Here is a 57,296-nt window from a genome sequence, read left to right as displayed (position 1 = left end):
GCCGCGAGCGCCGCTTCGGCGGCCTCCAGGCCATCATGCCGGAGGAGGTGCCGTCACTTTCTCGCGCGTGACGCTGCAAGGCGGGGGCCAGCAAGGGGCTCCGCAGCAAGTCACGCACGACATCTTCGAGTTCAGTCGGGGGATTGGGCTTCTTCATAAAAGCGGGACGGACGATCACGCCAACCAAAGCGGGAGCGAAAGTCCATGCGTGTTCTTCTCGTCAACGTGCCTCATCCCTCGATCGGCAGCCGGATTCCGGACGATCATCTGCCGCCGCTAGGTCTGCTCGCGATTGGCGGACCGCTGATCGACGACGGTCACACCGTGCGGCTGCTCGATGCCGAGTTCGGCCCGATGCCGGTCGCGGCGATCATCAGCGAAGCGAGCCGCTTTAGGCCAGACGCAGTGCTGTTCGGCCATTCCGGCTCCACCTCAGGGCATCCGGTGATCGCGGAGATTGCCCAGGCCTTGATCAGGACCATGCCTGATGTCCTGATCGTCTATGGCGGCGTCTTCCCGACCTATCATTGGCGCGAGATCCTGCGCGAGGAGCCCTATGTCAGCGCCATCGTGCGCGGCGAAGGCGAGGAGACCGCGCGGCGCCTGATGCGCGCGCTGGAATATGGCCACGATCTCGGCGGTATTGCCGGCATCGCGTTCCGCGACGCCACCGGCCCGCGCGCGACACAGCCAGCGCCCGTGATCGCCGACCTCGATGCCTATCGCATCGGCTGGGAATTGATCGATCATGCGCGCTACTCTTATTGGGGTGGCTTGCGTGCCGTGGTCGTGCAGTTCTCGCGCGGCTGCCCGCATCTGTGCAATTATTGCGGTCAGCGCGGTTTCTGGACGCGCTGGCGTCACCGCGATCCCGTTCGCTTCGCCAGGGAGCTGGCGCGGCTGCACCGCGAGCACGGCGTCAAGGTGATCAACTTCGCCGACGAAAATCCGACCGTGTCCAAGAAGGTGTGGCGCGCCTTCCTGGAAGCGCTGATCGCCGAGAATGTCGATCTCATCCTGGTCGGGTCGACCCGCGCCGACGACATCGTGCGCGATGCCGACATCCTGCATCTCTACAAGAAGGCGGGCTGGCAGCGCTTCCTGCTCGGGCTGGAGAACACCGACGAGAAGACGCTGGAGCTGATCCGCAAGGGCGCGACGACCGCAACTGACCGCGAGGTCATTCGCCTGATGCGGCAGCACGGCATCCTGTCGATGGCGACCTGGGTGGTCGGGTTCGAGGAAGAAACCGATCGCGATCACTGGCGCGGGTTGAAGCAGCTGCTCGCCTATGATCCCGACCAGGTGCAGCTGCTCTACGTCACGCCGCACCGCTGGACACCGTATTTCCGGCTTGCCGCCGACCGCCGCGTGATCCAGCCCGACCGCCGCCGCTGGGACTACAAGCATCAGGTGCTCGCGACGCGCTACATGGCGCCATGGCGCGTGTTGGTCTGGTTCAAGTTCACGGAAATGGTGCTGCAATGCCGGCCCAAGGCGATCTGGCGCGTGCTGTTCCAGCCCGATGCGGGCCTGCGCCACGCCATGCGCTGGTACACGCAGATGGGCCGCAGGGTCTGGCCGCACGAGATCCTGGAATTTTTCCGCGCGCGCCGCTTGAAATGGGGGCCATCGGTGCGGGAGTTCTGGGGCGCGCCGCAGGACGGCGAGGAGCAATCGATGATTGCGACCCGGCCCGAACGGCGCGTCGGGAGGCGTGAAGCCGCCTGACGACGATCATGCCCATGCGCCGTGTGTGACGCACGGCACAGGACACATGTGCGGTTCGTTTTCGGCCGCAAGTTTGGCAGCCATGTCCAAGCGGCGCGTGCATGGTCTCGGCTAGGTCTGCAGGTCCCAGCAACCTGCCGAAAGCATCACGCATGTCACAGCTGTTTCCGGGAGCCGTCATCGAGCCGGTCGAATTGGCCGAAGCCAGGGGCATGGTCTGCATCAGGACCGCGAGCGCATCCGATGTGGAGAGCCTGTCGGTCTATTTCACCGGTCTTTCCACCACATCGCGCAACAAGCGGTTCATGGGCGGGCGGGCCGACCTCACCGTGGTCGCGGCCGAATGCGTGCCCAAGGCCGATCGTCCTGATCATTTCACCTTGCTCGCCGAGCTCAGGCGGGACGGGCAGGGCACGATCATCGGCGAAGCGCGCTACGCCTATGATCCGGCTGCACGGCACGGCGAGTTCGCCATCTCGGTCGCCGACGCCTTTCAGCGGAGAGGCCTCGGCCTTCAGATGATGACGGCGATGGAAACGCGCGCGAGCGATCTCGGTCACGAGATGATTGCAGCCGAGACCGCGCGAGCCAACGCCGAAATGCGCGGCCTCGCGAAGAAAGCGGGCTTCGCGGACACCGGTCTCGGGGATTGGCAGTCGATCCACTTCGCCAAGCGCCTGTCGCGCTAGCGCATGATCCGGAGCGCGGCGTTTCGGAAAAGACCATCCGCAAACAATAACCTCGAGCCATGCCGGAAATTTGAGCAAGCCTGCGGCGCGGATCGTGCTCTACTGCCTCCCCTGACGGGAGTTTTGCAGGATGCGCGCAGTTCTGGATTATTGCACCGGCGGGACCGAGCGGCAGGTCGCGGCCGGCACGCACCTTGTGACCGAGGGCGGCGCCTCCGGCCACCTCTATGTGCTGATGCAGGGCAAGCTCGAGGTGCTCAAGGGCGAGATGGTGGTTGCCACCGTCACCGAGCCCGGCGCAGTGCTCGGCGAGATGTCCGTGCTGCTGGGCCTGCCGCACACCGCGACGGTACGGGCGTGCTCCGACGCGGTCGTCTACGAGTTCGAGGATGCCGCCTCGTTCCTGAAGCAGACGCCCGAGGTGGCGCTGCTGATCGCAAAAATGCTGGCGCAGCGGCTCAACGTCGCCAACACCTATCTCGCCGATCTCAAGCGGCAATATGCCGGCCACGGCACCCATCTCGCCATGGTCGGCGAGGTGCTCCAGAGCATGATCAACCTGCCGCCGCTTGAGGTCTCGCCAGGCTCGGATCGGCAATCCGATCCAAGAATGTGAGCCAGTCCGGCGGCTCCTCGATGGAGTTGGCTGGCCGCTTCAGCGGCGCGTTCAGGTCGATCCACTGCGCTTCGCCCGCCGCCAGCCAGAACGCCTTGTCCGCATCGAGATCGAGCACGATATGCGTTGGCGGCCGGCCCGGTTGCAGGCCGGCATTGAACACCCAGGTCTGGCCCAGCCGGTCGAACCACGAGCCGTCCGTGACGAACGGCGACTGGTGCACATGGCCCGAGATCACCATCGACGGCTGATACTGCATGATCCATTGCACCAGCTCGACATCGCCGAAGAAGCGCTTGCCGCCCCAGCTCGTCGGTGAATTCGCCGGCGGCGCATGATGCGCCCAGATCCAGCGCCGCGGCCGATCGACTGCCGCGTCGTGGAGCTGCTCGACGATGCCTTGCCTGACCAGCGGCCCGTCCCACCACGGGCACACCGTGAACAGCGTGTCGCCGATGGCGAGGCTGTCGCCGTCGCAGGCAATCCCGAGCTCGCGCATTTCGGATATCCAGCGCGAGATCTTCTCGCCTTCCGCATTGCGCTCGTCGAGATCGTGATTGCCGGAGCAGAGGATGACGCGGGTCTGTCCGGCCATCAGCGCGAGGTATTTCTTCACCACCACGATCTGCGCGCGAAAATCCACCATCGATCCGATGTCGAGCGCATCGCCGGCGAAGATCACGAGGTCGAACTCTTGGGCCGCGCTGACCAACCAGTCGAGCTGCGGCAGCGAATAGTGCAGGTCGGCCACGACTAGGCAGCGCATTGAAAATCCGTTCGCGATTGAAAATGGCTGGGAATTCCAAGTCGCTTGCGAAGCAAGAAGCGGACCAGCGCCGCCTTTCAATCGCAGGACTGGACCGGATCGTCGAATTCTGATGTCGTGGCGCACCCTCAACGCGGGCGTCCGCATGACCTCCTTCAAGAACATTCGTGCCCGCGCCGAGAAGCGCAAGGGCGGGGCCAAGGCGCTGGACAAGCTGATGCCTGACAAGCCCGACCTGAAGGGCCTGGCCAACCTCGGCGACGACCGTATCCTCGCAGAAATGACGAAGCGGGTGTTTTGCGCCGGCTTTGCCTGGAGCGTGATCGATTCGAAATGGGACGGCTTCGAGGAAGCCTTCCTGCATTTTCAGCCGGCCAAGCTCAGCTTCCAGCCTGAAGACTATTGGGAAGGCCTCTTGCGCGATGCGCGCATCGTGCGCAATGGCGCAAAAATCATGTCGGTGCGCGAGAACGCTGCTTTCGTGCAGGAGATCGCGAAGGAGCACGGCAGCTTCGGCAAGTTTCTGGCGAAGTGGCCGCCATCGAACGAGATCGGCCTGCTCGATCTCCTCACCAAGCGCGGCAGCCGGCTTGGCGGCAACACCGGCCAGCTGCTGCTGCGCTTCGTCGGCTGGGACGGCTTTGTGACATCCAAGGACGTCGTTGCGGCCTTGCGCGATGCCGGGCTCGACATCGCCGAAGAGGTGAAGTCGAAAGGCGATCTCGCCAAGGTGCAGGCACAATTCAACGCTTGGGCCGAGGAGACCGGCCTGCCCTACACATATCTGTCACGTATCTGCGCGCTGTCGGTCGGCGAGAACCGCAGCGAGTAGGGCTCTCGCACGCGCCAGCCAAATCATGTGCATCGTGTGGCGATCACGTGCCGCGAGCGCGGCGGATGGAACGCGCAATCACGAAATTCACTTCGCAGGAACATTTGCGCGCAGCACCCGTTCGGAAACTTGAGCCAGGCGACACCGGCGCAGGGAACGCTCGCTTCGGCTCAGTTCAGCGAAACCCGACGTGACAGAAACGGAGCAGCTCATGAAGCTCACATCCGAACAGGTTAAGCAGACCGTCAACCAACTCGGCGCTCAGGTGCTGCCCGACGAGCATCCCGCCATGCCCCAGCTCAACAGCATGTTCGGCGAGCACACCTTCTTCGTCGACGAGATGGGCCTCAAGGTCCTCGAGCCCACGCCGTCGCTGGGCGCGGAACGCGAGAGCGGCGAAGTCGTCAGCCTCGCCGATTGGGGCGATGCCGACCTGACGCGCCTGATGGCCCACGAGCCCGAGCCGACCGGGGTGATCGTGGTGTTCGAGCAGATGAAGCATTGAGCGACAATAGATCGCACGCGGGTGGTTGATTGGAAAGATCGCGCCATGAGTTCGCTGTGCAAGTGCAATCACAGCGACAACTACAATGAGCCTGATGTGAGCGGGGTCTTTGTCGAGATAGTCGAGATCCCGTCCATGAAGCATTAGCGCTGCGTTGCCGCGTGCGTCCTGCTTCGGTCTGATGGGACCGGGAGCCGACGTCACACACCTAATTGCCTTTTCTCGATCTTTGCGACGTCCGGCAACATCGTTGCACCGGGCAAGCACATCTGAGAGCGCGACGCGTCAACATCTTTCGGCTGGCGCCTTACGCACGATTGCGTGCACAAGGCGCTTGATCTCTGTCAATTCGGCCCCAGCGGACGGGCCTCTTATGCAAAGGGGGCGACAGCATAGGAGCAAAACGATGAAGCAGACAGCGTTCAGAAATTTTGCGATTGCAACTTCGACTATCGCCTTTGCGGCGCTGTTCACCGTTGACTGGTCTGAGCAACGCGGGATCTCGCTCTCAGTTGAGCGTGCCCAAGCGAGACGACTCTATGTCAGCCCGTATCCCTATAATCACTACATACCCAATCAGACCGGTCTCCCCTGGTACGCGGTGCGGGCCTACTACGCTGGCGGCCCCTGGTGTGGGGTCGGTGGCACGACCGGATACGGATACGGATACGGCACGTCCGGCGGAGTCTTTGGAGCTGCTTCCTATACCTGCTACGACGGCTGGGATAGCTATGCGAAGCTCAACGGCATTGGCTGCACGCCTGGCACGTTGATCAAGGGTGCTGACGGAATCATGTATGTCTGCCAGTAAGCACGCGGACCAGAAAGAGGCGGCGCAATCGCCGCCTCTTTCAATTTGAAAGCGTCGTTCGTTCTCGCCGCCATCGGCTCAGTTGGTTGACGCGCGCCATCGAGAATACGCGTTGATAACGTCAAAGCCTCTGCCTCATCCGAGCTCGCAAGCCTCCTTCTCTATCTTGATCTAGCGCAATGCGGACCAGCGGGGAGGCCGCATCCTTTCAGCATGGGGCAAGCCAGTAATGGAGCAAGTTCATGAGACACATTCATCTAGCAAAACTTGCAATTGCGGGCTCAACTGTCGCATGCGCGGCACTGTTCTCGTTCAGTTGGACTGAACAAGGCGGCATCTCCTTGTCAGTGGAGAGTGCCCAAGCGAGGGTCGGACGACCGCTGACCCCGGTGAGCGTTGCAGGTGTTGCTCGCCGGCAAGGCCGGCGGGCTGCGTACGGATATGGAGCCGGGGTGGTCGGCGCTGGCGTTGCCGGCGCGGCCGCCGTGGGCACGGCTGCTGCTGTGGCGGCCACATCTCCCAACTGGGGATGGGGAAGCGGCCCTTACACAGGCGCCGGCAATTATGGAGTTACGGGCGTGAGTCCCTACAGAGGTGGGCCTTCCTACTCTGGTGGAGGCTTGGGAGCTAATGCCTACTATGGCGGGGCCTTGGGAGCTAATGCCTACTATCCTGCGTCCACGGCCAGCGACAGCAGTGGCTGGTACATAACTCCCGCCGGCATGGCCTGCACATCGGGGGCTTTTGTCACCGGCGCCAACGGCCTGCCGTTCCGCTGTCCGTAAGACACAGACGAAAGCCAGTGAAGCGAGCATCGACTTCGGCGCGTCGGTATATCAGCGACGTCATGGCACCCTGATCTGATGCGCAGAGCAGCGAAATTGGTTGCAAATCGGCACGCCGGTCACGCGCAGCGATGAGGAGGCGGTCGGAACGACCGCCTCCAGATCAAACCCTTCTGATTCAGCGGGCGGAGGATTCATGCGGGCGAGATCATCAGGCAAATTGGCACGCAGGCATCACCTGTTACCGCAGCTTCCCTTTCGGACAATGGCGCGAGCAGCAATTTCAAGCTCCAAATTGATCATCGACCTCTCGAGGAGGTGTCCATCCGCAGGTCGGCTCGGCGCGCTCCAAAGCAGTACAGGCCAATGATGCTTATCCGGGGATGGCGAGAATTATGGTCCCTGCGGGGCGAGCGCTCGCGCATCAATGTGCGCGCGTGGCTCACAGCGAGCCACAAGCATCGTGCGTCAAACGAGCGTTTGCTTGATCCGCTGACGTCCCCAATCATCATGGGTTGGATGAAGGGCAGTTTGCGCCCGCCCAAGGACGATCGGCGTGGCGTCAAGGTTGTTTCACTCGTCAAAACATCGAGCGGACGTGACGGGTGATGGCAATTTGGTGCGTGACCTCCGAAGTTCGCAGACATGGCGTGCGCGTGAAACCGGGAAGTCCGCACGAAACGTGAACGTTTGCGACAGAAGCGGACGCCAAGGCGTTCGCTCGCACAAGGCTTGAGGATGGTGTGGTGCTGCTGGCTGGCACGCTCAATCCGCATTTTCCCAAGCAACTGATCCCGTCGTGCCGCATTCAGTCCTGGCTGGCTGACGAGGACGCAGGAGGCGATGTGTCGTGCTGCCTGCGCCGAATGCCAAGCGAGCATCACGCCATGAGATGCTTACTCAGGAAGTTCATGAGCAACATGGCGATTATCAGCACACCCATCACCACGACCGCGACGTTGGCGACGCGCCGCAACGGCTTGCCGAGTGGGTTCAACTCGATCAGGAAGCGCAACAGCCAAATCACGAGGCCGATGACGACGACGTTGATGACCAGATCAATCAGACCTTCGAGCATGGCAGGCCTTCCTCAATATGTCGGACGGCGCACGCAGTTGCTTCGCCTTCTGCCGAGAATGCACCTGCCGCGCAGGAGCTTCGCTGCGTCGGCAGCGCTTCGTAGTGCAACCGGCTGCAAGTGCATCAAGGGTCGATACCGTTTCATGCGCCATGGCAGCTTGCCAAACTTCCGAATGGGCAACCTCGTCCAGGATGGCTTCTCCCCGTTGATGTAGATCAAGCGGCGCATTCGCCATCGGGAAAGTATCGGCAGGCAAGGAATACCGACGACGAGGAGGCTCATGATGAAAAGGGCTCGCGGAATGCAGATCGCGTTCGTGGCAATCGGGCTGGCATGCGGATTTGGCGCGATCAATTGGACGGAAAGCGACGGCCTGTCGCTCGTGCAAAGCGCGGAAGCCAGGGTCGGTCGACCGGCAACACCGATGAGCGTCGCAGGCGTGGCGCGCAGACAGACGCGACGGGCGGTCGTAGGAGGAGCTGCGGTCGGCGCAGCGGCTGCCGGTACGGCATGTGTGCGCGTACTCGTGAATGGTTCCTACGTGTGTCGCTGAGAAACGTCTGGGCTTCGGCTTCGATGCCGCGGTCCCAGCCGTTTCGTTCAGGCCTCGCAGCTCGTTCCTGCCGTAGAGCCAATTGGCGCATCCACGGCGCGGAGCACGGGGCCATGGCATCATTGCGCCGCCGGATCGAAAGGACGGTATCGGCCTGATGGCGCGTTCGGCCGAGGATCATTCGATCATGCTCGGAGGCGCAATGGGCATTATCTTCGAGATCAAGCACACCACCACCTACAACTATGCGAGGCCGGTGACGTTTGGCACGCATCGCGCAATGTTCCTGCCGAGGCGCGGAGCGGGCGGGCGCTTGCTAAGCTGGTCCGCAGGCACCAATCTTCGCTCGCGGATCCGGTGGATTAGCGACAGCCTTTCAAACAACATAGCCGAGATCGAGATCGAGGAGCCCGGCAGCGAGTTGATCTTCACGTTTCAGTTTCGGGGCATTCATTTCGGGGCCAAGGACGTGAAGCAGTTCGTGCTGGAGCGGCGGGCCGAGAGAATGCCCGTGCAGTACACGCCGGACGAATGGAACGACCTCGCCGGCTTCATGCGTCCGCATACCGAGGACCCCGACCTCGCCCTCGCAGAGTGGGCCAGGAGCTTTGTGGTCGACGGCAAGACGATCCGTGCTCTCGAGCAGATGCTCGACGCCTTCCGCGACGGATTCAACTACCAGGCTCGGGAGGCGGAGGGGACCCTTGCACCCGCGCAAACGTTGCACGCAAGGTCGGGAACGTGCCGGGACTATGCGTGGCTCATGATCGAGGCCTTGCGCCGGCTTGGCTTCGCAGCTCGCTTTGTCAGCGGTTACATCTATGATGCGGCGCTCGATGGGGGCGAGATCGGGATGGCGGGTTCGGGCGCCACCCATGCGTGGGTGCAGGTGTTCCTGCCCGGTGCCGGTTGGATGAACTACGATCCGACCAATCACATCAACGCCGGATTCGATCTTATTCCCGTCGCGCTCGCGCGGCACCCCGCTCAGGCCGTGCCGCTGGCGGGATCATGGTTGGGAAGCTCCGAGGACAATCTCGGTATGTCAGTGCGCGTCGAGGTCCACAAACTGGGTGACGTTGCTGATCAGTCCGAGGGATAGCTCGGCCGAACGCGACGCCTCGATAGTCGTGGCATAATGCCTGGGGATGTCGGCCCTTCCAAAGGGGACATCGCCCAGGCTTAGAGTTGGTTAGCCGGGAAGGTTCAGGCCGTCACGGCGGGTATCAGTCAACATCCTGCTCAATCTTCATCCTCGGCCTGCGCACGACGTCGCTCCACGACATCGCTCATGTCGTGAAGCACAAGGACCGCGAGGGCCCCCATGCGCTGCCTCTGTTCGGGATTTAGGGTCTTGTAGAGTGGCTGCCACGCCTCGGCGAGTTTATCCAAATCGGCTGATCGTTGAGCCAAGGCCTCCGAGCGTCGTTGCAAGAAGGCGATAGGATCGCGATTGCGCATGGTTTCGACGGCGTTTTGGTCGGCCCGTCTACCCACTGTTTCCGAGATTTTTGCAACACGGGCCTTCCTATCTTCCGCCCTGGCACGAATGGCGCTCTCGACAGGCGGCCAGAGTTTTTCCTGGTCAGGTGTCAGTTGCAATGCGGCCTTGGTCAAATCGATCCGCATGTCCATCAATGTACTCCGGTCCACTGCGTTGAGCTTCTCTGGCGTCGCAGGTGAGGGAGTTTGCGCTCGGGCAATCGACGGTACGGTAAGAAGGAGCGCGGCTGTTCCGATCACTACTACTTTCATCATCGGCGACCTCCTGGGTAAGCGGCCTCCAGCACCACGCCAACAATGGTCGGCAGTGCGATGTCGCATTGATTCAAATCAAGGGACTTGAGGAAAGAATCGTGGCGCGCAGGCAAGTGCGACGACATGTCCGTTCTCGCGCCGGCATTCGGACGAACGAACGTCTACATCAAAGCGTGCGTAAGCAACTGGGCCGCGAAGAGGTAATTGGCGCTGGCGCTTGCTGCCGCGGAATTTGCTCGTCATCGTGCAGGCGCATGGCGTGACGGCGTTCGCGGAGCGGACCTTGATTTGGCTCAAAACCTGTCCTGCATTTGGCTCTTGAATTCCAGGTTGGTACTGAACCACAGCGAGAGGCACAATGATCCGACTATTTGCCATTGTGGGCTTCGCCGTAGCATCTGGTTGGTCGCTGATGTTCATCGCTTGAAAGGATGGAGCATGAAAGCAGCTTCGCTGGGCGTACTCTGGATTGGAATGCTTGCTTCTGCCGAGGTGCTCGCTGCGCCGTGCTCGTCCTATTACATTTCGGAAATCACTCTCGTATCGGCGGTCGACACCGAGGCCGGGCGCGTACAGACGTTTGTCGGATTCGGATCGTCGAAGGAGGAGGCCGAGAACAACGCCCTGGGATCCTGCTCGCACATCCAGCTCGACCTTCAAACATGCCAGGACTCGGATCGCCGCCTAAGTCGCAATGCGCCTTCGGACCAGCCTGACGGCTCGCTTCATCTGAAGTACACGAAGGCGGTGAAGCGCATCACCGGCTGCGACTAGGTGCGTGTCGTGGCGATGGCAGATGACAACGAGCATTTTCCCGAAGTCCGCGGCTTCGGCTCGTTCGATGCAGCTCAAACGCCATGAGCGGGGCGCGTGCTTACCCGGCACTGCCCCAAAAATGGGAAATTGTCGGAAGTACTTGATTTTACTGGCGCACCCGACACGATTCGAACGTGTGACCTTTGCCTTCGGAGGGCAACGCTCTATCCAGCTGAGCTACGGGTGCTAGTGGGGCCTCATTTAGCTGATTGGCGGGGGGCGGGCAACCGCTTCTCGCCGACATCATGTCAGGCCGATTTGCGCCGGATCGGGGCCGGAACTGGCACGCCCGCGCGGCGGAGCCCGGCGAATTCGGCGAGCAGGCGGTCGGCGCCGATGACGCGGTTGCGGCCGAGCCGTTTGGCCGCATAGAGCGCCTCGTCGGCGGCACCCAGCAGCCGGTCCGGGCCGCCGTCGGCTTCGCCCGGAATGTGGCTGGCGACGCCGACGCTCAGGGTGACGTGGTCGCCGGCCCCATTGGCGCCATGGGCGATCGCCAAGGCCATCACCGCGGTGCGGATGTCCTCCGCAACAGTGCAGGCGGCCTCGCCATCCATGTCCGGCAGGATCAGCGCGAATTCTTCCCCGCCATAGCGGCTGGCGAGATCGAGCGGGCGCACGGCATGCCGGCTGACGACCGCAGCGACCGCGCGCAGGCATTCGTCGCCGGTCTGGTGGCCGTGGCGATCGTTGAACAGCTTGAAATGATCGACGTCGGCGAACAGCAGCGCCACCGGCTTCTGCGTCCGCTGGGCGCGGGCCCATTCGCTCATCAGCATCTGGTCGAAGGCGCGGCGGTTCGACAGGCCGGTCAGCCCGTCCTTGGTGGCGAGCTCCTTCAGCGCCGTCTCGGCGCGCTTCTGGTCGGTGAGGTCGCGCAGCGTCTCCACCACCGCGATCAGATGGCCGGCCTCGTCATGGATCGGGCCGGCGTCGATGGCGAGATAGAGCTGGCTGCCGAGCTTGGGCATCACGCACCAGTTCTCCGCGGAAAAGCCAAGCCCGTTATGACCGCGCGCGGCATATTCCGAATAATATTCCGGCAGCTGCTCGGGACGGTCGAGCGCGACGAGGTCGGCAAGGCAGGGCCGCCTGGTCTCGTAGAACGCCTGCCAGTGTCTTGTCGTGCCGATCACCTCGGAGGCGGCAACGCCGGTCAGGCGCTCGCACGCGCGATTCCAGATCACGACGCGGCGTTTGGGGTCGATCACGAAGGTCGGCACCACCAGGTGCTGCATCAGCCGCACGGCATAGGAGTCGGCGACATCGACGATCTTGCGCGATCTTGCCATCAGGCCACCGCCGCCACGCGCACGGCATCGCCCGGGCCGAACAGCTTTCGCACGTCAGCGGCCGGCTTCGGCGCGCTGAACAGATAGCCCTGCATCTCCGTGCAGCCGAGGTTACGCAGCATCTCGCGCTGCGCCTCGGTCTCGACGCCTTCGGCGACCGTGGTCATGTTGCTGGCGGCGGCGATGTTCACCACCGCCTGCACGATCACGGGCGCGCCGCTGGTCTCCGCGATGTCAGCGACGAAGCAGCGGTCGATCTTGATCTTGTCGAACGGGAAGCGCTTGAGATAGCTCAGCGAGGAATAGCCCGTGCCGAAATCGTCGAGCGCGATGCGCACGCCGATCGCGCGCAGCTGGTGCAGGATCGAGAGCGCGGCCTCGTCGTCGCGGATCAGCACGGCCTCGGTGATCTCGAGTTCGAGCCGGCGCGGATCCAGCCCCGACGCGGCGAGCGCGCCGGCGATCCGCAGCGCCAGCGTGTCGCATTTGAGCTGCACCGGCGAGACGTTGACCGCGACGCGCACATGCGCAGGCCAGGTCGCGGCCTCGTTGCAGGCGGTGCGCAGCACCCAGTCGCCGAGCTCGTTGATGAGGCCGGTGTCCTCGGCCACCGGAATGAACTCCGCCGGCGAGACCATGCCGCGCTCGGGATGCCGCCAGCGCAGCAGCGCCTCGCAGCCCGAGACCTCGCCCGAGCGCAGATCGACCAGCGGCTGGTAGTGGATCTCGAAGCCGCCATTCACCAGCGCCCAGCGCAGATCCTGCTCCATGGCGAGGCGCGCCTTGGCGCTCGCGTCCATCTCCGGCTCGAAGAAGCGGTGGGTGCGGCGTCCCTCGGCCTTGGCGCCGTACATCGCAAGGTCGGCGTTCTTGATGAGCTGGTCGAGATCGGCCCCGTCCTGCGGCGCCAGCGCGATCCCGATGCTGGCATCGGTGGAGAGCTGGTGGCCGAGGCAGTGATACGGCTGCCGGATCGCCTCGTAGATCCGCGTCACGAAGGACAGCACGTCCGCAGAGGACTGGATCCCGGTCTGGATCACGGCGAATTCGTCGCCGCCGAGCCGCGCGATCAGATCGTCCTTCTTGAGGCAGCCGCGCAGGCGGGTCGCGATCGCCTTGAGCAGCTCGTCGCCGACATGATGACCGAGCGAATCGTTGATGCCCTTGAATTCGTCGACGTCGATATAGAGCAGCGCGAACTGGCAGCCATCCGCGACCTTGGCCAGCTCGCGTTCGATCTGCTCGCGGAACAGCGTGCGGTTCGGCAGGTCGGTCAGCGCATCGTAATGCGCCATATGCGCGATCTTGTCGTGGGCGCGCCGCCGCTCGGTGACGTCCTCGATGACGCTGATGAGATAGCGCGGCTCGCCGGACTCGTCGCGGATGCCGATCCGCGTCGAGGTGATATAGCGCATCCCCTTGGTCTGGCTCGGCCAGGGATGCTCGTCCTTGAACAATCCGGTGTCGGCGCCTTGCAGCGCCTCGCTGTCGTCCTCGGTGACGCGCCTCGCCGTCTCCTCCGGGTAGACGTCGAGGGGAGTCTTGCCGACGATGGCTTCGCGCGATCGGCCGAACTGCTCCTCGGCGGTCCGGTTGACCAGCAGATATTGCCGCGTCCGGGCGTCCTTCACCGTGATCTGCGAGGGGATATGGTCGATGATCTCGCGCAGGAACGTGTAGTTGCGGTCGCGCTCCTGCTCCAGATTGCGCCGCTCGGTGATCTCCTCGATGGTGGCGACCCATCCGCCTTGCGCGAGCGGGGTGTTGATGACCTGGAAGGCGCGGCCGTTCGGCAAATGATGGGTTCGCGTGGAGACCGTGCCATCGGCCACCACCCGCATCACGTCGGCGCAGAACACCTCGACGTCGCCATCGAACGCGCCGCGCTCCTTGCGGTGACGCATGGCCTCGAGGATGTGGCAGCCGGGCTTGATGACGTCGTGGGACAGGCCGAACATGTCGGCATAGCGGCGGTTGCAGATGACGATGTAGCCGTTCGCGTCGTACAGGATCAGCCCTTGCGACATGTTGTTGAGGGCGGTGTCGAGCCGCTGCCGCTCCGCTTCGATCCGCGCCTGGGCGTCGCGATTCTGCCGGTTGATCTGGCGGATGATCAGATAGAGGATCATCGCGATCACGGCGGCCGAGAGCGTCGCGGTCGTGACCATGAAGCCGGTCTGCTGCCGCCAGTCGGCCAGCGCAGCGCTCATGGTGTTGGTGGCGACGATGACCAGCGGAAAATGGTTCAACGAGGCGGCCGAGCCCAGCCGCTCCTCGCCGTCAACAGGACTCCTGACGCGAAGCGTGTGCTGGCCGCCTTTGGTCAGCACCTTCTGCATCAGCGGTGCCGTCTTGAAGCTCCTGCCGATCAGCTCCTCGACATGCGGATAGCGCGCCAGCATCTTGCCTTCGCGGTCGAACAGCGCAATCGCCGTGCCTTCGGCCAGCGCCACGGATGCGAAATAGTTCTGGTAGGTGTCCGGATCGATGCGGCGGACCATCGCGCCGAAGAAAGTGCCGTCGGTCCCGTGCAGCCGCCGCGCCACGATCGTGGTCCACTTGCCGATGATGAAGCTGCGGACCGACTCCAGGATGACCGGCTCGGACATCGGATCCGACTTGAAGGTCTGGAAATAGGCGCGCGAGGAGACGTTGATCTTGGGCAGCGGCTGGCTTCGCGACCAGTTGATCAACTCGCCGTCGGCATCGTAGATCGCGATGTCGCCGAGATAGGAGACCGAGCTGATCTTGCTGCGCAGCATCTGGTTCGCGGCCGGTCCTGTCATGCGCTCGCGGAACATGGCGGCCGAATTGATCTCCGGCAGGTTCATTTGTCCGATCAGATCGGCGGCGACGACGTCGGAATCTTCGAACTGCTGATCGAAGTGGCGCGCGATCAGCTGCACGGTGTTTTCCAGCTCGCGCTCGCGATTGACGAGGGTCCGCTCGCGGAATTCGCCGATGGCCATGGCGGTCACGGCGAAGATCCCCGCGACCAGCAACACGCCGCACAGGGTCAGCCACAGCACCGGCCCGCGCCGAAGCGCTGCCTCCCAGCCGCCCCGAGCGGCTAGGGACATTCCGGTTGCCATCCCTGTAAAGACCTGGCGCATTCCCCCTCCCTGGAGGGACAGAATTACACCGCACAAATGGGGTAAACCTTAGGAAAGCCAGTTACCTAAGCATTAATCCGGTTGCGCGGACGCGCTCCCATGCAGCGGTACGGGAATCACGCCGCGGTTGTGCAACGCGCGCAGCAACCGCTGCGCTGCATCATTAATCGTAGCTTAATGCGAGGCGCCCGTGCTCTTGTCGCTGCCGCCATTGCGGAGACGTCCGACCACGCCGGTCGGGAAGAAATAGACGCTGGCGATGAACAGCAGCCCGAGCCACAACAGCCAGCGGTCCGGATGCAACAGCCCCGGCAGCAGCGGCAGGCCGGCTTCGCTCGCCGCCTTGGAGGCAACGCCCATCAGCGATTGCAGGTAGTTCTGCGCAAGGATGAAGATGGTGGCGCCGATGATCGCGCCGTAGATCGTGCCCATGCCGCCGATCACGACCATCAGCAGGATATCCAGCATGATGGAGAAGCTGAGCGAGGTGTCGGGGCCGGCATAGCGCAGCCACAGCGCGTTCAAGATGCCGGCGCCGGCAGCAACCAGCGCCGCGAGGCAATTGGCGTAGGTGAGGTGGAAGACGGTGCGGAAGCCGAGCGCCTCGGCGCGGAAACGATTCTCGCGGATCGCCTGCAGCACGCGCCCGAACGGCGAGTTCACCACCCGCAGCAGCGCAAGGATCATCAGCGCCGAGATCGCGAACACCAGGTAGAAGGTCAGGGTGCGGCCGTTGATCTCGAAGCCGAACAGGTTTTTCGAGATCAGCACCGTGCCAGGACGCAGCAGCTCGGGCAATTGAAAGCTGCGCCCGTCCTCGCCGCCGGTCAGCCAGGACAGTTGCGAGGCCAGCACCTGGAAGGCGGAGGCGACCGCGAGCGTGATCATGGCAAAGAAGATCGCGGCCACCCGCAGCGAGAACAGGCCGATCGCGAGCGCCAGCAGCGCGGCGAGCGGCAGGCCGACGACGATGCCGGTTGCGACCGCCGCCCAGTTCGGGCCCATGCCGTACAGCGCGATCGCGATGGCGTAGCTGCCGATGCCGTAGAACATGGTGTGGGCGAACGACACCGAGCCGGTATAGCCGAGCAGCAGATCGTAGGAGGCGACCAGCGCGGCGAAGACGCAGATTTTTGCTGCGACATTCAGCGCCTTGGCCCCCGGGAACAGGAATGGCGTCGCCGCCAGCGCCAGGATGATGACGACGAGGAGGAGGGTGAGCACGCGGCTCCGCGGCGGATCGCCGGAAAGGATCATCATCGGCTGGTCACCGCATAGAGGCCGCGCGGCCGCCACATCAGAATGGCGACCATCAGTAGGATGTTGGAGACGAGGGCGAGTTTCGGCACCAGGAAGCCGCCGTAATTGGCGACCATCGCAACCAAAATCGCGCCGATGAAGCAGCCGCCGATCGACCCTAAACCCCCGATGATGACCACGATGAAGATCAGGACGGTGAGGTCGTCGCTCATGGAGGCGTGGACCTGCTCGCGGTAGAGCGCCCACATCACGCCGCCGAGGCCGGCCAGCGCCGAGCCCGTCATGAACACGCCGAGGAACAGGCGGCGGATGCGATAGCCGAGCGCCTCGACCATCTCGCGGTTCTCGACGCCGGCGCGGATCAGGAGGCCGAGCTTGGTGCGGTTGAGCACGAGCTGGATCGCGATGAAGACGGCAAGGCCAATCAGCATTGCCAGCACGCGGTATTTGGCAATCGCGACGTCACCGAGGATGAAGGAGCCGCGCAGCGAGGCCGGCAGCGGCATCGGGATGATCTGCGGGCCCCAAAGGGCATAAAGCGTCTGCTCGGCGACGATCAGGCCGCCGGTCGTCATCAGAATCTGCTTCAGATGCTGGCCGTAGACTGGCAGGATCAGCACGCGTTCGACGATCAGGCCGAGCGCGCCGGAGACCGCCATGGACAGCAGCGCGGCTGGGGCCAGCACTGCAAGGTTCATCCAGAGCGAATCCGCCTGGATGGAGGCCGCGAACGGTGCCAGCACCAGCGTTGCGACATAGGCGCCGACGGCGATGAAGGCGCCATGGCCGAAATTGAGCACGTCCATCAGGCCGAAAACGAGAGTAAGCCCGGAGGCCATGATGAAGATCATCATGCCCATGGCGAGGCTCGCCGCGGTCAAGGTCAGCCAGGACGAGGTCGATCCGATCAGCGGGATCATCAGGAGCGCGAGCGCGATCGGCAGCAGGATCGGCGCTAGGTCGCGCTTCGGCTTCGGCAGCGGATCGGTTGCGGCAAGGTCAGTCACTGATGCGCCTCCAGGCTCAGGCCGAGCAGCCGCTCTTGCAGCGGCACGTCGGCGGCGAGCGCCGCCATCTCGCCGCGGTGGACGATGGTGCCGTTGTCCATCACCAGCACATTGTCGCCCAGCTCGCGGGCGGCGAAGAAATTCTGTTCGACGAGAAGAATCGTCGCGCCCTTGCGCTTGATCTCTTTCAGGCACTCGATCAGCGCCATCACGATGGCGGGCGCGAGGCCCTTGGTCGGCTCGTCGATCAAGAGCAGCTTGCGCGGCTCGATGATCGCGCGTGCGATGGACAACATTTGTTTTTGTCCGCCCGAGAGACTTCCCGCCCGCGACAGCCAGAAGCGGCGCAGCGCCGGAAAGAAGCCAAAGATCCATTCCAGTTGCCTGTCATCCAGCGGCGCGTCACGCGCTGCGAGGACGAGATTTTCCTTCACCGTGAGGTCGGAGAACACCGCCATGCTCTCGGGCACGTAGCCGACGCCGAGCCGGGCGATGTCGGGCGTCGCGCGGCTTTCGATGCGCTCGCCGGCGAGGGTAATCTCGCCGGAGGAGGCCTGCCACAGGCCCATGATGGTGCGCAGCGTCGTGGTCTTACCGGCGCCGTTGCGGCCGAGCAGCATCGTGACCTGTCCTTGCGGGACGGCGAGATCGATGCCCTGGAGGATGTGGTAGCGCCCGATATGGGTATGCACGCCGGAGAGTTTTAAGAGGTCGGTCATGCAGCACTCTTCGGGGCGACGCCGAGATAGGCTTCCTGCACGATCGGCGAGGCGATCACCTCGGCCGGCGGGCCATCGGCGACGAGCTGGCCGTTATGCAGCACGATGATGCGGTCGGCGAGCGAGCGCACCACGTCCATCTTGTGCTCGACGAGGAGAATGATCTTGCTCTTGTCCTGCTTCAGCTGCGCAATCAAGTTCAGCACGACAGGCACCTCGTCGATGCTCATGCCCGCGGTCGGCTCGTCGAACATGAACACTTTCGGCTCCAGCGCGATCATCAGGGCGACCTCGAGCTTGCGCTGGTCGCCATGCGATAGCGCGGTCGCGGCGACGCCGCGGCGATTGCCGAGCGCGACCTGGTCGAGGATGCCGTCGGCGCGTGCGATCAGGTCACGGCGGACCATCCAGGGCCGCAGCATGTCGTAATGCGTGCCGTTCGCGGCTTGCACGGCGAGGCGGACGTTCTCTTCCACCGTCAGGTTCGGGAACAGGTTGGTCAGCTGGAAGGCACGGCCGAGGCCCGCGCGCGTGCGCAAGGGCGCAGAATGCTGGGTGATGTCGGTGCCGCCAAACAGGATGCTGCCGCTGGAGGCGCGAAGCTGGCCCGAGATCAGATTGAAATAGGTGGTCTTGCCGGCGCCGTTCGGCCCGACGATGGCGGTCAGCTCGCCCGGGCGGAACGTGCAGGTGACGTTGTTGACCGCGACATGGCCGCCGAAGCGAATGGTGAGGTCGCGGGTTTCGAGGGTGAGAGACATCAGGAATTTCGATCGGATTTGGATGAAGGTCTATCCACGATCACAGTGGGCTCCCTCCCCCGCTTGCGGGGGAGGGGCGGGGAGAGGGTGTTTCCGCAGGCGAGAACCCCCAAGAGGAGAAAGCCCTCACCCGGATCGCATCTAAGGATGCGATCCGACCTCTCCCGCAAGCGGGAGAGGTGAGAGAGCTCAGCGCTTGTTCTTCACCGGAACGTCCATGTCCTCGATCTTCAACTCGCGCACCGGCTCGAGCACGGCCCAGGCGACGTTCGGATCGACCTTGACCTTGAAGTGATACATGCTCTGCAGCGCCTGATGGTCCTCTTTCCGGAACACCATCTTGCCCTTCGGCGTGTCGAACTCCATGCCTTCCATCGCGGTGATCAGCTTCTCGGTGTCGGTCGACTTCGCCTTGGTGACGGCGGCGACGACGGACATCGCCGCGGCAAAGCCGCCCGCGGTGAAGAAGTCCGGCGGCGCGTTGAAGCGCTTCTGGTGCTCGGCAACGAACCAGTCGTTCACCGGGTTCTTCGGGATGTCGTAGTAGTAATAGGTGGCGCCTTCCATGCCGGGCAGGCCCTTATAGGCGGCGAGCGCCGGCAGGATGTTGCCGCCGGTGGAGAGCTCGATGCCGTAGCGCTTCGGGTCCATGTCCTGGAGCTTTGCCAGCGGATTGCCGGCGCCGGCCCAGATCACCCAGATCACCTTGCGGCCCGGCTTGTCCTTCAGCGCATCGAACAGGCGCTGGCCGACCGCGGTGAAGTCCGTGGTCGAGGTCGGGGCATATTCTTCGGCGGCGAGCGTCGCGCCGGTCTTGGCCAGCGCTTCCTTGAAGGCGGCGACGCCGTCGCGGCCGAAGGCGTAGTCCTGCGCCAGCGTCGCAACGGTGACGCCCTGCTTGCCGATCGCGACCGCGTTCGAGATCGCGTCCTGCGAGGAGTTGCGGGCGGTGCGGAAGATGTAGCGATTCCACTTCTCGCCGGTAATCTGGTCCGCGACCGCGGGCTCGACGATCAGGATCTTCTTGTTCTCCTCGGCGACGGGGAGAATGGCGAGCGCGGCGGCCGACGAGGTCGTGCCGATCGCGATGTCGGCCTTGTCGTCCTGATAGGCTTCCGCGAGCGCGGCCTTGGACAGGTCCGGCTTGCCCTGGTCGTCCTTGGTGATGACGACGATCTTGCGGCCGTCGATCGTCATGGTGCCCTTGGTGGCGTATTCAAAACCCATCTGCAGGCCGGTCTCGGTCTGCTTGGCATAGGCCTCGAGCGGGCCGGTCTTGCCGTAGATCAGCGCGACCTTGAGATCATCGGCCTGCGCGGAGGCACTCGCGGCGAGGGCGAGAATGGTTGTTGTTATGATGAGCGATCGACGCACGATGGTCCCTCCTGATTCAAAGTTTCTCGGCAACAGCGATTTGCACAAGCTTGCGAACATTGCAATTGCACCTTCCGGCGAAGCGCGTCGACATGCGGGCCTGCATCATTTTTGAGCCTGCCGCAGGGCGTGGGATGCGCCGGCCGCGGCAGCTCCCTCGACTTGACGCCAGTCCGACTGCGCCTCGTCCGCGCTTTCGAAAATATGCGGCGCAACGCCGCGCCGCTCCAGCGCTTCGCCGAGCTTGATGCGCAGGAACCCCGATGTGGTGTAGCGCGACACGCCGGAATAGAAGCGATCGACCAGGCTGCGGACCATGGCCGAATAATCGTCCATCAGCTCCGGCAGGATGGAAAAGTTGTCATAATTGACGATGGCGTAGACCCGGCGGCCGAGCGGGGCGAGCCTCGCCTCGACGATGGCGGCGATGGTGTCGATCTCGGCCCGGCTGCGCAGCGGATAGCGTTCCAGATTAACGAAGAACAGGTTCTGCTGCTCGTCCAGCGAGAAGCGCTGGTCGAGCGGGATGGTGAGCAGTCGCTCGCGCAGCTCCATCAGGCCGTCGCGGAAGATGCGCTCGTCCATCAGCATGGGATCGCGCGGGATCAGCGGCTTGAAATCCATCAGGTGCAGGATGTCGCGCTCGATGTCGATGCCCGGCGCGACCTCGGTGAGCTCGAGCCCGTCGGGGCGCAGCACGAAGACGCAGCGCTCGGTGACATAGAGCACGCGCTGCCCGCGTGCCGCCGAGACGGCGCCGCTGAAGGTCACGTGCTCGACATGGTCGACGAATTTGCGCGAGCTGGCTTCCTCGAGGATCGACAGCCTGCCGTCGTTCACCGCAATGCGCTGCCGGCCCGCACCGAAGGTGCCGACGAAGACGACCTCCTTGGCGTTTTGGCTGATGTTGATGAAGCCGCCGGCACCCGCGAGCTTCGGGCCGAACTTGCTGACATTGAGGTTGCCTGCGCGGTCAACCTGGGCGAGGCCGAGGAAGGCCGCATCGAGACCACCGCCGTCGTAGAAGTCGAACTGGTAAGGCTGGTCGATCACCGCCTGGGTGTTGATCGCCGCGCCGAAATCGATGCCGCTCGCCGGGATGCCGCCGATCACGCCGGGCTCCGCCGTCAGCGTGATCAGATCGATGATCCGCTCTTCATTGGCGACCGAGGCGATTCCCTCCGGCATGCCGATGCCGAGATTGACGACGCTGTTGGCCTTCAGCTCGAGCGCCGCGCGCCGTGCGATGACCTTGCGCTCGCTGACCGGCATCACCGGCAGCGAAGCGGCGCGGACGCGGATCTCGCTCGAATAGGCCGGATTGTAGGGCGTGCCGAACGTCTGCCAATGATTCTCAGGTTTCGCCACGACGACGCAGTCGACGAGGATGCCGGGGATCTTGACCTGGCGCGGATTGAGGCTGCCGCTCTCGGCGACGCGCTCGACCTGGGCGATGACGATGCCGCCGGAATTATGCGCCGCCATGGCGATGGCGAGCGCTTCCAGCGTCAGCGCCTCTTTCTCCATGGTGAGGTTGCCGTCGGCATCGCCGGTGGTGGCGCGAATGATGCCGACGTCGATTGGAAATGTCTTATACAGCAGGCAGTCCTCGTCGCCGATCCGGATCAGCTCGACCAGCTCTTCGGTGGTGCGCGCATTGAGCTTGCCGCCGCCGTGCCGGGGGTCGACGAAGGTGCCCATGCCGACGCGGGTGATGTGGCCGGGCCGGTGGGCGGCGATGTCGCGGAACAGATGCGTGATCACGCCCTGCGGCAGGTTATAGGCCTCGATCTGGTTTGCGATCGCGAGCTGCTGCAATTTCGGCGCAAGCCCCCAATGGCCGCCGATCACGCGCCGGACCAGGCCCTCATGCGCGAAATGATTGAGGCCGCGATGCTGGCCGTCGCCCTGGCCCGCCGCATAGACCAGCGTCAGATTGCGCGGCTTGCCTTGCGTATAGGGCGCATCGCCCTCATTGGAGAGATAGAGCTCCTCCAGCGCGATCGCGATCTCCTCGGCAAAGCCGATGCCGACGAAGCCGCCGGTCGCCACGGTATCGCCGTCGCGGATCAGCATGACCGCTTCCGCTGCACTGACGACCTTGCCCTTCTCGGCGTTGCGCAAATAGGGCAAGGCAGGATGCTGGCTCATGGCATTCCCTCCCATGTCTGTTGCGGACTGCATGCCCGTTCTTCTCGCTTGGCTCTATTGGTATCGCGTGGAGCGGCTGGCGACCAGCCGCTCCGGCGTCGCGGGGCAGCCCATTCAGGACTGAGGCGTCTTGCGCGTTTCGGTGGCGAAATAGACCGACACGACGGTAATGATCGCCAGCGCAATCATGTAGAGCGAGATCGGCCAGGTCGCCGGCGCGTAGGCCGTCATCAATCCCGTCGCGATCAGCGGCGACAATGCGCCGGCGAAGATCGAGGCGAGATTGTAGCCGAGCGAGACGCCGCTATAGCGCACCTTGGTGCCGAACAGCTCCGACAGGAAGCTCGCCTGCGGCCCATACATCGCGGCATGGCCGACGGCGAGGCCGAGCACGATCGCGATCCAGGCATATTGCGGGTTCTTGGTCGCAAGCAGCATGAACAGCGGGAACGACATCAGCGCCGAGAACACCGCGCCGAAGATATAGACCGGCCGCCGCCCGACGCGGTCGGAGAGCGCGCCGAAGGCGGGGATGGTGAAGGTCTCGATCGCGGCGCCGATCAGGACGCCGTTGAGCATGTCCTGCTTGTTCATGCCGAGCGATTGCGTCGCGTAGGCGAGCACGAAGGTGGCGTAGATGTAGAAGAAGCCGTTCTCGGCAAAGCGCGCGCCCATCGCGAGCAGGATGTTCTTCGGGTACATCCGGATCGCCTCCAGGATCGGCATCTTCACCTCCTGCTTGGTGTCCTTGACCTTCTGGAACTCCGGCGATTCCGCGATGGTGAAGCGGATCCACAGGCCGACCAGCACCAGCGCGATCGAGAACAGGAACGGGATGCGCCAGCCCCAGGCATAGAGCTGGGCGTCGGTCAGCAGCGCCGAGACCACCGAGAACACCAGCGTGCCGAGCACGAGGCCGAGCGGCGCCCCGAGCTGTGGCCAGCTGCCGTAAAAACCCTTCTTGTCCGCGGGCGCATGCTCGACCGCCATCAGCACCGCGCCGCCCCATTCGCCCCCTAAGCCAAAGCCCTGGACCAGGCGGCACGTCACCAGCAGGATCGCGGCCCAGATGCCCGCGGTCTCATAGGTCGGCAGGAAGCCGATCGCCGCGGTCGCCGCGCCCATGATCAGCAGCGTCAGATAGAGCATGGTCTTGCGGCCGATCTTGTCGCCGTAATGCCCGAACACGACGCCGCCGAGCGGGCGCGCGATGAAGCCAAGCGCGTAGGTCGCGAACGCCAGCAGCGTTCCCATCATCGGGTCGAAGGTCGGAAAGAACAGCTTGTTGAAGATCAGCGCGGCGGCGGTGCCGTAGAGGAAGAAGTCGTACCACTCGATGGCCGTGCCGATCAGGCTCGCGGTGGCGACCGTGACGTGCGAGGGCTGTTTCGCCTGAAGCTGATGAACTGAGATCGCTTCACTCATCTTGCGTCCTCCCTGGTTTTGCGAATGCGCATGTGCGGCATGCGTCATTGTGCAAAGCAAAGAGCAAGCGCCGCGCCAGATGCCGCGGACCTGGGCAAAATGCCGGAAAATCCAGCAGATTCAGCGTCCGCGCCGGAATGGAGGTGCAAATCGCCGTGTCCGGAATCCGAGACTCCGGACACTCCAAGTCTCGAAACTCAGACGGAGGCGGGACCCGAGGCGAGGCCGAACTTGGCGAGCTTCTTGTAGAAGGTCGCGCGCGAGATCCGCAGCATCCGCGCGGCCTCGGCGATCTGGCCGTTGCTGGCGGCGAGCGCCTGTTCGAGCGTGTGCTTCTCGAACTCGGCCTCGGCTTCGGCATAGGGCACCACTGCTCCGGCCGGGCGCGAAGGCGCCGCGACCCTGACCTCGGCGCCGACGGGAAGGATGCGCGCGACGTCGTCGCCGGTCAGCCGTCCGGAATCGCTCAGGATCAGCGCGCGCTCCAGGATATTGCGGAGCTCGCGGACATTGCCGGGCCAGTCGTAGCGCGCCAGCGCCGCGAGCGCGCTCGGCGTGATCCTGGCGTTGACGTAGTCGCCGGATGCGCTGATGTCCTCGAGCAGCCGGGCGCAGATATCGGGGAGATCGTCCAGGCAGTCCCGCAGCGGCGGCAGGTCGATCGAGAGCACGTTGAGGCGGTAATAGAGATCGGGCCGGAACGCGCCGTCGCTGACGCGCTTGCGCAGATCGACATTGGTGGCGGCGACGACGCGCACATCGACCTTGGAGATCTTGTCCGAGCCGAGCGGCTCGATCTCGCGCTCCTGCAGCACGCGCAAGAGCTTGGCCTGCAATTGCAGCGGCATCTCGCCGATCTCGTCGAGGAACAGCGTGCCGCCGTCGGCAATGCGGAATTTTCCCTCGCGCCCCCTGCGGTCGGCGCCGGTATAGGCGCCCGGCGCGGTGCCGAAGAACTCCGATTCGATCAGCGTGTCGGGCACGGCCGCGACATTGACGCTGACGAACGGCTTCTCGGCGCGCGAGGAGGCATTGTGGATGGCCTGCGCCAGCATCTCCTTGCCGGTTCCGGTCTCGCCGGTGAGCAGCACGGTCACGCTCTGGCGCGCGGCGCGGCTTGCAAGCTGCTTGGCCTGCGCGATGGCCGGCGTGGTGCCGACGAAATCGGCGAAGGTGAAGCGCGCCGCGCGGGCGTTGGACAATTGCCGCCGCGCCAGCCGCAGATCGCTCTCGAGCTGGGCGACGCGGGCGAGCAGGGGCTTGAGGCTTTCGAGATGGTCGTAGAGCACGAACCCGATCGCGCCGATCAGCTTGCCGTTCTCGTCCTCGATCGGCATGCGGGTGACGACCAGCTGCTCGCCGCCGAGCTCCATGATGTCGAGCAGGATCGGCTCGCCGGTCTCGGCCACCTTCCGCATCAGGCTGTTCGGAATGACCTCCTCGATCGGCCGTCCCATCGCCTCGGATGTGTGCTTGAGGCCGAGCGCCGCAAGATATTTCTCGTTGACGTAGACCACCCGCCCGCCGCGATCGATCGCGATCGCGCCCTCGCAGAGCTTCTCCAGCCGCTCGAACAGCGTCTCCATCGCGCGCGCGCGAAGATAGGCGGGATCGCTGACGGAGGATGAGGTGGACATGACATACCCCAGGGGAGGTCCGCCTGTGTATTAGCAAAAGGGCAGCAATTTCAAAGGGGGAAATGGCACGCAAGCCAGCTCAGCAATTGCCGTCGTTTCGGGGCGCGAAGCGAACCCGGGACCCATACCCACAGGAAGAGGTTTGGCGAAGACTCGGAGTGGGAGCCTCGCGCCTAACCGCTCCCTGTGGTTATGGGTCCCGGGCTCGCGCTTCGCGCGCCCCGGGACGACAGCGAGATCGTCGCGCCGTTGCCCTACCGCCGATACCTGCTCGCCCGCGAATAGCCCTGGCGGTTCTGCTGCATCGGGCGGCTCGCCACGCTGGCGCGGGACTCGCTCGAGGCAGGCGTCGCGAGCTTCAGCTCCTCCAGGAAGATGGGCCGCGAGAAGTAATAGCCCTGGGCGTAGCGGATCTTGGTCGCAGCCTGGAGATAGGCGAGCTCCTTGTAGGATTCGAGGCCTTCGGCGATCACGGTCATGCCGAGCGCCTCGCTCAAGGATTCGATCGCGCGCAGGATGCCCTGGCTGCGCGGACGCTTATGGATGTCGGTGATGAAGGAGCGGTCGATCTTGATCTCGTCCGCTGTGATGTCGGCCAGCGCCGAGAGCGAGGAATAGCCGGTGCCGAAATCATCGATCGAGATGCCGACGCCGAGCTTGCGGAACATCGGCAGGATCTCGGCCTGGAAATGATTCTTGGCGACGAAGGCGTCTTCCGTCACCTCGATCATGAACCGCTTGGGAAAGCCGGTGTCGTCGAGCGCCTGCGCGAAGCTGCGCATGAATTCGGGATTGCCGGCCTGCTTGGCCGCGACGTTGATGCTGATGGTCGCTTCCGGGCCGAACGTGTCGTTGATCAGGTCGATCGACTTGACGATCTCGGCCAGCACCAGATGGGTCAGCTCGTCGATCAGCCCGAGCTCGCTCGCGAGATTGATGAACGAGCCCGGCGCCTGGATCACGCCCTCGTCGTCGCGCAGGCGCACCAATGCCTCGATGCCCTTCACGGCCTGCGTGCGGATGTCGACCTTGGACTGGAACGCGCAACAGAATCGCTTTTCGAGGATGGCGAGCCGCAGCGATTGCTCGATCTTCGTCCGCGCCAGCGCCTCCCGCTCCATGCTGGAATCGAAGAAGGCCGCCGATCCCTTGCCGTCGTTCTTGATGCGGTACATCGCGATGTCGGCGTTCTGGCGCAGCGTCTCGAAATTGCGTCCGTGATCGGGATAGAGGCTGATGCCGACCGAGGTGGAGGCGAAGACTTCCGAATTGTCGATGAAGAACGGTGCGGTCAGCCGCTCCAGCGTCGACTGCATGAATTCGGCGACTTCCTCCTGGCTCTGGATCGGGGCGAGCAGCAGCAGGAACTCGTCGCCGGAGATGCGCGACAGCATGTCGGAATCGCGCAAGTCCCGCCCGAGCCGCTTCGACAGCTCGACCAGCAGCGCATCGCCGACGGCGTGGCCGTAATAGTCGTTGATGTGCTTGAAATTGTCGACGTCGAGAAAGGCCAGCGCAAAGCGATCGCCGCCGCGCTCGCGCGCCAGCAGGCTGTTGGCGCGATGCTCGATCACGCGCCGCGAGGGCAGGCCGGTCAGCTCGTCGAAATAGGCCGAGCGGAACAGCTGGTCCTCGAAATTCTTCTGCTCGGTGATGTCGGAGGAGGCCGAGATCAGGAGCTCGCGTCCGGCGAGGCGAACGGGGCGATGGGTCGTGAGCAGCACCTGGCGCGCGGCGCCTTCGTGCAGCGCTTCCTCGGTGACGACGGCTTGGCCGGCGCTCAGCGCCTGGCGGCAGGCTTCGCGGCGCGGCGAAAGATCGGGGGAGGGACGGCTGCCGTCCATGCCGAGCTGGGCGGCCGCTGCATCGTTAACCAGCAGAAGCTTGCCTTCGGCGTCCTGCACGGTCAGGCCGGCAGGCAGCATTCTAACGATTTCCTTGAGAAATCCGAGCTCGGCTTCACTCGCGCCGGAATATTTGTTGTCGTTCATAGAAGTCATGAATCTTGTTGTTTCAGCGCGCCTTTGCAATGGCTGCGATCTTGCGTGGTTCCCTCTTAAGTTTGGTTAAGGGGTCCGCAGAAATACGGGGGTGTTTTCGAGGAAACTTGCGGCGATGCGACACGCGCTGTCGATCGTCATTAACAGAGCGTCAATGCCACTTGCGAAAGCGCGGGCGGCGCGCGCGGTTGTCTTTCGCTTGTTTCGTTCTCGTTGCGTGATCAAAGGTCGTCATGCCCGGGACATAGGCGAGCGAAGCGACGCCGTCCTTCGGACGGCTATGCCCGGCCATGGCGCTGTGGATGCTTCGGTGACTCGATCGAGTTCGCTATCCGCCTAGCCGCTCTTGGGAATGCGACATTGCATGATGCAATGCAGGCCGGTCTGAAGATACGAGATCTCGGTCTTGCCCTCGAAGGCGAACAGGGCCGACTTCAGCAGTTTGGTGCCGAAGCCCGGCGCCGACACCTCGCCGACGCTCGGGCCTTCGGTTTCATCCCAGGTGATGGTGAGGCGATCGCCGTTGACGGTCCACGAGACCTGCAACAAGCCGCGCGGCGAGGAGAACGCGCCATATTTGCCCGCATTGGTAGCGAGCTCGTGAAACATCAATGACAGCGTGACCGCGAGCTTCGGCGGCAGGAACAGCCGGTCGCCGTTGAGCGTAAAGCGGACGTGGCCGTAGGGCCCGAGCTCCGCGATCAGCAGATCGCGGATGTCGCAGCCACCCTTGTCGATCCGCGAGATCAGATCGTCGGTCGTGGCCAGCGACCGCAGCCGCGGGTCGATCCGGGCCCACACCTGCGGCTGGTCATGCAGCACCTGGTGCATCACGGCGTGCACAGTCGACAGCTTGTTCTTCAGCCGGTGCTGGAGCTCCTCGACCAGGAGCTTGCGATACTCCTCTTCCTCGATCAGCCGCCTGGAGATCCGGCGTTGCTCGACCAGGAGCGAGCGATAGTGCTCGACGCCCCAGATGGTGAGCGCGCAGACCGCCCAATACAGCGCCAGCAGGGCAAATCGCGCGCGATCGGCAAAGGCATCGCCGAAATTCACGACGACGCCGAGCACGCCGCCGACGATCGCCGTCAAGATGCCGATCCGGAAGCCGCCGAAGGCGGTAGCAAAGAACACGGCAGGAAAGTAGGGGGTGAAGTAGACGTCGGGCCGCACTTGCGCGAGTCCCCAACGCGCCAGCGTCGCAACCAGCACGCAGGTGGTCGCAAAGGCGAGGCTCAGGCCGAGTGATGGCGGCGCCATGCCCTGCCAGCCCTTGCGGAATTCGTCGATCAGCTTCTCCATGCGCGGCCCGGTCGCGATCTGCATTCGCCATGAATGTTACGCATGTCGCCAGCGCAAGCAAAGCTTGCCTTGTCGAAAGTCGGCAGGAATAGTGAGCACCGCGGAGCCGTCATGCTCGGTGTCCGCCATTTGGCATCAAAAAGTTCAAAAACAGGGACATTCCATGGGCAGGCTGGACGGCAAGGTGGCGGTGATCACGGGCGCGACGAGCGGCATCGGATTGCGGACTGCGGAAGTCTTCGTTGTCGAAGGTGCCAAAATTGTGATCGCGGGGCGGCGACTACCGGAAGGCGAGGCGCTGGCCACGCGGCTCGGGTCCAACTGCATCTTCCGCCAGACCGACGTGACGGTCGAAGCGCAGATGCAGGCGCTGATCGCGCTGGCGGTGGAGAAATTCGGTCGGGTCGACTGTCTCTTCAACAATGCCGGCGGCCCGGCGCAGACCGGGGGCATCGAGGGCCTCGAGGTCGAGCGCTTCGACGCGGCGATGGCGACCCTGGTCCGCAGCGTCATGCTCGGCATGAAGCACGCGGCGCCCTACATGAAGAAGCAGGGTTCCGGCAGCATCATCAACAATGGCAGCATCGCCGGCCGCCTCGCCGGCTTCTCCTCGTCGGTCGTCTATGGCGCGGCCAAGGCGGCGGTGATCCATCTCACCAAATGCGTGGCGATGGAGCTCGGCGAATCGAATGTGCGCGTCAACTCGATCTCGCCCGGCGCGATCGCGACCGGCATTTTCGGCAAGGCGCTCGGACTATCGACCGACGCCGCCGAGAAGACGCCGGCGGTGATGCGCGAGGTCTACAAGACCGCGCAGCCGATCCCGCGTGCGGGCCTGCCTGACGACATCGCCCACGCCGCGGTGTTCCTGGCCAGCGACGAATCCAGCTTCATCAACGGCCACGACCTCGTCATCGACGGCGCCATGACCAGCGGCCGCAACTGGAGCCAGCAGCAGCAGGGTTTGAGCGCGTTGCGCAAGGCGTTTGACGACGGAGCGTAGCGGCTCCGGCGACGGTGCCGTAGGGTCGGCAAAGGCGCGCCCTTCGCGCGCCGTGCCCACCAAATGTCCCTATGCGAAAGATCGTGGGCACGGCGCTCCGCGCCTTTGCCCACCCTACGATATCTCGTGCCCCGAACGCAGCGCAGCGCTTCTTCAGCGGTGCGCTGCAGAGCCGGGGCCCATCTCTCCGAACTCAACACACCCTAACGATTCTGGGTCCCGGCTCGCGCTCCGCGCGTCCGGGACACGATAAACTTCACACCGCCCGCACCCTCACCCTCAGCCCATCGCGCGGCTTCGGGATCGGCCACATCTGCCAGTCCGGCTTGTAGCCAGGCTCCAGCGACACCTCGATGTTCTGCAGGAAGTGCCGCGCGAAGCATTTCGCCTGCATGTAGGCGAAGTGCAGGCCGAGGCACATATGCGCGCCGCCGCCGAACGGCACGAAGGCGAAGCGGTGGCGGTTGCGCTGGGCCTCTTCGGTGAAGCGCATGGGATCGAAGCGGTCGGGCTCCGGCCAGATCTCCTTCATGTGATGCGTATAGAGCGGATTGACGCCGACCGCGGTGCCGGCGGGAATCCTGTATCCCTTGAAGCTGAAATCGCGCATCGCGCGGCGCGGCATCGAGGGCACCGGCGGCTTGATCCGCAGTGCTTCCTTGAAGGCCATCTCCGTCAGCTTCATCTTGTCGAGATCGTCGAAGCTGCTCGGTGCGTCCGGCGCGAGCCCGAGTGCCATAACTTCGGCGCGCAGGCGTTCCTGCCAGTCCGGATTGGCGGCGAGCTCGCCGACAAAGGAGGTCAGCGACGAGGTCAGCGTGTCGTGCGCGGCCATCATCAGAAAGCTCATGTGGTCGATGATGTCCTGCTCGGACAGCAGCGCGCCGTCCTCATGGGTGGCGCGGCAGAGCTGCGAGAACAGATCGTCGCCGCCGTGATTGCCGCGTCGCAGCGGAATCTGCTCGCGGAAATAGGCGACGATGCGCTTGCGGCCCTTCACCCCGCGCGCCATCTGTGTGCCGGGCAGGGGCCGGCGGATCGGCGCGACGGCGGCCGCGACCATGTCGACGAAGGCGCGGTTGATCTCGTCGACCTCCGGCCCGATATTGGCACCGAGGAACGACGCCGCGGCAAGATCGAGCGTGAGCTGCTTCATCGCCGGGTAGAGCTGCATCTCGCCGGGTCTAGCCTTCCACTGCGCGACGCGGCCTTCGATGCCGCGGTCGAGATCGGCCAGATAGGATTTCATCGGCCCCGACTTGAACGCGACCGACAGCGCCTTGCGATGCAACCGGTGCTCGTCGAAATCGAGCAGCATCAAGCCGCGTGGAAACAACAGGCCCAGCACCTTGTTCCAGCCGTGAGTCGAGGAGAACAGCTTGTGTTGGTCGAACAGCACCAGCTCGTTGGCCTCGGGGCCGAGCAGCACGACGTTGGTCTCGCCGAAAATGTGGGTGCGATAGACGGGCCCGTATTTGGCGCCGTTCCGCTCGATATGTCCCTTGGGGTCGGCCAGCACCTTGAAGGTCATGCCAATGATCGGCCAGCCTTCGTCGCCCGGGATGTGCGTCAGCTCGTTGCGCCTGGGCGGGGTGTAGCCGAGTTCAGACGTGGCCACATTCTGCATCGACATGACGATTGCTCCGGTTGGCGGACCGAACAGACATCGCGCGACCGCGGCAATATTGCGGCCTGCGCCAAACTGACCATGTCAGCATAGCACAGGCCGATATGTCTTGTGCGTGAACGTGGTTACGAGCGTAACGCCAATGAGGCCTAGCGCTTCGCCGCTTCCTTCTGCAGATCTGGCGCGTTGACGGCTGGAATCGCAACGCGGCCCGGCCCGGTCACTTTCAGCGCCTCGGCGGCCTTCTCGTTCTCCATGATCTTGGCCATCACCGCTTGCCCGGCGCGCTCGAAGATCGCGCGGTTCTCGATCACGAATTTTTGCGACTTGCGCAGGCCGTCGATGTAGCCGTTGATCTCCGGCACGACATAGCGCGCGACCATGTCCCAGCTCCGGCGCGTGGCTTCCGGATTGGCCCAGTCGTGCACGAAGCCGATGATGGCGCCGACGCCGCCGGACACCTGCATCACGTTCTTGATGGTTTTGACGAGATCGTCGGGCGTGCCGATGGTGGAGGCCGCGCCCTCGACGAAGGCGGTCTTGTCCACGGCTTCATCCGGCGAGGAGAACGCGGTCAGCCCCGGCCGCTGCAGCGTGCCGACATTATATTCGTTGTGCCAGCGCATCAGCCCGGCGCCGGCCTCGCGGCGCGCCTGCTCGCGGCTCTCGGCGATGTGGAAGGTGAGCAGCACGCGCCAGTCGGCGCGGTTCACCTTGGTGCCGTGCTTCTTGGCGGCGTCCTCGGCGAACTGCCATTGCTGCTGCAGCGACATCAGCCCTTGCGTCGTCATCGAGCCCAGCGAGATGATGCCGATGCCGTATTTGCCGGCGAGCGTCATGCCTGACGGCGAGATCTGCGAGGCCACCACGAACGGCATCTCCTCCTGTAGCGGCAGGAGCTGGAGCGCGGCGTCGTTCATGGTGAACCAGTCGCTCCTGGCGGTGACGCGCTCGCCGTTGAACAGGCGGCGGATGACGCCGATCGCCTCGTCCTGGCGGTCGCGCTGCGTCATCGGGTCGATGCCGAGCGTGTGTGCGTCGGAGGCAAGCGCGCCGGGGCCGGAGCCGAAGATGGCGCGGCCGCCGGTCATGTGGTCGAGCTGCACCATGCGCTGCGCGACGTTGAAGGGATGGTGATAGGGCAGCGACACCACGCCGGTGCCGAGCTTGATTCGCTTGGTGCGCTCGCCCGCCGCGGCCAGAAACATCTCGGGCGAGGCGATCATCTCCCAGCCGGAGGAATGGTGCTCGCCGCACCAGAACTCGTCATAACCGAGCGCGTCGAGCTGCTCGACGAGGTCGAGATCGCGCCGGAACTGGAGCATCGGATGCTCCCCGATCGGGTGATGCGGGGCAAGAAAGGCTCCGAACTTCAGGCGCGCCATGGCGTTCTCTCCGGCTTCGATTTTCTGTTTGTTGAAGTGATGAGGCTACGTGGTGGCGGAAACGAACGCAATCGCGTGATGTCCCGCGCAGCGGAATGCAGGCATGCGTAGCGTAGACTGCTCTCTTCGCTATTCACTGCTTGCGCGCACACGCTTCCACACCCGTCATGGCCGGGCTTGTCCCGGCCATCCACGCCTTGCCCCGCTGTACGGAGAACGTGGATGCCCGGGACAAGCCCGGGCATGACGAGAAGAGGGCGGAGCTACCGCGTCATCCTGTTCCACGCATCGAGGCCAGCGATCTTGTACGCCTCGGCCAGCGTCGGATAGTTGAACGTGTTCTGGATGAAATAGTCGATTGTGCCTTTGAGGTTCAGCACGGCCTGGCCGATATGGATCAGCTCGGTGGCGCCTTCGCCGAGGATGTGCACGCCGAGCAGGCGGCGGGTCTTGGTCGAGAAGATCATCTTCATCATGCCGCTGTTCAGCCCCATGATGTGGCCGCGCGAGGTCTCGCGGAAACGCGCGATGCCGACCTCGTAGGGAATGCCGCGCGTACGCACCTCTTCTTCCGTCAGACCCGCGGTCGAGATCTCCGGCACCGAATAGATGCCGTAGGGGAAGAATTCCGGCGGCGCCAATGGCTCCATGCCGAGCGCGTGGCAGGCAGCGACGCGGCCCTGCTCCATCGAGGTGGAGGCAAGGCTCGGAAAGCCGATCACGTCGCCGGCGGCGTAGATATGCGGCACGCTGGTCTGCAGGCTGACCGGATCGACCGTGATGCGGCCGCGATGGTCGACGGCGATGCCGGCGGCTTCGAGATTGAGGCGGTCGGTGGCGCCGACACGCCCCGCCGCGAACAGCAGCATTTCCGTGGTGACGTGGCGCCCGTCGGAGAGGTTGGTGACGATGCCGCCCTGCGCGGTCTTCTCGATCGACGTCACCTTGGAGCCGAGCCGCAGCGCGACATTGCGGTCGCGTAATTCGTGCATGAACTCCTCGATCAGTTCCTTGTCGATGAAATCGAGGAAGGTTGGTCGCGGCTCGATCAGGGTCACGGGCACGTCGAGCGCGCTGAAGATGGTGGCATATTCGACGCCGATCACGCCGGCGCCGATCACGGCCAGGCTGCGCGGCAGCTTCGGCAGCTCGATGATCTCGTCGCTGTCGAGCACGCTTGTGCCGTCGAACGGCACGTAATCGGGCCGGAACGGACGCGTGCCGCAGGCGATCAGGATGAAGGCGGCCGACACGGTCTTGGTTTCGCCGATTGCGCTCGTGATCTCGACCTCGTGCGGCGAGACGAAGCGCGCCTCGCCATTGGCGGTGCGGACGAGGTTGCGGCTGAACTGATGCTCCAAGACCTCGACCTCGTGGTCGAGCGTCTTCTGGAGCCGGATCATCAGATCGCTTGCCGCGATGTCCTGCTTCACCTTGTAGGAGCGGCCGTAGAAGCCGCGCTCGCGCCAGCCGGACAGGTTCAGCACGGTCTCGCGCAGCGTCTTGGAGGGGATCGTGCCGGTGTGAACGGAGACGCCGCCGACCCGCCGGCCCTTCTCCACCACCAGTACGGCCTTGCCGAGCTTGGCACATTGCACCGCGGCCCGGCGCCCGGACGGGCCCGAGCCGATCACCACCATGTCGTAGTCGTACATCGGGAGACTTCCGAACCCCTGCAAAATCAGCGGGAACCGACATGCAGCAATCGGGCCAGTGCGGCAAGGGGAAAACAAGTCCTACCTCCGAGGTAATCGCGCGGATGACGCCGATCTGCGAGCATCGCGCGCAAATAAATTCCCGAAAGCTGCTGCGCCGATGCATCAAACCGTCACAAAGCCCATCGATTCGACCCGCCGCTGGTGGGTGCTGGCGATCGTCGTCGCCGCCCAGTTCATGTTCGGCGTCGACGCCTTCATCGTGAACGTCGCCATCCCGACCATCGCGGTCGATCTGCACGCGACGCCGGCGCAGATCGAATCCGTGATCGCGATCTACCTGATCGCCTATGCGACGCTGGTCGTCACCGGCGGCCGGCTCGGCGACATCCATGGCACGAAGAATGTCTTCCTGGCAGGCGTGCTCGGCTTCACGGCGACCTCGCTCTGGTGCGGGCTGGCACAGTCCGGCGCCGAGTTGATCATCGCGCGGCTGGCACAGGGCGCGACCGCGGCGCTGATGGTGCCGCAGGTGCTGGCGACATTGCATCTGCTCTTCACCGACGAGACGCGCAGCCGCGCCTTCGCCATCTACGGCATCGTGCTCGGGCTCGCCGGTGCTGCGGGTTTTCTGCTCGGCGGTCTCCTCGTCACGATCGACCTTGCGCACACCGGCTGGCGCTCGGTGTTCTTCGTCAACGTGCCCTGCGGCCTCGTCATCGCCGCTGCGGCCTGGCGCATCATGCCGACGGTGCCGCGGCGATCAGGCACGAGGCTCGACATCAAGGGCAGCGTCGTCCTGTTCGCGGGGCTGCTCTGCCTGATCGGGCCGCTGCTGTTCGGCCATGATGTCGGCTGGGCGCCGTGGCTGTGGGCGGTGATGGTGCTCGGCGGCCTGATCCTCTTTGCCTTCGTGAGGCTCGAACATGCTGTCGCACGCAGCGGCGGCATGCCGCTGATCGATCTCACGCTGCTCGCGGATGCCGCCTTCCTGCGCGGGCTCGGTGCCGCCTTCTTTTTCTTCGTCGCCAATCTCTCCTTCTATCTCGTCATGACGCTGTACATGCAGCGCGGGCTCAGGATCCCACCGCTCGAAGCCGGCATGGCCTTCATTCCACTCGCGCTTGCATTCGTTGTTGCCTCGCGCCACAGCGGCGTGCGCGCGCGCCATCGCGGGACCAAGGTGTTGATCGAAGGCTGCGCACTGCAGATCGCGGGCCTCGCTGCGCTCGCACTTGTTGCGGGCTCGATGGAATCACCGACGGCAATCACGCTCGCGCTCACCATGATCGTCTTCGGCTACGGTCAGGGACTTGTGATGGCGCCGCTCTCAGGCGCGGTGCTGTCGACCGTCAAGCCTGTCGCGGCAGGCTCCGCTTCCGGCGCGTACGGCACGACCGCGCAGATCGGAAATGCGGCCGGAGTGGCCGCAATCGGTGCGGTGTTCTTCGCAATCGAGGCGCTGCAATCAGCGCGCGCAGGATTTCTCGTCTCGCTTGTGTTGTTTGTGACGTTAATCATGATCTGCGCCGCATTCTTGTCGTGGATGCGCCGCGCATCTGCACGAAGTTGAGGCAGTGCGGTTAATACGTGCGGATTCCTGCGGGTATTTGCGTGATTTCGGGTGATTGACAGCGCACGGCCTTTTTATTTTGCACCGCAGCAACTATTTGGTTTGGGTGAACGTTGAGATTCGCCCATCAGGAAGTTGCCGTGTCGTTAGCCAGAAATGTCGATCTGTTGAGACGTCTGCCGAAGCTGGACGGTCTGCGCTTTGCCGAGTTCGGCCGCAGCGTTGATTCATCCAGCCCGCTGCAAGAAGTCACGGACTTCGGCGCCAATCCCGGAAACTTGCGCATGTTCGCGTTCGTGCCGGCGCAGCTGCAGAAGCCGCGCGCGCTCGTCGTCGTGCTGCATGGCTGCGGCCAGACCGCGGCCGGCTATGATCTCGGCGCAGGCTGGTCGACGCTCGCGAAGCACTATGGCTTCGCGCTGCTGATGCCCGAGCAGCAGCGCGTCAACAACGGCAACACCTGCTTCAACTGGTTCAATCCGGAAGACACCGCGCGGGACAGCGGCGAGGCGCGTTCGATCCGCGAGATGATCGCGCACATGGCCGCGACGCATCGCATCGATGCCAGGCGCATCTTCATCACGGGTCTCTCTGCCGGCGGCGGCATGACCTCGGTGATGCTTGCAACCTATCCGGAAGTTTTCGCAGCCGGCGCTGTCATTGCCGGCCTGCCATATGGCATCGCCTCGAATTTGCGCGAGGCGCTGGACGGCATGTTTCATTCGCCGGTGCGCCCCGCGCGCGCGCTCGGCGATCTCGTCCGCAATGCCTCGGATCATCGCGGGCCGTGGCCAAAGATGTCTGTGTGGCACGGCAGCGCCGACCGCACCGTCAATCCCGGCAATGCCAACGAGATCGTCAAGCAATGGCTCGATCTGCATGACCTGCCCGCCGTGCCGATGGCCGAGACCAATGTCGACGGCTATCCGCGCCAGGCCTGGTGGAACAAGGACGGCGAGACGCTGGTCGAATCCTACGCCATCACCGACATGGCGCATGGCACGCCGCTTGGGCTAGCCGACAACGACCAGCGCTACGGCATCGAAGGTGCGTTCCTGATCGAGGCCGGCATCTCCTCGTCCTATCACATCGCAAAATTCTTCGGCCTGACCGGCTGGATTCCGGACGCTGCGAAGACAGCGGAGGCAAAGCCCGCAACGGCGAAGCCGGCGCTGACCCCCGCGCCGCATCTCGCCCGCTCGATCCGCGCCGCCGTCGCCGAACAACCCGAGCCCAAGCGCGAGAAATCCCGCAGCTTCGATCTCGGCCAGATCATCACTCGCGCGCTGACGGCGGCGGGGTTGATGAAGTAAGCCAGCCCCCGCTGTCGTCCCGGGGCGCGCGAAGCGCGAACCCGGGACCCATAACCACAGGCCGCAGTTTGGCGCGAGAAGATAACTCCGAGTCCTCGTAACCACGTCTCCCTGTGGTTATGGGTCCCGGATCAGCGCTCCGCTTCGCGGCGCTTGTCCGGGACGACAGCGGAGTTCACAGCTACTTCGTCGCGTCGATCATCTCGATCGGCGTCGCCGTCACCTCGCCGCCGGCGACCTTCCTTGTCATCTCCTGATAGGCCCTGAAGAACTCCCGCGATTGCAGCGTCTTTTGCGCGGCATCGTCGGTCACGCTGGCGAGGTGGAAATACTGGCCGTCGTCGCGGTTCTTGAGGACGCGATAGCCGATCCGCCCTTTCAGCTCCGGATCGCCGTCGATCGCCTTGATGAAGCGGCCGATCTCGCGGTGCCATTCTTCCGTCGTGCCGTTCCTGAACTGGTACTTGATCATGAAGTGCTTCATGTGACGCTCCCTGTTCGTCCTGTGCGTCATCATCTGCGCCCTGGGAGCGATCCCGCAAGTATGGACAAAATTGATAGTATGGACTTTTTCGCCGTCGCTCCTATCCTGCCGCAAGCTGGCTGGCATGGAGGAGACGACATGGCAAAGGCCAATCCGGCGCGCACCTGTCCGGTTGCGGCGTTTCAAAAAATGATCAGCGGCAAGTACAAGCTGCGCATCGTCTGGGACCTCAAGGACGGCCCGCGCCGCTATGGCGAGATCAGGAGCGGCCTGCTGCGCGGCGCCAGCGGCAGCGCCGAGATCACCCCGCGCGTGCTCAGCCGCGAATTGAAGGCGCTGACGGAGAGCGGTCTCATTGACCGCAAGGACTTTGGCGAGGTGCCGCCCAAGGTCGAGTATCGCCTCACGCGCAAGGGCAAGAGTTTCGTGCCCGTCGTGGCCGCCATTCGTGAGTGGGGCGAGCGCAATCTCGGCGAGGCCGCGACGTTCGCCGATGCGGCGGAGTAACGTTCACATCTCGCCGGTGATGAACGGATTGGTCATCCGCTCCTGGCCGATGCTCGAGCCGGCGCCATGGCCGCAGATGAAGCCGACATCGTCGCCGAGCGGCAAGAGCTTTGTCTTGATCGAATCGATCAGCGTGGGGTGACTGCCGCCGGGCAGATCGGTGCGTCCGACCGAGCCCGCAAACAAGACGTCACCGACATGGGCGAACCGCAATTCCTTGTTGAAGAACACCACGCTGCCGGGCGAATGGCCGGGGCAGTGGAAGATGTCGAAGGAGAGGCCGCCGATCGAGACGGTGTCGCCCTCGTCGAGCCAGCGGTCCGGCGCGAAGTTGCGGACCCCGGTCATGCCGAAGCGTGCACCGCTCTCGACGACATTGTCGAGCAGGAACTTGTCGGCCTGATGCGGGCCCTCGATCGGCACCTTCAGCGCATCGCGCAGCTCCGCCGCGCCGCCGACATGGTCGATATGGCCGTGGGTCAGCCAGATCTTCTCGACGGTGACGCCGGTCTGCTTGATCGCGTCCAGGATCTTCGGCACGTCGCCGCCGGGATCGATCACCACGGCCTTCTTGCCGGGCTCGTCCCAGATGATGGTGCAGTTCTGCTCGAACAGCGTCACAGGAACGATGATCGCGCCCGCCTTGGCTTGCGAGGAGTCTTGGGTGTCATTTTGCTCGGTCATGGCGCCACAATGCCGATTTTTGCCATGCCGCCAAGCAAAAGATTCGTGCGAGCGGCGGGGGAACAGCCGCACCAAACGTCACACGGCCGTCCCAATTGCCTTGCCAGTTTGAACCGGGGCGTTCCTGCCGCGTTCTCTCGCGCAGGGCAGAATATCGGGTGGTACCTCCGGCATGGCACAGGGCGGCGACAATTGGTGGCGCGACGGCATCTTCTATCAGATCTACCCGCGCTCGTTTCAGGACAGCAACGGCGACGGCGTCGGCGACCTCGCCGGCATCCTGCGCCGGCTGCCTTACGTGAAATCGCTCGGCGTCGACGCGATCTGGCTGTCGCCGATCTTTCCTTCGCCGATGGCCGATTTCGGCTACGACATCTCCGACTATACCGGCATCGAGCCGCTGTTCGGCACGATGGCGGATTTCGATACGTTGCTCGCGGCCGCGCATGACAACGGCTTGAAGCTGATCCTCGATCTCGTACCGAACCATACCTCGGACCAGCATCCGTGGTTCATCGAGAGCCGGTCCTCGCGCGACAATCCCAAACGTGACTGGTACATCTGGCGCGACCCGAAGCCGGACGGCGGCGTGCCGAACAACTGGCTGTCCGAGTTCGGCGGCAGCGCGTGGGCCCTCGACGAGACCACAGGTCAGTACTACTACCACGCCTTCCTGGCCCAGCAGCCGGACCTCAACTGGCGCAATCCCGAGGTGCGCACCGCGATCTACGACGTGATGCGGTTCTGGCTGGAGAAGGGCGTCGACGGCTTTCGCGTCGACGTGATCTGGCACCTGATCAAGGATTCTGAGTTCCGCGACAATCCGCCGAACCCGCATTACGTCGAGGGCCGGCCGCCGAACGAGAAGATCCTCACCCAATATTCCACCGACCAGGACGAGGTGCATGAGGTGATCGCGCAGATGCGGCGCGTCACCGATGCGTATGCGGCGCGCGTGCTGATCGGCGAGATCTACCTGCCGCTGCATCGCCTGATGGCCTATTACGGCAACGACCTCACCGGCGCGCAGATGCCGTTCAATTTCGCGCTGCTCTCGACCTTCTGGAGCGCGCGCTCGATCGAGACGATCGTCGAGGATTACGAGAAGGCGCTGCCGAAGCGCGCCTGGCCGAACTGGGTGCTCGGCAATCACGACCGTCCGCGTGTCGCAAGCCGCGTCGGGCCTGAGCAGGCCCGCGTCGCCGCCATGCTGCTCCTGACCCTGCGCGGCACGCCGACGCTCTATTACGGCGACGAGATCGGCATGCATCAGCTCGCGATCGCGCCGGAGGACGTGCAGGATCCCTTCGAGAAGAACGTGCCTGGCCTGGGCGTCGGGCGCGACGGCTGCCGCACGCCGATGCAATGGGACTCGTCGAACTACGCCGGCTTCTCGGAAGCAAGGCCATGGCTGCCGCTGCCCGAGGATCACATCCGCGAGAACGTCGTCGATCTCGAGGCCGATCCGCGTTCGATCCTCAGCCTGTACCGGCGCCTGATCGCCTTCCGGCGGACATGTCAGCCATTGGTGTCGGGCGACTATCACCCGATCGCCGCGCAAGGCGATCTCCTGATCTACCGCCGCGCCGCCGAGGGCAAGGCGATCATCGTGGCGCTCAATCTCGGCCGCGAGCCGATCGCGGTGACGACGAGCGCGATCCGGTTCGGCAGCGAGATTGTGCTGTCGACGTTCCTGGATCGCGAGGGCGAGCGGCTCGAAGGCGTGCTCGATTTGCGCGGGAATGAAGGGGTGATCGTCGCGCCGCGCTAGCCGTCGTCCCGGACAAGCGCAGCGAAGCGGCGCGCCGATCCGGGACCCATAACCACAGGGAGCAGTTTGGCGAAGACTCGGAGTGACCTGCTCGCGCCACACTCCTGCCCGTGGTTATGGATTCCGGGCTCGCGCCGAGTGGCGCGCCCCGGAATGACGCAGGCGGCCGCATCTACCCCGGATGCTTCTTCCCTCGCACCGTATGCTCGTCGATATCATCCCGCTTCAACAGATAATCCAGCCCGCCGACGCGATACCAGCGATAGCCATAGGGCTCCAGCACGACGCGGTGCTGGCCGCGCTTGTCGGCGTGGCTGTGATCTTCCGCGAGCAGATTGATCAGGTGCGCGCCGGCATCATCCGGCAGCCCCGCCGAGAACGCGATCTCGCGCGGCTTCTCGTCGAGATTGTGCACGAACAGCACCGAATTGTTGCGCCAGTCGTAGCGGATAATGAACACGGCGGGATCGCGTAGAGGGATGACAGCGAAATCGCCCCAGCCGATCTCCGGCACTTCTTTCCGCATGCGCACGATGCGCTCGGTCCAGTTCAGCATCGAGTTGGGATCGCGCCGCTGCTTTGCGACATTGACGTGCGGGTAGCCGTAAGGCCCCTGGTCGATCACGGGGCAGGCCGGCTTGTCGCTCTTGGTGAAGCCGCCATGCGGCTCGGTCGACCATTGCATCGGCGTGCGCGCGCAATTGCGCTCGGGCAGCGAGAGATCATCGCCCATCGCGATCTCGTCGCCGTAGCGGATCACGGGCGTTCCCGGCAGCGTGCACATCAGGCTGTAGGCGAGCTCGAGCCGCCTGCGGTCGCCGCCCAGCATCGGAGCAAGGCGGCGGCGGATGCCGCGGTCGTAGAGCTGCATGTCCTTGTCGGGACCAAAGCTTTTGAACACCACCTCGCGCTGCGTTTTCGTCAGCCGTCCGAGATCGAGCTCGTCGTGATTGCGCAGGAACAGGCCCCATTGCGCCGAGGCCGGCCGCGGTTTCGTTGCTTTCAACGCCTTGGCCAGCGGGCGGGAATCGGCGGAGGCCAGCGCATAGAACAGGTGCTGGTTGACCTGGAAGTTGAACATCATGTGCATGCGGTCGGCATCGCGGCCGAAATAGTCGAGGTCGGTTTCCGGCAGCACATTGGCTTCGGCAAGGATGATGGCGTCGCCCTGGCGCCATTGCAGGAATTCGCGGAACGCGCGCAGCATGTCGTACTGCTCGACCGGCTTCTTCACCTTGGCGCCCTTGGTGGAGATCACGAAGGGCACGGCATCCATGCGGAAGCCGGAGACGCCGAGCTGGATCCAGAAGCCCATGATCTTCAGGATCTCGGCCTGCACATGCGGGTTCGAGGTGTTGAGATCGGGCTGGAAATCGTAGAAGCGGTGGAAATAGTAGGCGCCGGAGTCCTTGTCGCGCGTCCAGGTCGATTTCTGCACGCCGGGAAACACCATGCCCTTGTTGGCATTGGCCGGCTTCTTGTCGGACCACACATACCAGTCGCGATAGGGCGAGCTCTTGTCGCGCCGCGCCTCCTTGAACCAGTGATGCTGGTCCGAGGTGTGGTTGACGACGAGATCGATGATGACGCGGATGCCGCGCTGCTGGCAGCCATGGGTGAACTCGACGAAATCGCCCAGCGTGCCGTAGCGGGAATCGACGCTGTAATAGTCGGCGATGTCGTAGCCGTCGTCGCGGCCCGGCGAGGTCTGGAACGGCATCAGCCAGATCGTGGTGATGCCGAGCCCGTGCAGGTAGTCGAGCCGGCGGAGCAGGCCCTTGAAATCGCCGACGCCGTCGCCGTTCGCATCCATATAGGTGCCGACGGAGAGGCAATAGATCACGCCGTTCTTGTACCAGAGATCGTCGATCATGCGCGGGCGGCCTCGATGTCCCCGCCGAGGTGTGGCGGCTGCGTGATAAGTGCGTGGGGGAGGGGAGGTTCCGCGCGTCGCCTCACACTCTCTGTCGTCCCGGGGCGCGCGTAGCGCGAGCCCGGGACCCATAACCGCAGGAAGTCGTGTTGCGAAGATCAGGAGTGATCCACTTCGCTCCACAACTCCTCCCTGTGGTTATGGATTCCGGGCTTGCGACTTCGTCGCGCCCCGGAATGACGGGCAGAACGGAATCGGCTAATCTCCCGCCATGGACAATACCGCCCGCAACGTCGCCCTTGTTCCGCCGCCGGACCGTCGCCAGTCCGAGACCGCGCTCGCCATCGCGCGCGGCACCGCGCGGCTGCTGCGCTCGCTCGGCTTCTCCTGCATCAGCGAATTGCCGCTGCCCTCGGGCCGGCGCGCCGATCTCGTCGCGCTGAACGAGCGCGGCGAGATCTGGATCGTCGAGATCAAATCGTCGGTCGAGGATCTGCGCGCCGACCAGAAATGGCACGAATACCGCGCCCATTGCGACCGGCTGTTCTTCGCCTTCACGCAGGATCTGCCGTGCGAGATCTTTCCTGGAGATACCGGCCTGATCGTCGCGGACGCCTACGGCGCGCACATGCAGTGCGAGGCGCCCGAGCACAAGCTGCCCGCGCCGACGCGCAAGCAGATGACGGTGCGTTTCGCGATGGCGGCAGCGTTACGGATCAACCGCCTGGTCGATCCGCAAGGCCACGCGGATTTTTGGGAATAGCGGCGCCGCGAACAAAGGTGCCGTAGGGTGGGCAAAGCGAAGCGTGCCCACCAATTAGAGATGGTGGGCACGGCGCTTCACGCCTTTGCCCACCCTACGATACCTGTCGATCCGTCATCCTGAGGTGCGAGCGTAGCGAGCCTCGAAGGATGCACGGCCCCGATGCAGCCGGGCCGTCGCCCTTCGAGGGCCGCTGCGCGGCCACCTCAGGGTGACGGTGAGCGATCGGTAGTTGCGGAAAACTACCGCGGCGCGCGCTTTGCGAGAATTCGCTGCAGCGTGCGGCGGTGCATGTTGAGCCGTCGCGCGGTTTCCGAGACGTTGCGGTTGCACATCTCGTAGATGCGCTGGATGTGCTCCCAGCGGACGCGGTCGGCCGACATCGGGTTGGTCGGCAGCTCGGACTTCTCCGCGCTGGTCGAAAGCAGCGCGGCGACGACGTCGTCGGCATCCGCGGGCTTGGACAGATAATCGATCGCGCCCATCTTCACCGCAGTCACGGCGGTGGCGATGTTGCCATAGCCGGTCAGCACGATCGCGCGCGCGTCGGGACGCTTCTTCTTCAGCGCCGAGACCACGTCGAGGCCGTTGCCGTCACCGAGCCGCAAGTCGACGACGGCGAATGCCGGCGCCGCCTTGCCGATCTGCGCAAGACCGTCGGAGACGGTGTCGCACGACGTCACAGCAAAGCCGCGGGTCTCCATCGCGCGCGACAACCGCTCCAGGAACGGCTTGTCGTCTTCCACGATGAGCAGCGAGCGGTCGGCCTGTTCGTTCAGTTCGGCGATGGCGTTCAAGGTGTTGTCCTCTCTCCAGCGCGTCTACATATGGCGTCGCAATCGGGCGGTGCCAAGGCCGCCTATAGTCGATCGGCCCTGCTGTGCGACCCTAGGTCGCGGTCTATCCTATTGTTTCTTCGAGCGTCTCGATAGCCTCAAAACGCTCTCGCGGCCACGTGACTTGCACCACTGCACCGTGTTCCGGGAAGGTCCGGTTGGTAAACGAGACCTTGGCGCCGGTACGTTCCAGCAGCGTGCGCGCGATGAACACGCCAAGCCCGAGGCCGCGCCGCTCGCCGCCGACGTCATCGACGGTGCGCCGCCGCGACAGATAGGGCTCGCCGATCCTGTTAAGGATATCGGGGGGAATGCCGGGGCCGTCGTCGGAGATCACGAGCTCGATCGCGTCCTTGTTCCACCAGGCATTGACCTCGACGGTGGTGTGGGCGAAATCGACCGCGTTCTCGACGATGTTGCCGACGCCGTAGAGGATCGCCGGATTGCGCGAGCCGACCGGCTCGGCGGCGGCCGTCACCGCGATCCGCACCTTGATCTCGACACCGAAATCGCGGTGCGGGGCCACCACTTCCTCGATCAGCTCGGACAGCTTCATGCGGTCGAACGGCGCGCCGGTGGAGGAGAGCTGGGTGATCTTGCTCAATATGTCGCGGCAGCGCTGGGTCTGCTCGCGCAGCGTCTTCAAATCGGCGGCAAAGACCGGATCCTTCACGGTCTTTTCCAATTCGCGCGAGATCAGGAAGATGGTCGCGAGCGGCGTGCCGAGCTCGTGCGCGGCGGCGGCGGCAAGGCCATCGAGCTGGGTCAGATGCTGCTCGCGCGTCAGCACCAGCTCGGTCGCGGCCAGCGCGTCCGCAAGCTTGCGCGCCTCCTCGGTCACCTGGAACGAATAGAGGCTGGTGACGCCGATCGCGAGCACGATCGAGAGCCAGACGCCGACGAGATAGATCGGCGGCAGCACCAGGGGATCGTCGGAATCCCAGGGCAGCGGAAAATGGAAGAAGAACAGGATCGATGCGCAGGCAACGGCCAGGAGGCCGAGGCCGAAGGTGAAGCGGGCCGGCAGCGCGGTCGCCGAGATCAGCACCGGCGCGAGGAAAAGGAACGAGAACGGGTTCTGCAGTCCGCCGGTGAAGAACAATAGCCCGGCCAGCTCCACGATGTTCAGCGCGAGCAGCCCGGCCGCCTGCATCGGCTCCAGCCGCTGCATCGGATTGGCCGCGGTCTGGAGTCCCAGATTGAGCGCCGCCGACAGGGCGATGATGCTGACGCAGGGGACGATCTCGACGTTGAACTCCAGCCCCTGCGCCACGATAAAGATCGCGGCGAGCTGGCCGAGCACGGCGAGCCAGCGCAGCCGCAGGATCGTGTCGAGCCGGATATGCCGCTGCGCGGGGCGGAAGCCGGAAGCGGCGATTTCGGTCATATCGGCCAATGTGGCGGTGCCTTCTCGATCACAAGCGCAGGGCTGGCGGAACCACCGGATTACAAGCCTTGCGCTATCCGCTGCAATAGCAGAAGAACGGCCAGCATGACCGAGAATGGCAAGGCTTCAAGTCGGCCGACTGTCGCGGAGCACAGCTCCCCGGCGATTGCGGTCGATCATCTGGTCAAGGTCTACAAGCAGACCCGCGCCGTCGACGACATCTCCTTTTCGCTGCCGCGCGGCAGCATCACCGGGCTGCTCGGCGGCAACGGCGCCGGCAAGACCACGACCATCGCGATGATCATGGGCCTGGTGCTGCCGACCTCCGGCCGCGTGCAGGTGCTCGGTCATGAGATGCCCGAGGAGAGCGCGGCCGTGCTGGGGCGGATGAATTTCGAGAGCCCCTATGTCGACATGCCGATGCGGCTCACGGTACGCCAGAACCTGACAGTTTTCGGCAAGCTGTACGCAGTCAAGCATCTCTCGGATCGCATCGCAAAACTCGCCGACGATCTCGACCTCACCGATTTCATCGATCGCGCCAACGGCAAACTCTCCGCCGGGCAGAAGACCCGCGTCGCGCTGGCAAAGGCGCTGATCAACCAGCCCGAATTGCTGCTGCTGGACGAGCCGACCGCCTCGCTCGATCCCGATACCGCCGACTGGGTGCGGGCGCATCTTATGAGCTATCGCAAGGAAAACAACGCCACCATCCTTTTGGCCTCGCACAACATGCTCGAGGTCGAACGACTCTGCGACCGCGTCATCATCATGAAGCGCGGCCGCATCGAGGACGACGACACGCCGGAGGCCATCATGGCTCGCTACAACCGCACCACGCTGGAGGAGGTGTTTCTGGACGTCGCGCGCGGCCGCGTGAACGGCGCGAAGGAGGCGGCGAGGTGAGGGGTAGCCGTATTCGTTTGTCATTCCGGGGCGCGCGGAGCGCGAGCCCGGAATCCATAACCACAGGCGATGGTTGTGGGGCGAGATTGGCAACTCCGAGTCTTCGCCAAATTCAATCCTGTGGTTATGGATCCTCAGATGCGCAATTGCGCATCATAGCTCGCGACTACGTCGCGCCACGGGATGACAGATTTCATCCGGGCTACACGGTGCCGTTATGACCGAGCTCTCCCTCCACCGCGGCATCTCCGCCCACCGCATCGGCGCGATGATCCTGCGCTACTGGTACCTGCTGCTGTCGTCCTGGCCGCGGCTGCTCGAGCTGCTGTACTGGCCGGCGCTCCAGGTCATCACCTGGGGCTTCATCCAGTATTACATCGCGCAGAACGCCAGCTTCTTCGCCCGCGCCGGCGGCACGCTGATCGGCGCCGTGATCCTCTGGGACATCCTGTTCCGCGGCCAGCTCGGCTTCTCCATCTCCTTCCTGGAGGAGATGTGGGCGCGCAATCTCGGCAACCTCATGATGAGCCCGCTGAAACCAATCGAGTTTCTGCTGTCGCTGATGATCATGAGCCTGATCCGGCTCGCCATCGGCGTCATTCCGATGACGCTGCTGGCGCTGTTCCTATTTCACTTCAACGTCTACGCCCTCGGCCTGCCGCTGATCGCCTTCTTCTGCAATCTGATCTTCACCAGCTGGTCGGTCGGCATCTTCGTTTCCGGCCTGGTCGTACGAAACGGCCTCGGCGCGGAGAGCATCGTCTGGACCTTGATGTTCGCGATCATGCCGCTGGCCTGCGTCTACTATCCCGTCAGCGTGCTGCCGGTCTGGCTGCAATATGTCGCCTGGGCGCTGCCGCCGACCTACGTGTTCGAAGGGATGCGCGCGCTGCTGATCGAGAACACCTTTAGGAGCGATCTGATGCTGGATGCGTTGCTCATCAACGCGGTGCTTCTGGTCGCTTCTTTTGGGGCATTCCTTGCCCTTTTGCGCAGCGCCAAAAAGCACGGCTCGCTGCTCTCGGCCGGTGAATAACGTCACTTTCTCGTGGATTCAGGCTGATTTAGCGCTGGCGGCTCCGTAGATGTACGGAAGCATGCATTGACGCAATATTACGCATTCGGCAGTATGCTGCGATGCGAAGAGGAATATGACGATGCCTATTGGTGAGTTCGGCGGCGCGCCGCCCCTGGCTGCAGAAGGCAGTCCGGTCCTGACGACGCCGATGTACTGGATGTACGAGATGGCACAGGCCTCTCTCAATCCGGCGCGTGCGGTCACCGATGCGACCAAGCTGCTGTTTCAGAATCCCCTCAATCCCTGGGCGCGCACCGAGGTCGGCAAGTCCGTTGCCGCCGCCTGCGAATTGTTCGAACGCACCACGCGCCGCTACGGCAAGCCGGAATGGGGCCTCGACGACACCGAGGTCAACGGCATCCGCGTCCCCGTCGAGGTCCGCTCGGTCTGGGAAAAGCCGTTCTGCAAGCTGCTCTACTTCGATCGCAAGTTCGCCCGTCCGCTGCGCAGCCCGCAGCCGCGCGTGCTGATCGTCGCGCCGATGTCCGGCCACTATGCGACCCTGCTTCGCGGCACGGTCGAGGCCTTCCTGCCGGCGCATGAAGTCTACATCACCGATTGGGCCGATGCACGCATGGTGCCGCTCAGCGAAGGCTTCGATCTCGACGATTACATCGACTATGTCATCGAGATGCTGCACGTCCTCGGCGGCAACACCCATGTGATGGCGGTGTGCCAGCCCTCCGTGCCTGTTGTCGCGGCCGTCTCGATCATGGAAGCGCGGCGCGATCCCTTCGTGCCGACCTCGATGACGCTGATGGGCGGCCCGATCGACACCCGCCGCAATCCGACCGCGGTGAACAAGCTCGCGCAGGAGCGCGGCATCGACTGGTTCCGCAACACCGTCATCACCAAGGTGCCGTTCCCGCATCCGGGCATGATGCGCGACGTCTATCCGGGCTTCCTCCAGCTCAACGGGTTCATCAGCATGAACCTCGACCGGCACATGGACGCCCACAAGCGTCTGTTCGCCAACCTCGTGAAGGGCGACGGCGACCTCGTCGACAAGCACCGCGACTTCTACGACGAATATCTCGCGGTGATGGATCTCTCCGCCGAGTATTACCTCCAGACCGTCGACACCGTGTTCGTGAAGCACTCGCTGCCGAAGGGCGAGATGACCCATCGTGGAACGCGCGTCGATCCCTCCAAGGTCACCCGCGTCGCGTTGATGACGGTCGAAGGCGAGAACGACGACATCTCCGGGCTCGGTCAGACCGAAGCGACGCACACTTTGTGCAGCTCGATCCCCGATCATCGCCGCGTTCATTACGTCCAGAAGGGTGTTGGACATTACGGCGTGTTCAACGGATCGCGATTCAAGTCGGAAATCGTTCCGCGCATTCATGACTTCATGGTCTCGGCGGCGAATCCGACCTCGTTGCAGGCTCTCGCGGCCGAGTAACAGCGTTTTCGAGCGAAGTGGCGACCGGTTCGCGTAAAGAAAACGCGTCAAAAGAAGAATCTAGAGCCGTTCCGATTACATCGGGGCGGCTCTAGGCGCGATTTCGGCTTTCCCGTCGAAATTTCAGGTCCTCCCGGAGGCTTCGGGAGGGCTTGGTTCCCGCCAGATTCGAGGTATTTAGGTAGCGCTGTAGGAGTGAGTCCGTCCTCACATCTTGGGGGTGCCGCATGCGTCCGGCGGGGGCGAAAAAAGCGGGTTCCAACCCCAGTCTGTAGGGTCTCCCGGACGTCAGACCCCTGTATATTGGGCAAATGATTTGTTTTTGCGCCGAGCGCTTTCCCTGGCGGCGGTTATGGCAGAATCCGGGCGAACTCCTGCTCCCCGGACTCACAGACATGGCCACACGCGCGCTCCTCTATCGGCGGCCCCACGAACCAAAGACCCTCGTCATCACCCATGGATCGCAATTCTTTGCGATTCGCCTGCGCAGACATCGCCGAGCGCGCCGTTACACGCTCAGAATTCATCCGAGCGACCGCGAAGCCATCCTCACCATGCCGCCGCGCGGCACACTCGCTGAGGCGAAGGACTTTGCGTCGCGTCACGGCGCGTGGATCGCGGCACGCCTCGGCCGTCTGCCGAAGGCTGCGCCGTTCCAACCTGGCACAGTGATACCGCTTCGCGGCACGCCCCATCGCATCGTTCATCGCGCCGGTCAGCGCGGCACGGTGTGGACCGAGATGCGCGACAGCGGTGAACGCATTCTCTGCGTCGCCGGCGGGCTCGACCATGTCGATCGCCGCGTCGGCGACTTCCTCAAGCGCGAGGCGCGCCGCGATCTGCAGCGCTCGGCGGAAACCTATGCCGACGAACTCGGCGTCAGGGTGAAGCGGCTTTCGATCCGCGATCAGTCCAGCCGTTGGGGCTCCTGCACCTCGGCGGGCTCGCTGTCGTTCTCCTGGCGCCTGATCCTCGCGCCGCCCTTCGTGCTCGACTATCTCGCCGCCCACGAGGTCGCCCATCTCGTCGAGATGAACCACTCGGCGCGGTTCTGGCGGGTCTGCGGCAGGATCTGCCCGTCAATGGAGCGCGCCAAGAAGTGGCTCGATACGCACGGCAACGACCTGCACCGGTACGGGGCCGAGGATTAGGGCTCGCCGCCAGCGTCTTGGAAGGTGTCATCGCCCGCGAAAGCGGGCGATCCAGTATTCCAGAGGCCGTTCTTGTTAAGCCCAGACGCCGCAGCGTACTGGATTCCCCGCTTTCGCGGGGAATGACAGCGAAGAGTGCGGCGGCATCAAGCAACCTTCACGCACTGAAATCCGCACTCGTCCCCGCCTGCGCGCGTGACGCCGCATACGACGATTGCTGCTGCGCTGTCGCCTTCTGCCCCTCCGCCAGCATCGCCTGGAACGCGGCGTCGAGTTGCTCGCGGCTATAGGTCGTGGACTTGCTTTCACGCGGCGTCCACTGCGATTGCGTGATGGCGGTGGGCGCCTTTTCGACGGTGCCGCCAAGCCGCTCGGCGTATTGGTCGGCCCTCCATTGCGCCAGATCCGGCCCGCTCAAACCGGGAGGATCCTCGAGCTTGCCGATCTTGGCGGCCGCCTGGTTTGTCATCGCCGAAGACCCGGCATTGTACAGCGTGGCGACCACTTTGCCGTCGACCTTGACCTGAGCATAAACGTTCTCCGGTGCATTGTCGGGGACGGACGATTCAGGCGCACTGGTCTCGTGGGAGATCAGCCAGTGCGTTGCCATGAGGTCGCGCAGGAACGGATCATCCGCCGCCGAGATCGGCTTGGCACCTGTCAGCGGCTTGACCTGCGAGACGTCGATCCGGAAGCCCCCGGTCGCAGCGTCACTCGCATCCGGTACCACCGGCTGGAGACCCGATGTCGCGCTCGACGTGGACGTTGACGCAGGCCGCAGCTGAGGCAACGCGCCGTTGGATACACCTGAAATCATGGAACGCTCTCCTGTACTCGCACAACCTGTGAGAGCAAATCCCGGGCCGCTGACGGGCGCTTGAAGAGATTGGTGTTTTTGCTTTTAGGGAGCTGCGGCCCCGCGGAGAATCTTGCCGCGCTAGGCAGGACTTGCCGAAGCGGCAGCGGGGAGGCGCGGGCTGCCAGCCCAGCAAACAAGGTCATCGCCCGCGAAAGCGGGCGATCCAGTATTCCGCGACGGCAGTGATTGAATCGAGGAGCCGCGGCGTACTGGATTCCCCGCCTGCGCGGGGAATGACAGCAGAGGACGAGGTGACGTCCGCGCGCCTTGCTCGATTCTCGCCACACTCCGCGACCCTTGCGCGAGACGCGTCATTTGCCCCGTCGCTTCAAGCGCTTCGCACCATCCACCGCGCACAGCGCCTGATATCACCACCTACTGTGCATGGGGTTGTTTTCGCAGTTCGGTTTCGAGGCCTCGATGACCCCAGGCCGAAGCTACCGATTCCCGCCGAACAGCCGGTCCATCAGCCAGCCATCCAGGCCCGCGGCTGCCTCCGGCCGCACATTGGCGCGCGTCGGCGGTGGCGGGCGATAGCCGCCATTGCTGACTGGCGCCGGTGCAAGTCCAGGCGCGGCCGGTGTCGGCGGCGAGATCTGCGAGGCCGCTTGCGCAAGGTTCGAGAGGCCCCAGCTAGCTTGCGAGTTTGGCAAGGCCGCCACCGGCACGCCCTCATGCGCCGTCTTCATGAAGCGCGACCAGACCTCCACCGGCAGGCCGCCGCCGGTCGCCTTCTTGGTCGGCGAGTTGTCGTCATTGCCGAGCCAGACGCCGGTGACGAGGCTCGCGGTGTAACCGATGAACCAGGCGTCGCGGTAATCCTGGCTGGTGCCGGTCTTGCCGGCGGCCGGCCAGCCCGGGATCTCCGCCTTCTTTGCGGTGCCTGATATCAGCGTCTCCCGCATCATCGCGTTCATCATGCCGACATAGCGGGGATCGATCACCTGATTGCGCTCGTCCGGCTGGCGCATGTAGAGCAGCTTGCCGCTGAGCGTCCTGATCCGCGTCACGACATGCGGCGTCACCGCGAAGCCGCCATTGGCGAACGGCGCATAGGCGCCGACCAGCTCGACCACCGAGACTTCCGACGTGCCAAGCGCGATCGAGGCGTTGGGCTCGAGCTTGGAGGAGATGCCGAGCCGGTGCGCGGTGCGCACCACGTTCTTCGGCCCGACCTCGAGGCCGAGGCGGATCGCGACCGTGTTGAGCGACATCGCCAGCGCCTGGGTCAGCGTCACCGCGCCGAAATATTCATGGGTGTAGTTCTCGGGCTTCCAGCCCTTGACCTCGATCGGCGCGTCCTGGCGGACGGTGTCGGGCGTCAGGCCCTGCTCGAGCGCGGTCAGATACACGAACGGCTTGAACGAGGAGCCCGGCTGGCGCTTCGCCGTGACCGCGCGGTTGTACTGGCTCTCGGAATAGTTCCGCCCGCCGACCATGGCGCGCACCGCGCCATCGGGCGTCATCGCCACCAGCGCGCCCTGGCTGACATTGAACTTCACGCTCTTGGCTGCGAGCTCGTCGATGATGGCGGCTTCGGCGACGCTCTGCAGCTTCGGATCGATCGTGGTCTCGACCTTGATGCTCTCGTCGATCTGCCCGACCAGATCGTCCAGCACCTCGCCGATCCAGTCGGCGACGTAATTGACCGTGCCGGCGCCGGCCGGCTTCACATTGTAGGAGGGATGGCCGATCGAGGCCTGCGCCTGTGCGTCGGTGATGAACTTCGCATCCGCCATCGCCGCGAGCACGATTTGCGCGCGCGCTTCGGCGCCTTCGGGGTTGCGGTTCGGGGCGAGGCGCGAGGGCGATTTGACGAGACCGGCCAGCATCGCGGCTTCCGCGACCGTGACGTTCTTCGCCGACTTGCCGAAATACTTTTGCGCGGCAGCTTCGACGCCGTAGGCGCCGGAGCCGAAATAGACGCGGTTCAGATAAAGTTCCAGGATCTCGTTCTTGGAGTGCTTGCGCTCCAGCCAGATCGCCAGCTCCGCCTCCTGCAGCTTGCGCTGCATGGTCCGCTCCTGGGTCAGGAACAGGTTTTTCGCCAGCTGCTGCGTCAGGGTCGAGCCGCCCTGCGACACGCCGCGATGGAGCACGTTGGTGACGAGGGCGCGCAGGATGCCGATCGGGTCGATGCCGAAATGCGAATAGAAGCGGCGGTCCTCGATGGCGATGAACGCCTTCGGCAGATAAGGCGGCAGATCCTTCAGCGCGACATTGGCGCCGGCCATCTCGCCGCGCTGCGCCAGCATGCTGCCGTCGATGCCGACGATCTGGATCGTCGGCGGGCGCTTGGGGATTTCCAGCGACTGGATCGGCGGCAGATGGGCGCCGACATAGATCACGACGCCGATCACGGCGATCACGCCCCACAGGCTCAACACCGCGCCCCAATAGATGAGACGGCCGAGGCCGAACCCTCCGCGCGACTTCGACCTTCGCTTGGCGCCGCTGCGGCTTGGCTGAGCCTTCCGCTCGCGCGGCGGCTCCTCGTCGGGCTCGTCGGCTTTGCGCTTGGCGGATGATTTCGTGGACTTCTTCGGCGTGTCGTCGCCGCCGGGGATGCGGTCCGCGGCCGTCAGGCGCAGATCGGCGAGCGCCGCGGGCAAGCCGAACAACGGCTCCTTCCGCCCACCCTTCTTCTTTCCCCACGCCATACGCAAAACGCCCGGTCAGACCGCCCCGCCGCACGCTAGCGGTCGCTGTTTAAGGCCCGGTTACCCCGGCGTTAACGCGCGATTAGGAGATGCGGCATTCGCCCGCCGCAGTTCCGCTTCCGAGGCGTGGGAGTTAGGATCGAATGCATAAAGAAGAGGGAGTTCGCATGGGCCACATCGATCCGACCAAGGAGATCTTTGCGCAGTTCCGGGACAATGACCGCCCGGGCCCGATCCACATGCTCAACCTGGTGCGCCTGCGCAAAGAAGCCGCCTATCCTGATGGCCGCAAGGCGAGCGGCGCTGAGGCCTATGCCGCCTATGGCCGCGAGAGCGGCCCGGTGTTCGAACGCCTCGGCGGCCGCATCGTCTGGCAGGGCCGGTTCGAGCTGATGCTGATCGGCCCGCAGGAGGAACGCTGGGACCATTGCTTCATCGCGGAATATCCGAGCGTCGCCGCCTTCGTCGAGATGATCCGCGATCCCGTCTATCGCGAGGCGGTGAAGCACAGGCAGGCGGCGGTGGAGGACTCGCGGCTGATCCGGCACGCCGTGCTGCCGGTCGGGAAGAATTTTGGGGAGATACCGACTTGATTGCGGCGGAGCGAATCTCCACCGTCATGGCCGGGCTTGACCCGGCCATCCACGCCTTCGTGTTCAATCATTCCGGGGCGGCTCGGAGAGCAGAACCCGGAATCTCGAGATTCCGGGTTCGATGCTGTCGCATCGCCCCGGAATGACAGCGAGAGAACTAACCCGCCGGACCCGCATCCTCTAGGATCGGGCCGAACAGCTCCCAGCGCTCGCCGCTGAACTTCATCATCTGAAGCTGCTTGTTGACGCGGTAGTCGGTCGGCGAGGTGTTGGCCTTGATGCCGGGCAGCGCGGTGTCGCTCGTGACGTCCTTCAGCGAGGCCGCCTGCTTCATGACGTTCTCGCGCGTCAGATCGTCACCGCACTGCTTCAGCACATGCACCAGCAGCTGCGCCGTGCTGTAGCCGTAGGTGTTGAAGTTCGAGTCCTTGTCGCCGTCGGGATAGTACTTCGCCATGAAGTCGAAATACCTCTTCAGGCCGGGATCATCCTTCCAGGTCGGATCGAGCGGTTCCTTGCCGTAGTTGACGCTGATGAGGCCCTTGGCGGCCTCGAGGCCGGCCGGCTTCAGCACCGCGCCGACGGAGGTCGCGTTGATGTCGACGATCTGCACTGGATGCCAGCCCATTTCGGCGATCTTCTTGATCGCCTGCGCGGCCTGCTTCGGCGTGGTCGCGCTGAAGAACAGATCGGCGCCGGCGTCCTTGATCTTGAGGATCTGCGAATCGACGGTCGGATCGGAGACCTCGTAGGAGGCTTCGGTCACGATCATCTTGGCGGCCTTGTCGCCGAGGCCGGCCTTGAGGCCGTTCAGATAATCCTTACCGAGGTCGTCGTTCTGATAGAGCACACCGATCTTGGCGTTCGGATGCTCCTTGAGAATGTACTGGCCGTAGATGCGGCCTTCGACGAAGTAGTTCGGATTGAAGCCCATGGTCCACGGAAAGTTCTTCGGATCAGTGAACCGCGAGGCACCGGTCGCCGCGAACAGCTGCGGCACCTTCTTGGCATTGAGATATTTCTGCACCGCTGCGTTCACGGGCGTGCCGATGATCTGGAAGGTCAGCAGCACCTCGTCGCTCTCGACCAGCTTGCGGATCTGCTCCACGGCTTTCGGCGGCGAATAGGCGTCGTCGTATTGAATCAGGTTGATCTTGCGGCCGTTGATGCCGCCCTGGTCGTTGATCATCTTGAAATAGGCGGCCTGGGTCTTGCCGATCGACGAATAGGCCGACGCCGGTCCCGAAAACGGCATGGTCTGCCCGACCTTGATCTCGGTGTCGCTGGCGCCCGGATCATATTTCTTCTGGGCACTGGCCGCAGAGATCGACAGCGCGAGGGTCAGCGCCGTTGCCGTGGCCAGATGCAGTACTCCATTCCTCATTCGCAATTTCCTCAATTTGTTATTGCAGGTGATCTGACCGGCGTGCACTCGCGCGTCGGACGTCACCGCTGAGGGCGAGTGTGGAGGAGGCGTTGTTGCGACGCAAGGTGGGGGAGGGCACGCAGTTCGTAGGGTGGGTTAGCCTTGCGGCTGCGCGAAGCGCAGTCCGCTGGGCGTAACCCACCACTTCTGCTTCCGCAGATCGAAATAGGGTGGGTTACGCTTCGCTAACCCACCCTACGTCATCGCTAACCCGACGGGCCCGTGTCCTCGATGATCGGTCCGAACAGCTCCCAGCGTTCGCCGTTGAACTTCATCATCTGCATCTGCTTGTTGACGCGATAGTCGTTCGGCCCGGTGTTGATCTTGATGCCGGGCAGCGCGAAGCTCGGAGTGAAGTCCTTGATGTTGGCGACCTGCTTCATCACGTTCTCGCGCGACAGGTCGTCGCCGCATTGCTTCAGCACCTGGGTCAGCAGCTCGGCGACCGAATAGGCATAGGTGTTGACCGTGTTGAGCTTGTCGCCCTCAGGGAAATACTTGTCCATGAAGGCGAAGAACGCTTTCACGCCCGGATCGTCCTTCCACTGGGGATCGCTGGGCTCCTTGCCATACTGGGTGGAGATGATGCCCTTGGAGATGTCGAGGCCGGCCGGCTTGAGGGTCGCTGAGATCGGGCTCGCATTGATGTCGAGGATATGCACGGGGTTCCAGCCGAGCTCGGCCACCTTCTTGATGGCTTGCGCCGCGAACTTCGGTGTCGAGGCATCGTAGAAAAGGTCGGCGCCCATCGACTTCAGTTTCACTACCTGCGAGTCCACCGTCGGATCGGTGACCTCGTAGGACACCTCGCCGACGATCATGCTGGCGGCCTTGTCGCCGAGGCCGCTCTTGAGCCCCGCGAGATAATCGCGGCCCATGTCGTCGTTCTGGTAGAGCACGCCGATCTTGGCGTTGGGATGCTCCTTGAGAATGTACTTGGCGTAGATGCGTCCCTCGGACACGTAGTTGGGGTTATAGGCGATGGTCCAGGGATAGTTCTGCGGGTCGTTGAAGCGGGCAGCGCCGGTCGAGGCGAGCAGCTGCGGGATCTTCTTGCCGTTGAGATATTTCTGCACGGCGGCATTGGCGGCCGTGCCGATGATCTGGAAGGTGAACAACACCTCGTCGCCTTCGACGAGCTTGCGCACCTGCTCGACGGTCTTCGGCGGCGAATAGGCGTCGTCATACTGGATGAGATTGATCTTGCGGCCGTTGATGCCGCCCTGATCGTTGATCATCTTGAAGTAGGCGGCCTGCGTCTTGCCGATGTTGGCGTAGACGGAGTAGGGGCCGGAGAACGGCACGGTCTGGCCGATCTTGATCTCGGTGTCGCTCGCACCGGTGTCATATTTCTTCTGGGCGAGAGCTTGGGT

48 protein-coding genes and 1 tRNA gene (2 of these 49 cut by a window edge) are annotated in these 57,296 nt (G+C 64.0%); 21 read left to right on the top strand and 28 right to left on the bottom strand.

The annotated features are described in order from the left end of the window. The 4 genes from WN72_RS46390 to WN72_RS46375 form a co-directional block, all read left to right on the top strand. Positions 1–71 carry the 3' end of a di-trans,poly-cis-decaprenylcistransferase gene (locus tag WN72_RS46390; RefSeq protein ID WP_027563982.1) on the top strand. It extends 658 nt beyond the left edge of the window, so the window shows 71 of its 729 coding nt (coding positions 659–729); its start codon lies beyond the left edge, outside the window; it ends in the stop codon at positions 69–71. Positions 72–204: 133 nt separating this feature from the next. Then, the gene (gene bchE, locus WN72_RS46385; RefSeq protein ID WP_092211856.1) at positions 205–1,731 is read left to right on the top strand and encodes a magnesium-protoporphyrin IX monomethyl ester anaerobic oxidative cyclase; all 1,527 of its coding nucleotides are present in this window, start codon (positions 205–207) and stop codon (positions 1,729–1,731) included. A 152-nt stretch (positions 1,732–1,883) separates the two neighbouring features. After that, positions 1,884–2,420, top strand: coding sequence for a GNAT family N-acetyltransferase (locus WN72_RS46380; RefSeq protein ID WP_167380563.1), 537 nt, complete (start codon positions 1,884–1,886; stop codon positions 2,418–2,420). Positions 2,421–2,550: 130 nt separating this feature from the next. Continuing rightward, positions 2,551–3,036, top strand: coding sequence for a Crp/Fnr family transcriptional regulator (locus WN72_RS46375; protein ID WP_027563985.1), 486 nt, complete (start codon positions 2,551–2,553; stop codon positions 3,034–3,036). Here the strand turns inward: WN72_RS46375 and WN72_RS46370 are convergent. Continuing rightward, complete coding sequence (locus WN72_RS46370; RefSeq protein WP_027563986.1) at positions 2,975–3,802, bottom strand: metallophosphoesterase family protein; 828 nt, start codon at positions 3,800–3,802, stop codon at positions 2,975–2,977. The two genes, WN72_RS46375 and WN72_RS46370, sit on opposite strands and share 62 nt — an antisense overlap. Positions 3,803–3,947: 145 nt before the next feature. On the opposite strand from WN72_RS46370, the gene WN72_RS46365 reads away from it, so the two are divergent. The 3 genes from WN72_RS46365 to WN72_RS46355 all read left to right on the top strand — a co-directional run bounded on the left by WN72_RS46365 (position 3,948) and on the right by WN72_RS46355 (position 5,950). Then, positions 3,948–4,634: a DNA-3-methyladenine glycosylase I gene (locus WN72_RS46365; protein ID WP_092212376.1), complete on the top strand. Its 687-nt coding sequence runs from the start codon at positions 3,948–3,950 to the stop codon at positions 4,632–4,634. Between the two features lie 211 nt (positions 4,635–4,845). After that, positions 4,846–5,139, top strand: coding sequence for a hypothetical protein (locus WN72_RS46360; protein WP_027563988.1), 294 nt, complete (start codon positions 4,846–4,848; stop codon positions 5,137–5,139). 406 nt (positions 5,140–5,545) lie between these two features. Further along, positions 5,546–5,950: a hypothetical protein gene (locus tag WN72_RS46355; protein ID WP_092212379.1), complete on the top strand. Its 405-nt coding sequence runs from the start codon at positions 5,546–5,548 to the stop codon at positions 5,948–5,950. A gap of 1,665 nt (positions 5,951–7,615) precedes the next feature. Here the strand turns inward: WN72_RS46355 and WN72_RS46350 are convergent. Further along, a complete protein-coding gene (locus WN72_RS46350; RefSeq protein ID WP_167380564.1) occupies positions 7,616–7,813 on the bottom strand; it encodes a hypothetical protein in 198 nt (65 codons plus the stop codon). A 286-nt stretch (positions 7,814–8,099) separates the two neighbouring features. Between WN72_RS46350 and WN72_RS47435 the strand changes: the two genes are divergently transcribed. Together WN72_RS47435 and WN72_RS46345 are read left to right on the top strand one after the other, a co-directional pair. Further along, positions 8,100–8,369, top strand: a complete 270-nt coding sequence (locus tag WN72_RS47435; protein ID WP_035731982.1) for a hypothetical protein — start codon at positions 8,100–8,102, stop codon at positions 8,367–8,369. Between the two features lie 157 nt (positions 8,370–8,526). Then, positions 8,527–9,471: a transglutaminase family protein gene (locus tag WN72_RS46345; RefSeq protein ID WP_244553641.1), complete on the top strand. Its 945-nt coding sequence runs from the start codon at positions 8,527–8,529 to the stop codon at positions 9,469–9,471. 140 nt (positions 9,472–9,611) lie between these two features. On the opposite strand, the gene WN72_RS46340 is transcribed toward WN72_RS46345, so the two are convergent. Then, positions 9,612–10,127, bottom strand: a complete 516-nt coding sequence (locus tag WN72_RS46340; RefSeq protein ID WP_027563992.1) for a Spy/CpxP family protein refolding chaperone — start codon at positions 10,125–10,127, stop codon at positions 9,612–9,614. 438 nt (positions 10,128–10,565) lie between these two features. On the opposite strand from WN72_RS46340, the gene WN72_RS46335 reads away from it, so the two are divergent. Next, the gene (locus tag WN72_RS46335; RefSeq protein WP_143130514.1) at positions 10,566–10,901 is read left to right on the top strand and encodes a hypothetical protein; all 336 of its coding nucleotides are present in this window, start codon (positions 10,566–10,568) and stop codon (positions 10,899–10,901) included. Positions 10,902–11,053: 152 nt separating this feature from the next. Here WN72_RS46335 and WN72_RS46330 read toward each other — a convergent pair. The 13 genes from WN72_RS46330 to WN72_RS46270 form a co-directional block, all read right to left on the bottom strand. Beyond that, positions 11,054–11,130: transfer RNA gene (locus WN72_RS46330), tRNA-Arg, on the bottom strand. Positions 11,131–11,191: 61 nt separating this feature from the next. Continuing rightward, positions 11,192–12,235, bottom strand: a complete 1,044-nt coding sequence (locus WN72_RS46325) for a sensor domain-containing diguanylate cyclase (RefSeq protein ID WP_092211862.1) — start codon at positions 12,233–12,235, stop codon at positions 11,192–11,194. Beyond that, positions 12,235–15,348 (bottom strand): bifunctional diguanylate cyclase/phosphodiesterase, encoded by a 3,114-nt coding sequence (locus tag WN72_RS46320; protein WP_167380565.1) that lies wholly within the window; start codon positions 15,346–15,348, stop codon positions 12,235–12,237. Before WN72_RS46320 ends, WN72_RS46325 begins: the two co-directional genes overlap by 1 nt. 174 nt (positions 15,349–15,522) lie before the next feature. Then, positions 15,523–16,608: a branched-chain amino acid ABC transporter permease gene (locus tag WN72_RS46315; RefSeq protein ID WP_194482969.1), complete on the bottom strand. Its 1,086-nt coding sequence runs from the start codon at positions 16,606–16,608 to the stop codon at positions 15,523–15,525. Further along, a complete protein-coding gene (locus WN72_RS46310; protein WP_092211866.1) occupies positions 16,605–17,615 on the bottom strand; it encodes a branched-chain amino acid ABC transporter permease in 1,011 nt (336 codons plus the stop codon). The genes WN72_RS46315 and WN72_RS46310 overlap by 4 nt, the downstream gene beginning before the upstream one ends. Then, complete coding sequence (locus WN72_RS46305) at positions 17,612–18,334, bottom strand: ABC transporter ATP-binding protein (RefSeq protein ID WP_027563998.1); 723 nt, start codon at positions 18,332–18,334, stop codon at positions 17,612–17,614. Before WN72_RS46305 ends, WN72_RS46310 begins: the two co-directional genes overlap by 4 nt. After that, positions 18,331–19,095 (bottom strand): ABC transporter ATP-binding protein, encoded by a 765-nt coding sequence (locus WN72_RS46300; protein WP_027563999.1) that lies wholly within the window; start codon positions 19,093–19,095, stop codon positions 18,331–18,333. Before WN72_RS46300 ends, WN72_RS46305 begins: the two co-directional genes overlap by 4 nt. A 189-nt stretch (positions 19,096–19,284) precedes the next feature. Then, positions 19,285–20,469 (bottom strand): substrate-binding domain-containing protein, encoded by a 1,185-nt coding sequence (locus WN72_RS46295; RefSeq protein ID WP_027564000.1) that lies wholly within the window; start codon positions 20,467–20,469, stop codon positions 19,285–19,287. A gap of 105 nt (positions 20,470–20,574) precedes the next feature. Next, positions 20,575–22,620 carry an acyl CoA:acetate/3-ketoacid CoA transferase gene (locus WN72_RS46290; RefSeq protein WP_092211870.1) on the bottom strand — a complete coding sequence of 682 codons (2,046 nt, stop codon included), beginning with the start codon at positions 22,618–22,620 and terminating at the stop codon, positions 20,575–20,577. A 114-nt stretch (positions 22,621–22,734) separates the two neighbouring features. Beyond that, the gene (locus tag WN72_RS46285) at positions 22,735–24,045 is read right to left on the bottom strand and encodes an MFS transporter (protein ID WP_167380566.1); all 1,311 of its coding nucleotides are present in this window, start codon (positions 24,043–24,045) and stop codon (positions 22,735–22,737) included. 197 nt (positions 24,046–24,242) lie between these two features. Beyond that, positions 24,243–25,682 (bottom strand): sigma-54 interaction domain-containing protein, encoded by a 1,440-nt coding sequence (locus tag WN72_RS46280; protein ID WP_092211874.1) that lies wholly within the window; start codon positions 25,680–25,682, stop codon positions 24,243–24,245. A 254-nt stretch (positions 25,683–25,936) separates the two neighbouring features. Then, positions 25,937–27,673 (bottom strand): putative bifunctional diguanylate cyclase/phosphodiesterase, encoded by a 1,737-nt coding sequence (locus tag WN72_RS46275; protein WP_167380567.1) that lies wholly within the window; start codon positions 27,671–27,673, stop codon positions 25,937–25,939. A 345-nt stretch (positions 27,674–28,018) separates the two neighbouring features. Continuing rightward, entirely contained in the window at positions 28,019–28,984 is a 966-nt protein-coding gene (locus WN72_RS46270) for a sensor histidine kinase (protein ID WP_092212386.1), read from the bottom strand. A 163-nt stretch (positions 28,985–29,147) separates the two neighbouring features. Here WN72_RS46270 and WN72_RS46265 point away from each other — a divergent pair, with 163 nt between their 5' ends. Then, positions 29,148–29,987, top strand: coding sequence for an SDR family NAD(P)-dependent oxidoreductase (locus tag WN72_RS46265; protein WP_092211878.1), 840 nt, complete (start codon positions 29,148–29,150; stop codon positions 29,985–29,987). Between the two features lie 256 nt (positions 29,988–30,243). Here WN72_RS46265 and WN72_RS46260 read toward each other — a convergent pair whose 3' ends face one another. The 3 genes from WN72_RS46260 to sthA form a co-directional block, all read right to left on the bottom strand. Beyond that, positions 30,244–31,620: a cytochrome P450 gene (locus tag WN72_RS46260; RefSeq protein ID WP_167380568.1), complete on the bottom strand. Its 1,377-nt coding sequence runs from the start codon at positions 31,618–31,620 to the stop codon at positions 30,244–30,246. 143 nt (positions 31,621–31,763) lie between these two features. After that, positions 31,764–32,999, bottom strand: a complete 1,236-nt coding sequence (locus WN72_RS46255) for an LLM class flavin-dependent oxidoreductase (protein ID WP_092211882.1) — start codon at positions 32,997–32,999, stop codon at positions 31,764–31,766. Between the two features lie 263 nt (positions 33,000–33,262). Next, a complete protein-coding gene (gene sthA, locus WN72_RS46250; RefSeq protein WP_092211884.1) occupies positions 33,263–34,654 on the bottom strand; it encodes a Si-specific NAD(P)(+) transhydrogenase in 1,392 nt (463 codons plus the stop codon). A gap of 160 nt (positions 34,655–34,814) precedes the next feature. Here sthA and WN72_RS46245 point away from each other — a divergent pair, with 160 nt between their 5' ends. After that, complete coding sequence (locus WN72_RS46245) at positions 34,815–36,227, top strand: MFS transporter (protein WP_092211887.1); 1,413 nt, start codon at positions 34,815–34,817, stop codon at positions 36,225–36,227. Between the two features lie 140 nt (positions 36,228–36,367). Further along, a complete protein-coding gene (locus tag WN72_RS46240; RefSeq protein ID WP_167380569.1) occupies positions 36,368–37,540 on the top strand; it encodes an extracellular catalytic domain type 1 short-chain-length polyhydroxyalkanoate depolymerase in 1,173 nt (390 codons plus the stop codon). Between the two features lie 181 nt (positions 37,541–37,721). Here the strand turns inward: WN72_RS46240 and WN72_RS46235 are convergent, their stop codons facing one another. After that, on the bottom strand, positions 37,722–38,024 hold the full coding sequence (locus WN72_RS46235) for a hypothetical protein (protein WP_231164169.1): 303 nt from the start codon (positions 38,022–38,024) through the stop codon (positions 37,722–37,724). Positions 38,025–38,162: 138 nt separating this feature from the next. Between WN72_RS46235 and WN72_RS46230 the strand changes: the two genes are divergently transcribed. Then, on the top strand, positions 38,163–38,531 hold the full coding sequence (locus tag WN72_RS46230) for a winged helix-turn-helix transcriptional regulator (RefSeq protein ID WP_092212388.1): 369 nt from the start codon (positions 38,163–38,165) through the stop codon (positions 38,529–38,531). Between the two features lie 3 nt (positions 38,532–38,534). On the opposite strand, the gene WN72_RS46225 is transcribed toward WN72_RS46230, so the two are convergent. Beyond that, entirely contained in the window at positions 38,535–39,215 is a 681-nt protein-coding gene (locus tag WN72_RS46225) for an MBL fold metallo-hydrolase (RefSeq protein WP_092211891.1), read from the bottom strand. 172 nt (positions 39,216–39,387) lie between these two features. Between WN72_RS46225 and WN72_RS46220 the strand changes: the two genes are divergently transcribed. Then, complete coding sequence (locus WN72_RS46220) at positions 39,388–40,986, top strand: alpha-amylase family glycosyl hydrolase (protein WP_027563306.1); 1,599 nt, start codon at positions 39,388–39,390, stop codon at positions 40,984–40,986. 172 nt (positions 40,987–41,158) lie between these two features. Here WN72_RS46220 and WN72_RS46215 read toward each other — a convergent pair whose 3' ends face one another. After that, positions 41,159–42,859 carry an alpha-amylase family protein gene (locus WN72_RS46215; RefSeq protein WP_092211893.1) on the bottom strand — a complete coding sequence of 567 codons (1,701 nt, stop codon included), beginning with the start codon at positions 42,857–42,859 and terminating at the stop codon, positions 41,159–41,161. A gap of 271 nt (positions 42,860–43,130) precedes the next feature. On the opposite strand from WN72_RS46215, the gene WN72_RS46210 reads away from it, so the two are divergent. Beyond that, positions 43,131–43,622 (top strand): MmcB family DNA repair protein, encoded by a 492-nt coding sequence (locus tag WN72_RS46210; RefSeq protein ID WP_092211895.1) that lies wholly within the window; start codon positions 43,131–43,133, stop codon positions 43,620–43,622. Positions 43,623–43,864: 242 nt separating this feature from the next. Here the strand turns inward: WN72_RS46210 and WN72_RS46205 are convergent, their stop codons facing one another. Both WN72_RS46205 and WN72_RS46200 read right to left on the bottom strand, forming a co-directional pair. Next, complete coding sequence (locus tag WN72_RS46205; RefSeq protein ID WP_027563303.1) at positions 43,865–44,419, bottom strand: ActR/PrrA/RegA family redox response regulator transcription factor; 555 nt, start codon at positions 44,417–44,419, stop codon at positions 43,865–43,867. Between the two features lie 103 nt (positions 44,420–44,522). After that, the gene (locus WN72_RS46200; RefSeq protein ID WP_027563302.1) at positions 44,523–45,845 is read right to left on the bottom strand and encodes an ActS/PrrB/RegB family redox-sensitive histidine kinase; all 1,323 of its coding nucleotides are present in this window, start codon (positions 45,843–45,845) and stop codon (positions 44,523–44,525) included. Positions 45,846–45,950: 105 nt separating this feature from the next. Between WN72_RS46200 and WN72_RS46195 the strand changes: the two genes are divergently transcribed. The 4 genes from WN72_RS46195 to WN72_RS46180 all read left to right on the top strand — a co-directional run bounded on the left by WN72_RS46195 (position 45,951) and on the right by WN72_RS46180 (position 50,385). Further along, positions 45,951–46,751 carry an ABC transporter ATP-binding protein gene (locus WN72_RS46195; protein ID WP_092212390.1) on the top strand — a complete coding sequence of 267 codons (801 nt, stop codon included), beginning with the start codon at positions 45,951–45,953 and terminating at the stop codon, positions 46,749–46,751. A 217-nt stretch (positions 46,752–46,968) separates the two neighbouring features. Beyond that, positions 46,969–47,787 carry an ABC transporter permease gene (locus tag WN72_RS46190; protein WP_092211897.1) on the top strand — a complete coding sequence of 273 codons (819 nt, stop codon included), beginning with the start codon at positions 46,969–46,971 and terminating at the stop codon, positions 47,785–47,787. A 121-nt stretch (positions 47,788–47,908) separates the two neighbouring features. Beyond that, positions 47,909–49,234 carry a polyhydroxyalkanoate depolymerase gene (locus tag WN72_RS46185; RefSeq protein ID WP_092212391.1) on the top strand — a complete coding sequence of 442 codons (1,326 nt, stop codon included), beginning with the start codon at positions 47,909–47,911 and terminating at the stop codon, positions 49,232–49,234. A gap of 311 nt (positions 49,235–49,545) precedes the next feature. Beyond that, positions 49,546–50,385, top strand: coding sequence for a M48 family metallopeptidase (locus WN72_RS46180; protein WP_027563298.1), 840 nt, complete (start codon positions 49,546–49,548; stop codon positions 50,383–50,385). A 157-nt stretch (positions 50,386–50,542) separates the two neighbouring features. Here the strand turns inward: WN72_RS46180 and WN72_RS46175 are convergent, their stop codons facing one another. Both WN72_RS46175 and WN72_RS46170 read right to left on the bottom strand, forming a co-directional pair. Beyond that, complete coding sequence (locus WN72_RS46175; RefSeq protein ID WP_027563297.1) at positions 50,543–51,202, bottom strand: hypothetical protein; 660 nt, start codon at positions 51,200–51,202, stop codon at positions 50,543–50,545. 479 nt (positions 51,203–51,681) lie between these two features. Next, positions 51,682–53,904, bottom strand: coding sequence for a transglycosylase domain-containing protein (locus tag WN72_RS46170; RefSeq protein ID WP_092211899.1), 2,223 nt, complete (start codon positions 53,902–53,904; stop codon positions 51,682–51,684). Positions 53,905–54,071: 167 nt separating this feature from the next. Here WN72_RS46170 and WN72_RS46165 point away from each other — a divergent pair, with 167 nt between their 5' ends. Further along, positions 54,072–54,497, top strand: a complete 426-nt coding sequence (locus tag WN72_RS46165; RefSeq protein ID WP_092211901.1) for a DUF1330 domain-containing protein — start codon at positions 54,072–54,074, stop codon at positions 54,495–54,497. A gap of 157 nt (positions 54,498–54,654) precedes the next feature. On the opposite strand, the gene WN72_RS46160 is transcribed toward WN72_RS46165, so the two are convergent. Both WN72_RS46160 and WN72_RS46155 read right to left on the bottom strand, forming a co-directional pair. Further along, positions 54,655–55,881 carry an ABC transporter substrate-binding protein gene (locus WN72_RS46160; RefSeq protein WP_167380570.1) on the bottom strand — a complete coding sequence of 409 codons (1,227 nt, stop codon included), beginning with the start codon at positions 55,879–55,881 and terminating at the stop codon, positions 54,655–54,657. Positions 55,882–56,129: 248 nt separating this feature from the next. Continuing rightward, positions 56,130–57,296, bottom strand: the 3' portion of a protein-coding gene (locus tag WN72_RS46155) for an ABC transporter substrate-binding protein (RefSeq protein WP_027563293.1). Its footprint extends 60 nt past the window's final position; 1,167 of the gene's 1,227 nt are visible here — the last part of the coding sequence; its start codon lies beyond the right edge, outside the window — the gene reads right to left on this strand; it ends in the stop codon at positions 56,130–56,132.

It is taken from the genome of Bradyrhizobium arachidis (assembly GCF_015291705.1).
GTDB lineage: Bacteria > Pseudomonadota > Alphaproteobacteria > Rhizobiales > Xanthobacteraceae > Bradyrhizobium > Bradyrhizobium arachidis.
Note: the sequence above shows the minus strand (reverse complement) of the source record. Positions and strands in the feature narration are given on the sequence as shown.

What these genes read in the sequence shown, in the direction of transcription:
- bchE (WP_092211856.1), top strand. Translation starts at nt 205, where the DNA reads ATGCGTGTTCTTCTCGTCAACGTGCCTCATCCCTCGATCGGCAGCCGG.
- WN72_RS46380 (WP_167380563.1), top strand. Translation starts at nt 1,884, where the DNA reads ATGTCACAGCTGTTTCCGGGAGCCGTCATCGAGCCGGTCGAATTGGCC.
- WN72_RS46375 (WP_027563985.1), top strand. Translation starts at nt 2,551, where the DNA reads ATGCGCGCAGTTCTGGATTATTGCACCGGCGGGACCGAGCGGCAGGTC.
- WN72_RS46370 (WP_027563986.1), bottom strand. Translation starts at nt 3,802, where the DNA reads ATGCGCTGCCTAGTCGTGGCCGACCTGCACTATTCGCTGCCGCAGCTC.
- WN72_RS46365 (WP_092212376.1), top strand. Translation starts at nt 3,948, where the DNA reads ATGACCTCCTTCAAGAACATTCGTGCCCGCGCCGAGAAGCGCAAGGGC.
- WN72_RS46360 (WP_027563988.1), top strand. Translation starts at nt 4,846, where the DNA reads ATGAAGCTCACATCCGAACAGGTTAAGCAGACCGTCAACCAACTCGGC.
- WN72_RS46355 (WP_092212379.1), top strand. Translation starts at nt 5,546, where the DNA reads ATGAAGCAGACAGCGTTCAGAAATTTTGCGATTGCAACTTCGACTATC.
- WN72_RS46350 (WP_167380564.1), bottom strand. Translation starts at nt 7,813, where the DNA reads ATGCTCGAAGGTCTGATTGATCTGGTCATCAACGTCGTCGTCATCGGC.
- WN72_RS47435 (WP_035731982.1), top strand. Translation starts at nt 8,100, where the DNA reads ATGAAAAGGGCTCGCGGAATGCAGATCGCGTTCGTGGCAATCGGGCTG.
- WN72_RS46345 (WP_244553641.1), top strand. Translation starts at nt 8,527, where the DNA reads ATGGCGCGTTCGGCCGAGGATCATTCGATCATGCTCGGAGGCGCAATG.
- WN72_RS46340 (WP_027563992.1), bottom strand. Translation starts at nt 10,127, where the DNA reads ATGATGAAAGTAGTAGTGATCGGAACAGCCGCGCTCCTTCTTACCGTA.
- WN72_RS46335 (WP_143130514.1), top strand. Translation starts at nt 10,566, where the DNA reads ATGAAAGCAGCTTCGCTGGGCGTACTCTGGATTGGAATGCTTGCTTCT.
- WN72_RS46325 (WP_092211862.1), bottom strand. Translation starts at nt 12,235, where the DNA reads ATGGCAAGATCGCGCAAGATCGTCGATGTCGCCGACTCCTATGCCGTG.
- WN72_RS46320 (WP_167380565.1), bottom strand. Translation starts at nt 15,348, where the DNA reads ATGCGCCAGGTCTTTACAGGGATGGCAACCGGAATGTCCCTAGCCGCT.
- WN72_RS46315 (WP_194482969.1), bottom strand. Translation starts at nt 16,608, where the DNA reads ATGATGATCCTTTCCGGCGATCCGCCGCGGAGCCGCGTGCTCACCCTC.
- WN72_RS46305 (WP_027563998.1), bottom strand. Translation starts at nt 18,334, where the DNA reads ATGACCGACCTCTTAAAACTCTCCGGCGTGCATACCCATATCGGGCGC.
- WN72_RS46300 (WP_027563999.1), bottom strand. Translation starts at nt 19,095, where the DNA reads ATGTCTCTCACCCTCGAAACCCGCGACCTCACCATTCGCTTCGGCGGC.
- WN72_RS46290 (WP_092211870.1), bottom strand. Translation starts at nt 22,620, where the DNA reads ATGAGCCAGCATCCTGCCTTGCCCTATTTGCGCAACGCCGAGAAGGGC.
- WN72_RS46285 (WP_167380566.1), bottom strand. Translation starts at nt 24,045, where the DNA reads ATGAGTGAAGCGATCTCAGTTCATCAGCTTCAGGCGAAACAGCCCTCG.
- WN72_RS46280 (WP_092211874.1), bottom strand. Translation starts at nt 25,682, where the DNA reads ATGTCCACCTCATCCTCCGTCAGCGATCCCGCCTATCTTCGCGCGCGC.
- WN72_RS46275 (WP_167380567.1), bottom strand. Translation starts at nt 27,673, where the DNA reads ATGAACGACAACAAATATTCCGGCGCGAGTGAAGCCGAGCTCGGATTT.
- WN72_RS46270 (WP_092212386.1), bottom strand. Translation starts at nt 28,984, where the DNA reads ATGGAGAAGCTGATCGACGAATTCCGCAAGGGCTGGCAGGGCATGGCG.
- WN72_RS46265 (WP_092211878.1), top strand. Translation starts at nt 29,148, where the DNA reads ATGGGCAGGCTGGACGGCAAGGTGGCGGTGATCACGGGCGCGACGAGC.
- WN72_RS46260 (WP_167380568.1), bottom strand. Translation starts at nt 31,620, where the DNA reads ATGTCGATGCAGAATGTGGCCACGTCTGAACTCGGCTACACCCCGCCC.
- WN72_RS46255 (WP_092211882.1), bottom strand. Translation starts at nt 32,999, where the DNA reads ATGGCGCGCCTGAAGTTCGGAGCCTTTCTTGCCCCGCATCACCCGATC.
- sthA (WP_092211884.1), bottom strand. Translation starts at nt 34,654, where the DNA reads ATGTACGACTACGACATGGTGGTGATCGGCTCGGGCCCGTCCGGGCGC.
- WN72_RS46245 (WP_092211887.1), top strand. Translation starts at nt 34,815, where the DNA reads ATGCATCAAACCGTCACAAAGCCCATCGATTCGACCCGCCGCTGGTGG.
- WN72_RS46235 (WP_231164169.1), bottom strand. Translation starts at nt 38,024, where the DNA reads ATGAAGCACTTCATGATCAAGTACCAGTTCAGGAACGGCACGACGGAA.
- WN72_RS46230 (WP_092212388.1), top strand. Translation starts at nt 38,163, where the DNA reads ATGGCAAAGGCCAATCCGGCGCGCACCTGTCCGGTTGCGGCGTTTCAA.
- WN72_RS46225 (WP_092211891.1), bottom strand. Translation starts at nt 39,215, where the DNA reads ATGACCGAGCAAAATGACACCCAAGACTCCTCGCAAGCCAAGGCGGGC.
- WN72_RS46220 (WP_027563306.1), top strand. Translation starts at nt 39,388, where the DNA reads ATGGCACAGGGCGGCGACAATTGGTGGCGCGACGGCATCTTCTATCAG.
- WN72_RS46215 (WP_092211893.1), bottom strand. Translation starts at nt 42,859, where the DNA reads ATGATCGACGATCTCTGGTACAAGAACGGCGTGATCTATTGCCTCTCC.
- WN72_RS46210 (WP_092211895.1), top strand. Translation starts at nt 43,131, where the DNA reads ATGGACAATACCGCCCGCAACGTCGCCCTTGTTCCGCCGCCGGACCGT.
- WN72_RS46200 (WP_027563302.1), bottom strand. Translation starts at nt 45,845, where the DNA reads ATGACCGAAATCGCCGCTTCCGGCTTCCGCCCCGCGCAGCGGCATATC.
- WN72_RS46195 (WP_092212390.1), top strand. Translation starts at nt 45,951, where the DNA reads ATGACCGAGAATGGCAAGGCTTCAAGTCGGCCGACTGTCGCGGAGCAC.
- WN72_RS46190 (WP_092211897.1), top strand. Translation starts at nt 46,969, where the DNA reads ATGACCGAGCTCTCCCTCCACCGCGGCATCTCCGCCCACCGCATCGGC.
- WN72_RS46185 (WP_092212391.1), top strand. Translation starts at nt 47,909, where the DNA reads ATGCCTATTGGTGAGTTCGGCGGCGCGCCGCCCCTGGCTGCAGAAGGC.
- WN72_RS46180 (WP_027563298.1), top strand. Translation starts at nt 49,546, where the DNA reads ATGATTTGTTTTTGCGCCGAGCGCTTTCCCTGGCGGCGGTTATGGCAG.
- WN72_RS46175 (WP_027563297.1), bottom strand. Translation starts at nt 51,202, where the DNA reads ATGATTTCAGGTGTATCCAACGGCGCGTTGCCTCAGCTGCGGCCTGCG.
- WN72_RS46170 (WP_092211899.1), bottom strand. Translation starts at nt 53,904, where the DNA reads ATGGCGTGGGGAAAGAAGAAGGGTGGGCGGAAGGAGCCGTTGTTCGGC.
- WN72_RS46165 (WP_092211901.1), top strand. Translation starts at nt 54,072, where the DNA reads ATGGGCCACATCGATCCGACCAAGGAGATCTTTGCGCAGTTCCGGGAC.
- WN72_RS46160 (WP_167380570.1), bottom strand. Translation starts at nt 55,881, where the DNA reads ATGAGGAATGGAGTACTGCATCTGGCCACGGCAACGGCGCTGACCCTC.